Source organism: Flavobacterium sp. EDS (assembly GCF_020991525.1).
In the GTDB taxonomy this organism is placed as follows: domain Bacteria; phylum Bacteroidota; class Bacteroidia; order Flavobacteriales; family Flavobacteriaceae; genus Flavobacterium.
Genome location: NZ_JAJMOZ010000003.1, coordinates 346,029 through 403,699, shown reverse-complemented (window position 1 = coordinate 403,699; position 57,671 = coordinate 346,029). Strand labels below are relative to the sequence as shown.

54 protein-coding genes and 1 tRNA gene are annotated in these 57,671 nt (G+C 31.4%); 20 read left to right on the top strand and 35 right to left on the bottom strand.

From position 1 onward, the window contains the following. Window positions 1-68: 68 nt before the first annotated feature. The 7 genes from LPB87_RS07175 to LPB87_RS07145 form a co-directional block, all read right to left on the bottom strand. Window positions 69-635, bottom strand: a complete 567-nt coding sequence (locus LPB87_RS07175; RefSeq protein WP_129538280.1) for a hypothetical protein — start codon at window positions 633-635, stop codon at window positions 69-71. A gap of 111 nt (window positions 636-746) precedes the next feature. Next, window positions 747-938 carry a hypothetical protein gene (locus LPB87_RS07170; RefSeq protein WP_129538279.1) on the bottom strand — a complete coding sequence of 64 codons (192 nt, stop codon included), beginning with the start codon at window positions 936-938 and terminating at the stop codon, window positions 747-749. A 141-nt stretch (window positions 939-1,079) separates the two neighbouring features. Continuing rightward, complete coding sequence (locus LPB87_RS07165; RefSeq protein WP_230605459.1) at window positions 1,080-1,406, bottom strand: hypothetical protein; 327 nt, start codon at window positions 1,404-1,406, stop codon at window positions 1,080-1,082. Window positions 1,407-1,735: 329 nt separating this feature from the next. Continuing rightward, a complete protein-coding gene (locus LPB87_RS07160) occupies window positions 1,736-2,314 on the bottom strand; it encodes a hypothetical protein (protein ID WP_230605458.1) in 579 nt (192 codons plus the stop codon). A gap of 56 nt (window positions 2,315-2,370) precedes the next feature. Continuing rightward, window positions 2,371-3,291: a hypothetical protein gene (locus tag LPB87_RS07155; RefSeq protein ID WP_230605457.1), complete on the bottom strand. Its 921-nt coding sequence runs from the start codon at window positions 3,289-3,291 to the stop codon at window positions 2,371-2,373. 188 nt (window positions 3,292-3,479) lie between these two features. Beyond that, window positions 3,480-3,818, bottom strand: a complete 339-nt coding sequence (locus LPB87_RS07150; RefSeq protein WP_129538275.1) for a hypothetical protein — start codon at window positions 3,816-3,818, stop codon at window positions 3,480-3,482. Window positions 3,819-3,933: 115 nt separating this feature from the next. Further along, complete coding sequence (locus LPB87_RS07145; protein ID WP_230605456.1) at window positions 3,934-5,022, bottom strand: hypothetical protein; 1,089 nt, start codon at window positions 5,020-5,022, stop codon at window positions 3,934-3,936. Between the two features lie 407 nt (window positions 5,023-5,429). Between LPB87_RS07145 and LPB87_RS07140 the strand changes: the two genes are divergently transcribed. Next, entirely contained in the window at window positions 5,430-6,875 is a 1,446-nt protein-coding gene (locus tag LPB87_RS07140; RefSeq protein WP_230605455.1) for an NAD(P)/FAD-dependent oxidoreductase, read from the top strand. A gap of 18 nt (window positions 6,876-6,893) precedes the next feature. Here LPB87_RS07140 and LPB87_RS07135 read toward each other — a convergent pair whose 3' ends face one another. From LPB87_RS07135 to LPB87_RS07045, 19 genes are all read right to left on the bottom strand, one after another. Further along, window positions 6,894-7,979 (bottom strand): alpha/beta fold hydrolase, encoded by a 1,086-nt coding sequence (locus LPB87_RS07135; protein WP_230605454.1) that lies wholly within the window; start codon window positions 7,977-7,979, stop codon window positions 6,894-6,896. 192 nt (window positions 7,980-8,171) lie between these two features. Beyond that, the gene (locus LPB87_RS07130) at window positions 8,172-12,134 is read right to left on the bottom strand and encodes a Dyp-type peroxidase (protein ID WP_230605453.1); all 3,963 of its coding nucleotides are present in this window, start codon (window positions 12,132-12,134) and stop codon (window positions 8,172-8,174) included. Window positions 12,135-12,667: 533 nt separating this feature from the next. Beyond that, the gene (locus LPB87_RS07125; protein WP_230605452.1) at window positions 12,668-13,546 is read right to left on the bottom strand and encodes a hypothetical protein; all 879 of its coding nucleotides are present in this window, start codon (window positions 13,544-13,546) and stop codon (window positions 12,668-12,670) included. 16 nt (window positions 13,547-13,562) lie between these two features. Continuing rightward, the gene (locus LPB87_RS07120; RefSeq protein ID WP_129538270.1) at window positions 13,563-13,757 is read right to left on the bottom strand and encodes a hypothetical protein; all 195 of its coding nucleotides are present in this window, start codon (window positions 13,755-13,757) and stop codon (window positions 13,563-13,565) included. Window positions 13,758-13,781: 24 nt separating this feature from the next. Next, the gene (locus tag LPB87_RS07115) at window positions 13,782-14,378 is read right to left on the bottom strand and encodes a hypothetical protein (RefSeq protein ID WP_129538269.1); all 597 of its coding nucleotides are present in this window, start codon (window positions 14,376-14,378) and stop codon (window positions 13,782-13,784) included. 6 nt (window positions 14,379-14,384) lie between these two features. Further along, window positions 14,385-15,257: a hypothetical protein gene (locus LPB87_RS07110; protein ID WP_230605451.1), complete on the bottom strand. Its 873-nt coding sequence runs from the start codon at window positions 15,255-15,257 to the stop codon at window positions 14,385-14,387. Between the two features lie 3 nt (window positions 15,258-15,260). Beyond that, the gene (locus tag LPB87_RS07105; RefSeq protein WP_230605450.1) at window positions 15,261-17,897 is read right to left on the bottom strand and encodes a hypothetical protein; all 2,637 of its coding nucleotides are present in this window, start codon (window positions 17,895-17,897) and stop codon (window positions 15,261-15,263) included. A gap of 10 nt (window positions 17,898-17,907) precedes the next feature. Then, window positions 17,908-18,396: a DUF4280 domain-containing protein gene (locus tag LPB87_RS07100; RefSeq protein WP_230605449.1), complete on the bottom strand. Its 489-nt coding sequence runs from the start codon at window positions 18,394-18,396 to the stop codon at window positions 17,908-17,910. A 30-nt stretch (window positions 18,397-18,426) separates the two neighbouring features. Then, complete coding sequence (locus tag LPB87_RS07095) at window positions 18,427-19,479, bottom strand: hypothetical protein (protein ID WP_230605448.1); 1,053 nt, start codon at window positions 19,477-19,479, stop codon at window positions 18,427-18,429. A gap of 89 nt (window positions 19,480-19,568) precedes the next feature. Then, complete coding sequence (locus tag LPB87_RS07090; RefSeq protein ID WP_230605447.1) at window positions 19,569-19,871, bottom strand: hypothetical protein; 303 nt, start codon at window positions 19,869-19,871, stop codon at window positions 19,569-19,571. Between the two features lie 335 nt (window positions 19,872-20,206). Continuing rightward, window positions 20,207-20,494, bottom strand: coding sequence for a hypothetical protein (locus tag LPB87_RS07085; RefSeq protein ID WP_230605446.1), 288 nt, complete (start codon window positions 20,492-20,494; stop codon window positions 20,207-20,209). Window positions 20,495-20,496: 2 nt separating this feature from the next. Then, window positions 20,497-21,579: a DUF2931 family protein gene (locus LPB87_RS07080; protein ID WP_230605445.1), complete on the bottom strand. Its 1,083-nt coding sequence runs from the start codon at window positions 21,577-21,579 to the stop codon at window positions 20,497-20,499. A gap of 62 nt (window positions 21,580-21,641) precedes the next feature. Then, window positions 21,642-22,781 carry a DUF2931 family protein gene (locus LPB87_RS07075; RefSeq protein WP_129538259.1) on the bottom strand — a complete coding sequence of 380 codons (1,140 nt, stop codon included), beginning with the start codon at window positions 22,779-22,781 and terminating at the stop codon, window positions 21,642-21,644. Continuing rightward, window positions 22,774-24,240 (bottom strand): DUF2235 domain-containing protein, encoded by a 1,467-nt coding sequence (locus LPB87_RS07070; RefSeq protein ID WP_129538258.1) that lies wholly within the window; start codon window positions 24,238-24,240, stop codon window positions 22,774-22,776. Before LPB87_RS07070 ends, LPB87_RS07075 begins: the two co-directional genes overlap by 8 nt. Next, window positions 24,224-24,397 (bottom strand): hypothetical protein, encoded by a 174-nt coding sequence (locus LPB87_RS07065; protein WP_164998657.1) that lies wholly within the window; start codon window positions 24,395-24,397, stop codon window positions 24,224-24,226. Before LPB87_RS07065 ends, LPB87_RS07070 begins: the two co-directional genes overlap by 17 nt. Window positions 24,398-24,399: 2 nt before the next feature. After that, complete coding sequence (locus LPB87_RS07060) at window positions 24,400-26,265, bottom strand: phage baseplate assembly protein V (protein ID WP_230605444.1); 1,866 nt, start codon at window positions 26,263-26,265, stop codon at window positions 24,400-24,402. 214 nt (window positions 26,266-26,479) lie between these two features. Further along, window positions 26,480-26,875: a type VI secretion system tube protein TssD gene (tssD, locus tag LPB87_RS07055; protein WP_129538256.1), complete on the bottom strand. Its 396-nt coding sequence runs from the start codon at window positions 26,873-26,875 to the stop codon at window positions 26,480-26,482. A 459-nt stretch (window positions 26,876-27,334) separates the two neighbouring features. Beyond that, window positions 27,335-28,498 carry a hypothetical protein gene (locus LPB87_RS07050; RefSeq protein WP_230605443.1) on the bottom strand — a complete coding sequence of 388 codons (1,164 nt, stop codon included), beginning with the start codon at window positions 28,496-28,498 and terminating at the stop codon, window positions 27,335-27,337. 175 nt (window positions 28,499-28,673) lie between these two features. Continuing rightward, a tRNA-Val gene (locus LPB87_RS07045) sits at window positions 28,674-28,751 on the bottom strand. A gap of 202 nt (window positions 28,752-28,953) precedes the next feature. Between LPB87_RS07045 and LPB87_RS07040 the strand changes: the two genes are divergently transcribed. Beyond that, window positions 28,954-30,741 carry an ABC transporter transmembrane domain-containing protein gene (locus tag LPB87_RS07040; RefSeq protein WP_230605442.1) on the top strand — a complete coding sequence of 596 codons (1,788 nt, stop codon included), beginning with the start codon at window positions 28,954-28,956 and terminating at the stop codon, window positions 30,739-30,741. Window positions 30,742-30,825: 84 nt separating this feature from the next. On the opposite strand, the gene LPB87_RS07035 is transcribed toward LPB87_RS07040, so the two are convergent. Then, the gene (locus LPB87_RS07035; RefSeq protein ID WP_129538253.1) at window positions 30,826-31,995 is read right to left on the bottom strand and encodes a proline dehydrogenase family protein; all 1,170 of its coding nucleotides are present in this window, start codon (window positions 31,993-31,995) and stop codon (window positions 30,826-30,828) included. A 355-nt stretch (window positions 31,996-32,350) separates the two neighbouring features. Here LPB87_RS07035 and aroB point away from each other — a divergent pair, with 355 nt between their 5' ends. The 5 genes from aroB to recQ all read left to right on the top strand — a co-directional run bounded on the left by aroB (window position 32,351) and on the right by recQ (window position 38,790). Continuing rightward, complete coding sequence (gene aroB / locus LPB87_RS07030) at window positions 32,351-33,418, top strand: 3-dehydroquinate synthase (protein ID WP_230605441.1); 1,068 nt, start codon at window positions 32,351-32,353, stop codon at window positions 33,416-33,418. 293 nt (window positions 33,419-33,711) lie between these two features. Beyond that, entirely contained in the window at window positions 33,712-35,115 is a 1,404-nt protein-coding gene (locus tag LPB87_RS07025; protein ID WP_129538251.1) for an arginine decarboxylase, read from the top strand. A gap of 98 nt (window positions 35,116-35,213) precedes the next feature. Next, window positions 35,214-36,182, top strand: coding sequence for a deoxyhypusine synthase family protein (locus LPB87_RS07020; RefSeq protein WP_129538250.1), 969 nt, complete (start codon window positions 35,214-35,216; stop codon window positions 36,180-36,182). A 9-nt stretch (window positions 36,183-36,191) separates the two neighbouring features. Beyond that, window positions 36,192-36,593 carry a DNA primase gene (locus LPB87_RS07015; RefSeq protein ID WP_164998656.1) on the top strand — a complete coding sequence of 134 codons (402 nt, stop codon included), beginning with the start codon at window positions 36,192-36,194 and terminating at the stop codon, window positions 36,591-36,593. A gap of 85 nt (window positions 36,594-36,678) precedes the next feature. Next, window positions 36,679-38,790: a DNA helicase RecQ gene (gene recQ, locus LPB87_RS07010; protein WP_230605440.1), complete on the top strand. Its 2,112-nt coding sequence runs from the start codon at window positions 36,679-36,681 to the stop codon at window positions 38,788-38,790. Window positions 38,791-39,078: 288 nt separating this feature from the next. Here the strand turns inward: recQ and LPB87_RS07005 are convergent, their stop codons facing one another. The 4 genes from LPB87_RS07005 to LPB87_RS06990 all read right to left on the bottom strand — a co-directional run bounded on the left by LPB87_RS07005 (window position 39,079) and on the right by LPB87_RS06990 (window position 43,999). Then, window positions 39,079-39,594, bottom strand: a complete 516-nt coding sequence (locus LPB87_RS07005; RefSeq protein WP_230605439.1) for a DinB family protein — start codon at window positions 39,592-39,594, stop codon at window positions 39,079-39,081. Window positions 39,595-39,605: 11 nt separating this feature from the next. Continuing rightward, window positions 39,606-42,191, bottom strand: coding sequence for a phosphoenolpyruvate carboxylase (locus LPB87_RS07000; protein WP_230605438.1), 2,586 nt, complete (start codon window positions 42,189-42,191; stop codon window positions 39,606-39,608). 96 nt (window positions 42,192-42,287) lie between these two features. Then, entirely contained in the window at window positions 42,288-42,767 is a 480-nt protein-coding gene (locus LPB87_RS06995; RefSeq protein WP_007805990.1) for a winged helix-turn-helix transcriptional regulator, read from the bottom strand. Window positions 42,768-42,844: 77 nt separating this feature from the next. After that, window positions 42,845-43,999: a M14 metallopeptidase family protein gene (locus LPB87_RS06990; RefSeq protein WP_230605437.1), complete on the bottom strand. Its 1,155-nt coding sequence runs from the start codon at window positions 43,997-43,999 to the stop codon at window positions 42,845-42,847. Between the two features lie 312 nt (window positions 44,000-44,311). Between LPB87_RS06990 and LPB87_RS06985 the strand changes: the two genes are divergently transcribed. Then, window positions 44,312-44,794 (top strand): helix-turn-helix transcriptional regulator, encoded by a 483-nt coding sequence (locus LPB87_RS06985; RefSeq protein ID WP_230605436.1) that lies wholly within the window; start codon window positions 44,312-44,314, stop codon window positions 44,792-44,794. A gap of 74 nt (window positions 44,795-44,868) precedes the next feature. Here the strand turns inward: LPB87_RS06985 and LPB87_RS06980 are convergent, their stop codons facing one another. Beyond that, window positions 44,869-45,420, bottom strand: a complete 552-nt coding sequence (locus LPB87_RS06980) for a 1-acyl-sn-glycerol-3-phosphate acyltransferase (protein WP_230605435.1) — start codon at window positions 45,418-45,420, stop codon at window positions 44,869-44,871. Between the two features lie 63 nt (window positions 45,421-45,483). On the opposite strand from LPB87_RS06980, the gene LPB87_RS06975 reads away from it, so the two are divergent. From LPB87_RS06975 to LPB87_RS06945, 7 genes are all read left to right on the top strand, one after another. After that, entirely contained in the window at window positions 45,484-46,146 is a 663-nt protein-coding gene (locus LPB87_RS06975) for a fused MFS/spermidine synthase (protein ID WP_129538244.1), read from the top strand. Between the two features lie 29 nt (window positions 46,147-46,175). Beyond that, window positions 46,176-46,853 (top strand): peptidoglycan DD-metalloendopeptidase family protein, encoded by a 678-nt coding sequence (locus LPB87_RS06970; protein ID WP_230605434.1) that lies wholly within the window; start codon window positions 46,176-46,178, stop codon window positions 46,851-46,853. A 6-nt stretch (window positions 46,854-46,859) separates the two neighbouring features. Then, complete coding sequence (locus LPB87_RS06965; RefSeq protein ID WP_230605433.1) at window positions 46,860-47,336, top strand: hypothetical protein; 477 nt, start codon at window positions 46,860-46,862, stop codon at window positions 47,334-47,336. Between the two features lie 6 nt (window positions 47,337-47,342). Further along, the gene (locus LPB87_RS06960) at window positions 47,343-47,867 is read left to right on the top strand and encodes a hypothetical protein (protein ID WP_230605432.1); all 525 of its coding nucleotides are present in this window, start codon (window positions 47,343-47,345) and stop codon (window positions 47,865-47,867) included. 59 nt (window positions 47,868-47,926) lie between these two features. Then, window positions 47,927-48,397: a nuclear transport factor 2 family protein gene (locus tag LPB87_RS06955; protein WP_230605431.1), complete on the top strand. Its 471-nt coding sequence runs from the start codon at window positions 47,927-47,929 to the stop codon at window positions 48,395-48,397. Then, window positions 48,397-48,864 (top strand): DUF1572 family protein, encoded by a 468-nt coding sequence (locus tag LPB87_RS06950; RefSeq protein WP_230605430.1) that lies wholly within the window; start codon window positions 48,397-48,399, stop codon window positions 48,862-48,864. The genes LPB87_RS06955 and LPB87_RS06950 overlap by 1 nt, the downstream gene beginning before the upstream one ends. Before the next feature lie 158 nt (window positions 48,865-49,022). After that, window positions 49,023-49,637, top strand: coding sequence for a hypothetical protein (locus LPB87_RS06945; protein WP_230605429.1), 615 nt, complete (start codon window positions 49,023-49,025; stop codon window positions 49,635-49,637). Between the two features lie 58 nt (window positions 49,638-49,695). Here LPB87_RS06945 and LPB87_RS06940 read toward each other — a convergent pair whose 3' ends face one another. Then, window positions 49,696-51,183, bottom strand: a complete 1,488-nt coding sequence (locus LPB87_RS06940; protein ID WP_230605428.1) for an aminotransferase class V-fold PLP-dependent enzyme — start codon at window positions 51,181-51,183, stop codon at window positions 49,696-49,698. 225 nt (window positions 51,184-51,408) lie between these two features. On the opposite strand from LPB87_RS06940, the gene msrA reads away from it, so the two are divergent. Next, window positions 51,409-51,939 (top strand): peptide-methionine (S)-S-oxide reductase MsrA, encoded by a 531-nt coding sequence (gene msrA / locus LPB87_RS06935; protein ID WP_230605427.1) that lies wholly within the window; start codon window positions 51,409-51,411, stop codon window positions 51,937-51,939. 35 nt (window positions 51,940-51,974) lie between these two features. Next, a complete protein-coding gene (locus LPB87_RS06930) occupies window positions 51,975-53,546 on the top strand; it encodes a protein adenylyltransferase SelO (protein WP_230605426.1) in 1,572 nt (523 codons plus the stop codon). Window positions 53,547-53,746: 200 nt separating this feature from the next. Here LPB87_RS06930 and LPB87_RS06925 read toward each other — a convergent pair whose 3' ends face one another. Beyond that, complete coding sequence (locus tag LPB87_RS06925; protein ID WP_230605425.1) at window positions 53,747-54,718, bottom strand: YpdA family putative bacillithiol disulfide reductase; 972 nt, start codon at window positions 54,716-54,718, stop codon at window positions 53,747-53,749. A 4-nt stretch (window positions 54,719-54,722) separates the two neighbouring features. Then, window positions 54,723-55,199 (bottom strand): CYTH domain-containing protein, encoded by a 477-nt coding sequence (locus tag LPB87_RS06920; protein ID WP_230605473.1) that lies wholly within the window; start codon window positions 55,197-55,199, stop codon window positions 54,723-54,725. A gap of 315 nt (window positions 55,200-55,514) precedes the next feature. Between LPB87_RS06920 and LPB87_RS06915 the strand changes: the two genes are divergently transcribed. The 3 genes from LPB87_RS06915 (at window position 55,515) to LPB87_RS06905 (ending at window position 57,483) form a co-directional block, all read left to right on the top strand. Further along, entirely contained in the window at window positions 55,515-56,345 is an 831-nt protein-coding gene (locus LPB87_RS06915; protein WP_230605424.1) for an OmpA family protein, read from the top strand. Between the two features lie 22 nt (window positions 56,346-56,367). After that, entirely contained in the window at window positions 56,368-56,919 is a 552-nt protein-coding gene (locus tag LPB87_RS06910; RefSeq protein WP_230605423.1) for a hypothetical protein, read from the top strand. Window positions 56,920-57,249: 330 nt separating this feature from the next. Continuing rightward, window positions 57,250-57,483 carry a hypothetical protein gene (locus LPB87_RS06905; protein ID WP_230605422.1) on the top strand — a complete coding sequence of 78 codons (234 nt, stop codon included), beginning with the start codon at window positions 57,250-57,252 and terminating at the stop codon, window positions 57,481-57,483. The last annotated feature ends 188 nt before the right edge of the window (window positions 57,484-57,671 follow it).

Sequence of the window (57,671 nt, the reverse complement as noted above, 5' to 3'; positions counted from 1 at the left end):
GAGCTTTTCTCGTACTTTTTTATATCCTAATTTGATTTAGTATTTATTCTTGTAATCACATAAAGAGCTTAATTCTCTATAAAACTAACTATTGAATCATTTTTATAAATAACATTTTTTTTGTCTTCATAAGTCCCTGCGTCATTAAAGCAATCTTCTTTCCACAAGCCATTTCTCAAACCATTGGCATAATTTCCATCTTTAAAACAAATTCCATTATATTCTTTCCAATAACCTTCTTTGTTATGATTAGTGTTAAATACTCCTTCTCCATCAATAATAATCGCAGGATTCATAGTCATTATAAGACGATAAGTGCTATTTTTTTCTAAATATAATTTATTAATATACTTGCCAACAGGTTTATTTTTATCATAATGGCAGAAATACAACGTATCTTTTTGTTTAATAAAACTCATCTCCCCATCTAACTTTCCTTTTTTTAAAGTATACATGAAATTTAATTTAGGATATATATACATCCCAGATTTTTTACCGATTTTTAAATACTGAAAGTCCTTTGTTATGTAGTTAATGCCATCATGATTATCTTCATATCTATTTTCAACATGATAACTTTTACAGGAAACAAAAAGATATAGTATTATAATCTTGAATATGTTTAAATTCATCATTTAATTTTTTTCACAATGTATTGTTCTTATTGTTTAATACATTCTTTATAAAAACGCCAAATTCCATAATGTTTTATGCCCATTCCAATCATTAACATCTAATCAATGATCTTATCCTTTTGCCTTCAAAATAAGTCTGACGATTATAAAAGACAAGATAAAGAATACAAAAAAAAGAACTAAAGCTACAACTGCTGCTCCAAAACTTATAAAGCCTTTTGAAAAAATACAGCTTGTAATAATCAATGAAATAATTGCCCCAATTATTATTGATTTTATATTTATAATATCATTTTTATTCATTAGGCTACTGTTTTGTTTTAACAAATATTAGATTGACTTTTAGTTGTACTTTCTTTATACACAAATGATTTTCTAATATCACTCTTTTTCAATCTTTAATTTTACTTATTTAATTAACTTCTATTTTTGTTTATCTTATTTTTATAAAGAATTTTTTATTACATACAATTTAAAGGGTTCATCTGTAAACAATTGATATTTATTATTTGGGTTACTATAATAGTAATAAGGTACATTCTTTAAGACTTTAAATAATGAATCTCTAACAGCTTTCCCATTAATTTTTATATTCTTTTTACTTCCATCACTATCTATAAAAAAAAATTTCTTAATTTTTAAGGTGTCATTGCCAATAACAATATTAATATATAAAAAACCTTCCCAAAATTCCCCTCCAGAATTATAGCGCCCCAACTTTAACTTTTGAAAATACTTGTACTGAATATCTTCAATATAATGTGTCCCCAATACATTCTTAACTGTTGAATCACTTATTACCAAACGATTAGCTACTACACCTTTACTTTTAAAAACTTGATGAGTTTTTCTATCATCATAAAATGCATTCCATTTATTATTATCCCAAAATATTACTTTTTGGAATTTTTTAAGGGATGTATTCGTACTTATATAACAATCAGTTGAAAATATAAAATCTGCTTTTTCATAAATTTTTCTAACGAAGTCGCTTTGTTTTATTGTATCTAAATTAAAATTCTCGTTGTATGTTTTAATTTTGCGTTTTAAGGTATCCCCATCTAAAGCCCAGGTTCTATAATAATTTTCATCAACATTAATCAGATATCCTTCAAAAAAATCTCATCACTTTCAGATGGTTTATATTTTGCTGTAATATTACCGAGACTATCAAATTTATAATATATTTTACCACTTATTCGTCCTTCATTAAGTAATTTGCAATCGGAGGCTCCTACTATTAAATTATTTTGAATAGTCATATACTGTTCCAAATCCTTATCACAATCAAGTAAAAGTCTCATTTTTTTGTTCTTAAACTGTAAAACAGCTTTACTTTCTAAATCTTGATATTCATTATATTCGGGAGGTAATGATGTATTATTAAATAAATTTTTAAAATAAATATCAAGGTTGCAAGTCGCTATAATAATTATAGATCCTAAAACAGTAATACTACCAAAAAACCATTTTAGTTTCTGTATAGATCTAAAGAATATATAAATAAAATAAAAAAATATTGTTCCAAAAAATAGGCTCCCAAAAACGAATAAAGCGACATACCCGGCATATAAATCCTTGAATGCAGCAACTACAAATACAGCACCAAACAAAGCAACACCTATTGCAACTACAATTGCTTTTAATAAATGTTCTGAAAAAGTTTTTTCTTTTTTCATTTCGTTATTTATTCGTTATCCAATTGTACTCCTTTTTGTAATGCTTATAATAACTTTTATTCAAAATCTTCTTTTTTTAGATTTAATAATTGAATTATTTCTTCTAGCTGATTAGGTCTCTTAGTAACATCTACATGTTTCAGTTCAGATTGATACTTTAAAAAATAGGATGTTCTTCCTGTAGAATTTTGAGTCCAACTTCCCGATATAGAATCAAATAATGTTTTTTTATTAATAAACAATATACTTTCTGAATTACTTCGTTCATTTACAACATTTTCTATAGCCCATTTTGTAAAATGCTTATTCTCTAATAGAAACTTTTTATTATATCTATTTCCACCTAAAATACTTAATAATTTCCCCTTGTTATCATACATATAATGGATAGAGTAATTGAAAAATTGATTATCAGTTTGAAAATTTTTATTTTTAATTTTTGCACTAATTATTCTATGTGTATTATTTTCTTTCTGATTTCTCCAATTTTTATTTAATGGCTCAAGTGATTGTGAATAATCTCCATATCCATCTTTTAAAAAATAAGCTAAATCTAAAACTGAATTTTCTAGCAGTATTTTTTGTTTTAAAAATTTATGATATTCATTATTGAGAGTATATACATCATTTTCAACTATAACTGTATTATTTTTATCGAAAACGACTGTTATACTTTCTTCAGATTCGGTACATTTAAATACAATTGAATTATTGTTTTTATTTTTAACCCAATAAGAAATTTTTTGTGCTTTTTCGGTCAAGTCAGGATTCAATTGATAAACAGTTATAGTATCATTATTTTTAGGAAAAATACCTATCGAATTTCTAATATCCTTTTCTTCTTCATTGTTACCCCTATCGATATAAATCTCCTTTACAAATACCAATGAATAATCTGATCTATTATTTGCAGGCTTAAGAATACAAAAAGATAAAATAAGGCCGCTTAGAATTATCAAAACAAGTGTTTTTTTCATAATTATTTATTTCTTTTTATGTCCCCGTATTCATACCAGAACTAAAAACTCCTCATAATACCTTTTCAGCCTCTTGTCACAATTAAGCATACCTCAAATTATGAGAGTTTAAGCAATGACTTTACAAGCTTATCTATCTTAATTCTATTTCATTTTCGCTAAAATTTTGAAACGAGTGAAAACCAAACTTATATCCAATTTAGTCCGAATTCTAAAATATAATGAATTAATGTAACTATTGCGCTTAAAACAAGAATAGTAAAAATTCTCATAATATTTTGATTTAGTTTAGTTTGTATTTTTATTTTAATGTAACATATGTCTATTAATACAAACGGAATAAAAGAAATCACTCCAATAAATCCACCTATCCAAACTATTATAAATTCATCTAATCCATTAAGTATGGAAAAAAAACCTGTTGCTATAATCGGTTTTCCAAGTTCTATTCTCATCCATCCCATTCCTGAAAATATACTTAAAAGAAGCCATATTAGGTATTTAATAATTGTTGTTATAACTTTCATTTAAAATAATTAAAAGTTTTAACACAACGAATCTTTACTTTTCTTAAAAGTCTATTTAGCTCTATATCAAGTGTTTTTACTCGAACAATACTATTACTAAAATTCATTATTTATTTTATCTATTTAATTGTTTAAGTTCACTAAGTGCATTAATGGCTTCAAAAACCTCATCTTGATTTTGTCTGACAGTCCATCCTTTTTGAGATAATTCTTTTCTAACTTCTCCTTCTGTTTTATTTTTCACAAAATGATAAAAAGCGAAATCAATAACATCTACAGGAACTCTTCTCAATTGATATGATGCAACATTAGAAATCAACCTTAATAAGGCAATATAATAAGTAATCACAAATTGTAAAATCCAACTAATTACTAATCCAATCCAACCTGTATTCGTTTTTTTAATAATTAACCCTTCCTCTAAACGAAGTTTAATGAACTCTAAAAAACCTATTCTGTCATAATTATTTTCTCTTATAATTATTTCATATTGAAAATATTGATTCAATAAATATGTTAAAATAATTATTCCAATAAGTAAATATCTAAGTTTATTCAATTCCGTAAAATTAGAAATTTCTATTAACCATTTTAATGAAAAAGCAATTGCTAAGGCAACTCCATATTCAACTAAAACAATAACATACATTCCGATTACAGATATTTGAGCCAGAATAAAAGCTAATACGACAGAAATCAAAAAACCACCGATTAATAGAATTGTAAAATTTGCTTTTTTTATTTCATTGGGTCTAGAAAGATTTTCAGGGATTAAATAATCATCCCAATTATTTTTTCTATCAATTTCAACTTCTAGCCTTTCAAGTGATTCTCTGTCAAAACTTTTTTCAATCTCTTTAAAAGCATGAATAAATAGTTTAACTCTTTTTGAGTTTTTACCGTTATCCCAAATTTCATTTCCTAAAGATTCACTTTTTACAATAATTTTTCCATGACTAAAATTAATTGAAATAGCTTCAGTCCATTTTTCAACTCCAAAATTGCTTTCTTTTCTTTTAGCTTCAATGACTTTGTCTTCTTTATAAACTAAATCCCAATTTAGCTTCTCAAATGTTTTTTCAGCAATTGATATAAATACTTTCTCATTTAAGTTAGTTCTAAATTCTTCTTCATATTTTGGTGTCCAACCAAAACCATGTTTTTTATCTATACTTTTCTCATAATTTTTTAAACTTTCTTCCATCAATTATTATCGTATTATTATTTAAATATTATTTTGCTAAAGGCTTTTACATTTTCAAAGATGCGAATTTTATCTAAGTATTTTCTGCTTAATAATAGTAATATGTTTTTTATATCAGTATGCCCCTTTCAATGAATTTTAAAAACAGTTTTTTTTTAAATCTTGACCTAGAAAACTACTAATGAAAATCAATTCAAAAAAACTTTTTTTTTGCACTAGTAATCTTTTATCATAAATTTGCACTTTGCCACAATCGGCAAATAATTTAAGTTATAAATTTCTCAGATTAAATTACATCTGAAGTAGTAAAGATAAAACACTACTTTATCAGTAGACTCAGCATCAATTGTATCGACTAATTTTTTTCTTACAAAGGGGATTTAAGATCAAGTGAAATAAAGAAAAAAGTGAAAAAAGAAGAAACTAGCTGGACTATTTGTCAAGAATGCCAAGGACGAGGTAAAAAAAACCGAGGAATTAGCAAGAAAGCACGAATAAACTACCAAAAAGCATTAGATCAATTTGAAAAAACAAAAGAAGGAATAGCTCCTATACCTCCTAAAGGACACCTCTACTCTTGTCTAAACTGTTCCGGATCAGGGTTAATTCCTTCTACTGCCCATCCTTTAGCTGATACAGAAAACTACCCTCACATTGCTATTATTGGTGGCGGTATTGGTGGTGTAGCACTAGCTACAGCATGTTTGCACCGCAGCATCCCGTTTACCCTTTATGAACGTGATAACAACTTCGAGGCGCGTTCTCAAGGCTACGGACTAACTTTACAACAAGCTAGTAAAGCCATTCGAGGATTGGGGATTCAATCTTTAAATGAAGGTGTAACCTCAACAAAACATGTGGTTCATACTACTGAAGGAAAAGTTATAGGAGAATGGGGACTACGAAAATGGATGGAACCTGAAGCAACAACATCTTCGAAACGTTCAAACATACATATCGCAAGACAAGCTTTACGCTTAGCATTACTCAAACAACTTGGCGGACACGATACTGTACAATGGGGACATCAATTAATAGATTTTAAAGAAACACAAAACGAAGGTATTAATCTAAGATTTCAAGTAAATGGAGAAATAAAGAACTCAAAGGCTGATCTTGTAGTTGGAGCCGATGGTATTCGTAGTTCTGTGAGAAAATTGCTCATTGGTGAAGATCCTACTCCATTACGGTATCTAGAATGTATTGTCATATTAGGTATCTGTCCTTTAAAAGCTCTTGAAGGTCTTACAAGTACTTTATTAGATTCAGCTACTGTGTTTCAAACTGCCAATGGTAATGAACGAATCTACATAATGCCTTATACAGCAGACTCGGTGATGTGGCAACTTAGCTTTCCGATGTCTGAAGATGAAGCTAAAGCATTAAGTGCTCAAGGACCTCAAGCACTCAAAAAAGAAGCTTGTCGCAGAACTCAGTGGCATAATCCCATTCCGCAGATAGTTGCCGCAACACTAGAAGCTCAAATTTCAGGTTATCCCGTGTATGACCGAGAATTACTTAAACCTGAGTTATTTAACAAAGCAGGGCAAGTTACTCTAATTGGAGATGCTGCCCATCCGATGAGTCCGTTTAAAGGACAGGGAGCAAATCAGGCATTATTAGATGCACTGATGTTAGCAAGAATAATTTCAAAAAAATGTGGCCCATTATCAGAATGGAGAAAAACAGGATTAAGAGCAACTGTATTAACTGAATTTGAATCAGAAATGTTAGAACGTAGTGCCACCAAAGTAAAAGATTCTGCTGAGGCAGCACAGTTTCTACATTCTGAAATTGTACTTCATGAAGGTAATTCACCTAGAGGAAGTTGTGCAAAGAAAAAAAACATCTAATATGTTTGATTATTTTTTTTAGTTGTGTTTTTTGAAAAAAGCTTTCATTGCACCATAATATTCTTCTGGTGCTTCAAATGGCGTATTATGAGAAGCATTTTTTAGGTATACTAATTCTTTGTCTTTTTTAGGAATATTTTTGAGCGCATTATAGATTGTTCTTCCCTGCTCTACTCCAATTGCATAATCATATTCTCCTTGAATAACTAATACAGGTTTTTTGATTACTGTAAGTTCATTAAGTATATTCAAATTATTATACGATTCCGTATTCATAAAAACTTCGTTTATGTATTCTAGCTTTTCAATTGCCTTTTCAAGAAGTTCAGGAGTGTATTTTACTCTAGCATAAAAAGCTGTATCTTTAAGTAACTCATCCTTCTTTTCTTTTAATTCTGGTCTAGCCCAATAAACATCAAACCCTAAATCTTTTGGAAATTCATATCTTATAAGATTCATGTCGCTAAAGAAATTTTTGAATCCACTTTTTTCAATTTCGTCTAATTTTATTAGAATTGCTGCAAATCTTTTTTTCTTAACAGAATCTGTAGTGCTTTTTAAAAGTTCATTAGCCAATTTACGCTCGTGTGATATCAACGCGGAGTTTCTTTGTGGACTATCCGCAAATCCAGAACTACTAATAAATGAATTAATTTTATCCTGATGTTTTATCAAATACAAAAATCCGTATGTTCCACCCCAAGAAGTGCCTAAAAGATTGATCTTTTTGTTTGGATATTTCTCTTTTATATAATCTACAACCTGATCTAAATCTTTAACAAACTGATCTGTTGTAAGCATCGATTTGTCTTTACATTCATCAGATTTTCCTCCTCCTCTTTGATCAAAATAAACTACTAAATAATCCTTTTCAAATATATTTCTGAAAAATTCATGATCTACAGAAAAAGCTCCTGGTCCGCCATGTAATGTTATAATTATAGGCTTTTCTGGATTACCAACAACACGAGTATAAAGATTTGATTTTTCAATTGGAATAAAAAACTCAGTATCTATCTGGTTTTCTTTTGTTTTTTTTTGAGCTTCACATGAGTTAATGCTTATAAAATAAATTGTAATGAGACTTAATAGTACTCTTTTCATTGATGTGGGTTTATGGTTAGTTAAATAAAAAATTAGTATTCAGGTAGCCAAAATAGTACTTTTAAACTAAATTTAATTACATAAAATTAAAAAACCATCTCAAAATGTATTGAGATGGTTTCCTTTTAGAAATTAACATGAAGTTTGAATCAAACTTTATCTATAAAGCAATTCGCTATTGTATGGCTAAAGTTATTCTTCTTCTTCCTCAACAACTTCAGCTTGTTCCTTTTTATGATGGAAAGGACATCCTGACATAGCCTTCTTTTCCTTATGAATATTCACTGGAGTAGATACAGGTCTTCTTTGATGTTGTTCTTGTACAACTGGAAAAACCGAAGTGAAGAAGTTTGTCCAACCACCAGTACGTACACGCAATAAATCAAACTGTTCTGGCGAATTTACCGCCTCACTAAAAGTTGTTGGATTGGCGACAGTAACAGTCAGTATATTAGAAGACTGTCCTTGGCTGAATTGTTTCATTACCTTAATGAGTTTTTCTACAGGGAAATTTTCATCAATATTAAAATCTGTAGGTGCCCCATCAGTCATCATTTCACTTCCTACGCCTTCAAAACCTGCAAGTGATTCCTCAAAACCAGCATATTGATGTTCAATGGGTAAATCTGAAGGACTAGGCATCGCACTCAAATCAGAAGCTACAGTTGTACCTAATCGTCTTCCATCAGCACTGGCCCCATTCCAAGCTCCCATTTCAACATGGTTTTCAAATGTTCCTACACCAGGTTGAATTTGAATTCCAAAAGGGAACTCTTCTGAACCAAAGCGAGAAGTCATATCTTTTAAGGTTGCATATAATTGTGACCATGGTTCTGTAAAAGTTTGCATCGAAATTTTGGCAACATTCTCAACAATAGTATCTCCTAAAGCGTCAATCTCCTTATGACCTCTACCATAACGAGGTAATGCTAAAGCAAAGTCTCTAAGCTGTTTGAAGCGCTCAGAACGAGATGCAATTCTAGATTCGCCTGCCAAGTTACTAATAAATGGTTCAGTCATTTTATGTCCCCAATCGCAACACAAACATTCCAATAATTCTGTTAATGTTGTTACGGCATTTTTATCATCAAACACCATTTTTTTTATGGCATATAGCGAATTGATTGTAGAGCTCAATGAAATGTAACAAGGCCCATAAATGTTATATTTTGCCCCGCCACTATAAAAATCCTGCCCTTTGGCTAAGCAATCATCCATAAGAACATTTAAGATTGGAGACGGACAAAATTTAGTGTTGTTACCATAACCTCTCAATTGCCCATCGAATGCTTTTCGGTTCAATAATTCGAAGTGTTGAAAATATATCCTTACAAGCTCATCAAAACTTTTAATCTGATCGGCTGGCTTCGAATTAAGAGAAACAGTTTGCCCAAAAAGATAAGTCTCTCCTGCCGAAGAATAAGTTCTTCCTTGATTTAAAGCGCATTCTAAGGGTTGCAAGGTCGAAAAACCACCTAATGAAAACCAATTTTCACCTGGAAATTGAGGCTCGTAACAACCATCACAAGCATAATTTTGTGCAGATTTCATACTAACAGACGGATTCCAACTCTTAGTTTCCTGACTCAATGACCCACCAATATTGTCACCACTGTGATACAATCCCTTTATAATCTTTTCATCGTTTAACAAAATAGGATGTGCACCTCCAGAAAGTACAGCATGCGCGGCTTCAACCAGAAGTTCTTCAGGTATATCTTTTCGGGTTCTAAGAGACAAACAGGGTGCGTTTAGTGGCAAACGACCTGAGGAACGAATAAATAATTTAGTCATAAAGTTGTAGGCAGGTCTTGTAGACTCAAAATCAGTTTCACCATCTGCAATTGTTCCTCCTACTGTAATTTGTTGAATCCATTGTCCCAAAGAAGCTCCTTGAGGATAAGGCCCTGAACTTCCTCCCATGGCGAGATTACCAAAAGGTTGATGATCTTCCATAAAGATTCGGTTCTGCTGTACTTTTTCATCTAGCTTGATATAAAAAGCATCTATGATTTCCTGCGCTTCATCCTCAGAGATAGCGTCAGAGATAATATCACTATCGTAAAAAGGTTGCAGCAATTGATCCATTCTACCTATTGCAGTTGGCTCTCCATTTAAATGAAGACAACTGTGAAGTGTAAAAATTAACTGAGTAGCTTCAATTAAACTATCTGGCTTTTCTGTAGCTAATTTTGTCATTCGATATGCAATAGAATCCAGATTTTCTTTTTCCCATTGTTGTCCTATACTCATTTTAGCAGCTGTATCTCGAGCTAATTTGGCATAGTTGAGGAAATATTCAGAAATCCCTTCCAAAGACAAATAAGCAGATCGATACAAATCTTTTTTCTCCTGCGTTACTGCTTTAGATTCATAATCAAGGATTTCTTCCTTTAAACCCTTTAAACCTTTTGTTAAGGCTTTTTCAAAATTAGGAATTACGTGCCCTACTCCCGAAGCTTCACTGAGATTACCTAAAAACCCTTCAAGACGCTCCGCTTCTGATAAGTATTTCATCACATAGCGCCCTTCACCCAATGTTAGATTGGGCATTGCACCCACGATAATCTCTTCTGGAGAAATTCTAAAAGTATCAGAACCATAAATAATTTCTCCTTTATTTTCTAAATAAGAAGAATAAGGAACCAACGAACCGTTTTTCAATCTTATTCTTCTACCTCTAAAACCATAATCCGCAGAACTAAAAAGTTGCAGACTCAAACGAATCGCCCAACCTTTTCTAACCATGATAGATTCCTTCATAATTTCAGAAGGTTTGTCTTGCCCTTTATATTGGTCGATATAATATTGAATATCTTCCTTGATTTCTTCCTGTTTTCTATTAAAGTACCAATTGTCCTGCCATAAAGAAAATATGTTTTCTAGTAAACTTAAAATCCTTTTAGATGGTTTGGTAAAAAAATCATTGTCTTTATGAATGCCTGTTGCCATTGTAAAAAGATAATTCTGATGACTGTAATACATCAAACCGTTTTCAGAAGCATTTTTATAATGTCTATCCAATCGAGTCCAATCTACACCAGGAAATCGTGACCAATCACCATCTTCCATAAAAGAGAAATCATTTGAATAATTCTTCAAAGTATCCAACTCCAAATCATCTACACTTGGTATATAAAAAAAACCTCCCAAATCAGATTTTAAATTATTAAACAACCGATCATTCATAAAACCTTTATCAGAACCAATCTGATTTCTCATAATGTTTTCGAGGATACCAATCTCTTTACAAAAACCAGCAAAATAAATTCCTTCTTCATCAGAAACTGTTACAGATTTTGGTGCTCTAAAACCTGTATTCGATTGTTTAGCTCTCCCAAAAGGCAGTCCTAAACGAAGTATTGGTGTTGTATTTCCGTTTTCATCCTGTATTCTAGCCGATTTAATATGCGAACGAGAATCGCGATCAGGAATAATAGTATCATCTGTTTTTCTTCCAATCAAATCTTCAATTTGATCTTCAGTCATAGCATTAATTTGATTCCAATTGATTAAAAAACGTTGAGCCAATACAAATGATCCACCAAGATGCTCAATATCTTCACAACCAATTATAGTATGTTTGGCAATGGTTACTGGATCAGAAGGATTATTTAAGTTTTCGGAGAAACGACATCCTAACACTTTTCCAGCATGTCCGTCTTCGTTACTTGATTTTGAAGCTGCTGGCTGTGCATAATATCTTTCCGTATTCGATTTTAAATAAGTCAAAATAAGGTTTAACACTATTTTACAAGCATCCTCATTATCACTTTTAATATGAAACCAAATATCTGCTTCTGAATCATTAAAAACACCATTAGATTCCTTAAAAGCCCTAGATTGGTTGGGATTGGATTTCTTAGGATAATTTAATTTCATCCCTTTAGGAATAGTTTTTCCTTCCTCTTTGCAAATCCTTTCCCAGTTTTCAAAAGACACTCCCAAAATAACCGATGTGTTTTTATTACTAAGCGCTTTATCTGTGTTAATCTTTAAACGCAAAGATGCCATCAAAAGGGCTAATTCTGAACTAGTAAAAGGTTCTTTCATCCAGAAAGTAGAAAAAATAGCAAAAGGAGACGGATAAACCAATCCTCTCTGACAGTGTTTCCACACTTCTTTAAAACGATCTTCAAAATTTAATGCTTCCATAATCAATAATAGGTTAGTAGGTTAAGACATCAAATATAAAAGTATCTAAAGATTCTAAAACAAGTACAAATACTTGTTTTACAAATCATTAAATTAAAAATATTAGTCTTTTATTCAAAAACAATTAAAAACTATTGGCATTGAAATTATCAAAACAAAAAAAAGAGATCTTAAAAAAGTCTCTCTTAAAAAAATAATTGATTGTCCGTAATGGAGCTTCAGAAAAATAAATACAGTAATTAGTGTAGTTAACACTGCTTGAATATATTAAACCCAAAAAACATCTCTTCTTCTGTAATTTTCCTTTTTTTTTATCTTAAAAAAATTCCTAGTTTAGTTTTCCCCTTTAGTAAATAGAATAAATAATTTAAAGCACTTTCTCCGTCGTTTCCTTCTGGCATTACTGGTTGCACAGCAAATAAAACAAATTAAAACAGCTAAAGTTTCTACGATTATGGGGTCTGGGTTTATACTAAACCATTAAATAAAGTAGATACAAAATTATCATATAAGCACCTTAATATCATCACTTTTTATCTAATAACTTCTAATGATGATCCTGATTTTGGACGATGGAGAAGTATATTATAAACTTCTTCCTTATCGTCAATGTTTGCAATTAAAGGAGATTCATGATTCAAGTTTTCTAATGAAACAATTTTTCCTTTAGCATAGAAAACAACTTTTAAGTTTTCAAACGGAATCATCTTTCCTTTACTTTTTAGGATCCTTTCATGCATCCACTTTTTGTCCTCTGTAATAGATGTAATATCATTATATAAAGAGGTATAAATTTCTTCATTTCTTTTCTGATATTTTTTTGACAAACCTAGGGTATCTCCTTCATTCAATGTTTGTTTAATTTCTGAATACTTATCTAATACTTCGTCTTTTAAAACATTCAAATTCTCTTTAGATAAATCAGCAGATTCAGACCATCCCTTTACTTCATAATGAACTCGAGCTTCAAATTGTATTTCTTTGGAAATAACAGGAGATTCTCTAAACTCACTTAAATTAAATTCTTTTATTAATACCTTATCTTCAGAAGACATATTTGACAAACCATGAGGATATTGATAAATTTTAACATTTACATAATCTATTCCTGATTTGTCTACTTCTGATTTTCCTTTTTCTGGTAGCAGAACTATTTTTACAAATTGTACACCACTCTTCAAAATAAAATCATTTACTGGAATCTCCGTATTAGTACTTCCTTTTTCATAATCTTTTTCAACAGGCATGTCATTTACATACGTTTCATAAGGATTTGCTACAGATATTTTAAGAGTATATATGGGTTGATCATTCATTATATTGCTTTTTTTAATTATAGTATTAGTATTTTCTTTATTCTGACAACTTGCTATATTAAATACAAGCAAGCCAATTAAAATCAATTTATTCATATTCTTTTTAATTATATCAATATTTATGTTCTTGTCCTTCTCCAAATTTCATACTAATTGGTGTACCTGTATAACTTGGAATTAGTGTAAGAGGATCCATTCTTTTTTCTTCATTATCACTTTTTGATCTTTTTGAAGTAATTACAGAGAGTTTATAACAGTTAAAAAAGGGTGAAAACATTATATTTTGCTCTTTTTTTATTTTACTCATTTGAAGGACTTTTCAGTGCCCTAATTAATTACCATGATATTTTTCCAAATATGCATTATACAAAATAGAAAAAATTAATAACGAATAATAAATACTACCTGTTGCTATAAGAGTAGAATCTTTTGAAAGATCAAAACCATTGTGATGAAAATTATTTTCATTCAAAAATGCATTTGTGTAAATTAATTTCGGTAGATAATTTGAAAATACAATGCAAAAACCAATCGATAATATATATATTATAGCTGCCAATCCCGAAAATCCTAATAATTTATCTTGCTGTTTTTTGCTTATATTATAAAATGCAAAACGCATTCTATGAAGAACAACAGTAAAATAAGCAATCATTATCTTGTTATCTTGCAAGGGAAGCATTTTATTAAACTCATAGGTGAAAAGTGCATATGCTATTACAAAAAACAATATTGAAAGCTTTTTCTGAAAAACAGCCATAAAAACTGCTGAATGAACCATGATAAATTCAAAACAAATTAAAACAGCTAAAGTTTCTACGATTATGGGGTCTGGGTTTATACTAAACCATAAATGTAAATACTGATATAATAAATAACCATTAAATAAAGTAGATACAAAATTATCATATAAGCACCTTAATATCATCACTTTTTATCTAATAACTTCTAATGGTGATCCTGATTTTGGACGATGGAGTAGTATTCCAAAAATCCTTTTATAATCCTTATCTTCGTAATAAAGAGGAGAATCTCCATTTTTATCCTCTAAAGTAATTAATCTTCCATCTCCATAAAATTTCAATGAATATTTACTAAAGTCAATAGAATTCATTAATCCTTTTGCTTGTTGTACTTTCTCTTTTTCATCGTCCTGTTCTTGTAAAATTTCAGGAGCATCAAAATAGGCTAACAAAACTTCTTCTTCTCTTTTTTTAATAATTTTATAATAATCGTTATAAGATCCAGAATTCAAAATATTAAATACTTTTATATAATATCCTTGAACTTCTTTTAATAAATTACTTTCATTTTCAGCTAAATTTTTAGACGAATACCAACCCAAAATAGGGTTAAGTTTATCAAAATCTACATTCAAGAAATATGTATATTCAATATAACTTTCTTCTTTTATTTCTTTAGGAATACTTATTTCTTGCAAAAGACTAAAACCTTCAAATAAATTATTTTTACAAAACATTATTTTTAAACTAAAATTTTTATACAACTCTTTAGTAATATATTGTTTTTTTGCAGATTTATATAACTTTACTTTTAAAATAGCTTTTTTATTTGAAAGTAAATATTCATTAATAGGTAAAAAAGCACTTGATTTTATATCTTCAAAATTTTGGGCTACAAGATCATCATTTACTAAAATCTGGAAGTGGTTTTGAATATCATAATCAATACCATATATTATTGGAGTTTTCTTCATTGTTACCTTATTTTTTGCATTATTTTCTTTTTTCTCTTGACAACTTCCTGTACTAACTATAAACAAGAATATTAAAATTATTGTTTTCATTTTCTAATAATTATTTTCCTTTCCTTCTCCGAATTTCATACTGATCGGAGTTCCAGTGTAACTCGGAATCAATGTCAAAGGGTTCAATACTTTAGACTTATCTTTACTTCTTTTACTTTTATAAGATAGTTTAACATATCCTGTAATAATTAAACCCGAAAATTTGGTAGTCCAATCTATCATGTTATCATAATCGGCATTTGGACTTGCTGTTATTTTAAAATAACAATCCCCTTTAATCCCTGCTTCGAAAGTCATCTCAGGTTCAACAATTATCTCTTTTTTTATTTTAAATTTCACTTCCGTAGATATTTCCAATTTCCCTCCTAAAGTTCCAGAAATTTTTAGGTCAGCGTCCAATCTTTCCCCTTTTGCTTTGGTGGTATTGTATTTTATAAAAGCTTCTTCTAGTGCGAGATTAGCATAAAAAGTAAGGTCTATTCTATAATTTATGCTTAAGGCATCCCTCGATATTTTTTCTGCCAACCAGGTTGCTAAATCCAGTACTGTTATTAACTTGCCAAACAATGGTATTTTATCAGCCAGAGCCAGTACATCAATCTTTAGCTCTCCTCCTATAAATGGTACTATTTTGGCTCTCGCTGCTAATTCTATACCCAATTGATTATTTAGCGTATTGTATTTCCAACCTACTCCTACAGAGGGCGCAGGAGGTAAAAGAGAAAGACTCATCATATTTCTTCTTCCTGCCAAAGAGGGTGGTAAAGTTTCAGATGCTTTTCTTGCTTCTTTTGCTCCAGCTATTTTATCGACCAGATCATAAATAGATTTTATAATAGACAATGTTTTGCGGTACTCTTCGGCAAATTTAAAACTCAATTCTTGGCTTTTACCACCGTCATAAACTGCTCTTACAGATAGTCCAAAGTTTGATTTAGCATCTCCAAAATGTCTATTGGCATTCGTAGTTATTTTTTTCTTTCCATCTCTTGCATTTTTATTGTCTATATCCTCTTCTCTCTTTAAATCAGCCAATGCAACTCGATCTCCTTTATCTCTAATATCACCAATGGTGGTATTATCTCTTACAGCAGTTTTTTCTGTACCATAGATATCATAGGTAGGTTCAGATTGTCCGTACCAGATAGGGTCTGGTGTGTTATACATGAAATTAATTGTCCATTCTATTTCAGGCACCACTTTTAATAAAATATTGTGTTTGTGCCTACAAGTAGCTGCAGTGATAGGTAATTTGGATATCGCCTTAGAATTATTTTCAGATAACCAAAAATACTTGGGTAAATCGACAAGATCAAACTCAAAATAAGCTGTCCCTTCGATACTTTTAGGCTCGTGCTTGGTAATACTTATGTTTTTAGGCAATTCTAACTTATCGAAAGTAAAAATATTTTTTCCATGATCTTTGGGTTTATCTACATATCTACATTCATCGGTATTACTATCCTTATCTACTTTGATTGAGAATTTTTTAGGCTCAGACCCTAAGATTAATCCTACCTCAATATTGGGATTATAAAGTACGCTAGGGTTTGCTTTAAATATTTCTACAGTTGCTGTTTTTGCCCCTTTTTCATATTCTAATTCAATAGCAGTATACTTACAATGATCAAAATACGCTACATTAGTCTCAACATTCCCTACAATCAAGGGCATATTGGTAGCAGGAATTGGCAGCTCATCAAGTACTATGCTTTTTTTATCTGTACTCACTTGTAGATAGCTCCTGCCAAAATCAGTAAAAAAAACTCCTGTTTTTATAGATTTTACGGTAGGAAATATTTTTAGATTTTCTCCAGCTGTTTTTATCCAAGCACTATCAAGTACTACCTCTAGTTCTATTTTTTGAGCATAATTTATTTGGGTGTTATCTATTGTTAAAACACCTGATGTGCCTTTTTTGTTACTATCGTTAGGTTTTAGTTTATGAACCTTCACCTCACGAGTAAAAAAATCTTCCCCAGATATGCTTAGTTTATCATTAGGAGTAAATATATTCCTATCTACCAAATGTACCTCGACTTCCTGACCATAAAGTCCAGTAGTATAAATATGTAATATAGCCTTAGATCCTAAAGCTACTGTTGTACTTTCATTAATAGTATTGTATCTTAAATCAGTCCATTCAGTACGAACAATCCCAGAGACCCCTTCTGCTTGCACATACATCCCGAAGGGAGCTATTCCTTTTGGCTTTTCTTCTTCATGCCAGGCTTCGAGCCACGCAATACCTCCTCCTTCTAATAATTTAGGAAATGAGATACGCTCATGAATACCTTTTTTAAAAGCAACATTAGGCGTTATTTTATTGGGATCTACCCCATTATAAACTAATTGCCAAGTCCAGTTTAAGTCGTCAAATTTTTTTAAACGTTCGTTATACAACTTTAGTTTTTCACTGTATTTTTTAACGTCAATATTATATTGGTGTACATCAACATCATAATTCCATCTTCCGGTTTTGTTTAGCTTATTATATTCTTCCTTAGATAATTCGGTTATGGCTTTAGGTGCTATGGGCTTTTGTTTTTTTAAGTCCTCTATTTCCTTTATTGTTATAGTAAAAGATCCTGCCTTTTTTAGTACTAAACTATTTAGTCTGGGATCATATTTTTGTCCTTCTTCGACCTTTTGTGGTATGATGTGTACTTGCTTTTCCATCTAATTTGTATTATAAATCATTAGGTATTTTTAAAATATCATTCTCTGAATCATCTAAATCAAAGCCAGGAAATAATTCGGTTGCAACTTCAGGACTAGTATTTTTTATATTTTGTTTATTTAGTTCAGCAACTTGCCCGTGATTTTTTATGCTTATACAATCTGGTCCTCCTATGGGACATGAAGCTTTACTGTCTTCAAGCAAGATTTTTCCTTTGTTCGAGAGAACTACTTCTTCATAAAAACTGCTCCATTCTGTAATTACAGCTTGGCAAGGCTTGTAACCAAAAGCTGTCGGTTGTTTTTTGCATTTACCAAAGGTATTTGCCTCTAGGGTCTGCCCGATTTCTTTGGTAGTAGCAATGAGTTTTTTGGCCCCATCTTTGTCGTTTCCAAAATGCTTGGAGTGCGTTTTAACCTGTAAAACATCTGTTTGAGGAGCTTCGCTGAACTTACATTGACAAGTAGCTCCATGAACAACTACGTGTTTTTCTGCCATAATTTTTTATTTTATAGATTCAAATAAAATTTATTGTTGATATATTTCTACCTGAATCTTGTTGATTTTTTCGTTGTTCATTTTGGTACTAAAAGTTCCTATTATAGAAAATATGCTATTATCAGAACTGTTAAGTTTATATTGTACATTTCCCTCAGATTGTATAATTTGAATGTTAGGGCGGTCTTTTTCTAATACCGTTTTATTTTGCAAAACTTCATTAATAGTCCTGTTTTCCAAAACCTTACCAATGTGATTGATAATCAACTTACCACTCTTAGTATAATTTTTTTTCAGAGTTTGTGTTATTTCATATTCTAGTAATCTCTTAGACAAGAAGGGTACTTTTGCCGTATATTGAATTTCTTTTTTTTCAGGATAATTACCATATATAGGTTTAAAAAACAGATTGAAAAACCAATTTTTTGACAGCATTTTCAGCAATACTTTTTCGTTATTAAAGTACTGATCTGCTTTTTTTATAATAGTATCCGACTGTTCTTTTTTATAATAATGTGTTAGTTCTTCTTTATTAGCGATCCAGCGTTTTTTGATTTCGCTATGGTTTACAATTCCTTTTATTTCTCCCGTATTACTAATTTCCAATGCAATAGGGAAGATATTTTGGGCAATTTTATCTAAAAGCTGTTCTATTGCAACGTCAGGCATTTTTTGATTTATATAAACTTGTCTGCGATTTATTTCTATTATTTTAAAATTAAAATCATTTTTTTTATAAACGACATCTACCTCATAATGAATCTTGCTTTTTAGAAGATCTCCCTCATAATTTTCAAAAGTATAACCATAGTTTTTTGGGGCATAAAACCTAACAGGAAACAGATTGCGTCCTGTTTCTCTTTGCACCAATTTTTCGGGCGATTGACCTTGTAATACATCTGAATAAACATAAATTTCAGTCAAGTGTTTAGGAAACCTATTTCTTCTTATTTTATCCCAGAATCCAGCCTTAGCATTGTGTACCTCTTTTAAGTATTCTGTCTGAATTTTTAATTTTTCAGCAACACTCTCTAGGGTGTCACCTTCTCGTATAGGATATTTTGTAAGATAGATTAATTTCATTTTTTATTGTATTTGTGGCTTCTTATTGTCGTAATTTTTATGTTCATGAGCGATACCGCTCACTCCAACATATGATTTCTAAATTTTTATTAATTTAATAAATGGTTTAAGTATAGTTCTATAATATATAAAACTGTAATAAGTAATATTATTCCAACATTAGAAATTGCGTGTTTTATTTTGGAATTATAAAATAATTTAACCATTTCAAACAATAGAAAAACTCCAAATAGTATCAATAAAGTAAATGCAAAAAAGAGAGGCACATTTATTCCAATTCCACTATTCCCACTTTGTTTTTTATGTAAAAAAAATAAATTAGCAAGAATTCCAATTGGAATAAGTCCAAATACAATTCTAAATAAAATGTGTTTCTTTAAATCTCGTTTCATTTTTGACGACTTCATTTATACTATTCATAAAATTATCACTAACGGAGTTCTTTTGCGACAAGAGGTTTAGGATTAAATCAAAACTCATTTCGGATTTGCCCAAACATTCTGAATACAAAAACAACTTCCTCACTAAGTATATTGCCCAAATATGTTGTAGTAGCTAAGTTAGTATGTCCAGTAAATCATTTTCTTACTATTTTTTTATCTTCTTATTAAAACACTGGCTTAAAATTTTATAACTAGGCAAATTAGCTACTACAATAGCTCTAAAAATAAAATTTTAGCGTAGGGTCTTTGTCTTAATTTTTGTGCTTCCACATATTTTCGAAAATCTATATACAGCTGTTTTTTTTAGGATAAGCATCATGAAGCCGTGCAACATTAGACCAGGCATTATAATAACTGCTACTGGTTTTGTCTTGCCCATTTTTTCGATATGCCTCTGCAGAAATGGTTTCTTCAGGTGTTAATTTTTCACCTCTAGCCCTTTTATCATAATATTCTTTGGCATTGGTGTTGTTTTTATTATTATTAGTACCATCGAAAAAAATACCAATGGTCAGTTCCGTAACTTCATCTTCTTTTTTAGGAGGAGTATAATGTCCAAATATAACGCTCATAACTATTCATATTTACCTGTTCGTGTTGCCTTTTCTTTTATCTCATATCGTTTTCCATCTTGTTCTAAATATAAATCAGTAACTCGCTCTGATTTTATCTCAACATTAGGATCAATTTTTATAATCATTTCCGTAGCCTTATTTTTATCAAGATCTTCTTTAAACAATTTTCTAATTTGATTTTTATCAAAATCTACCGGAATTTCATTCTTTCCACCTTCAAGATATTTTGCCCAATATTCTTTATCGTTTGTAAAAGCTATTCTTGATACAAATCGCTGTTCTTGTTTCCCGCTTCCTATTGACCAGAAAATTTGAAAAGAAAAAGGAATTGCTCTATTTTTTAGTTCTATTGGTCTATCATACGGGTCTTCCATTTCTCCATTACACATTTTAATATACATAGAAGTTATTTTACTGCCTTCGGGTAAAATAACTTTTGGTTTCCAGTTGTGTTTTTCACGATACTCCTCATAAACCTCTGGTGGTGGGTAACCATATTCCTTAATTTGTTCTCGAACATCTTTAGATATAGTACCATCGTAAGTCAACATATCTTTAGTATAATCCTTTTCAAACATATACTTCTCATCTTTGCTAATAAGTTTCGGGTCTATAATGGTTTCATGAGCCTGAAATCGAGCTACTTCAACTTGTCTTCCAATTCCAGCAACCCAAACTACTACCATTCCTTTTGGAGCAAATCCAATTTTTATATGTTTATAAGGTTCTGTTACTACTTCTTGTCCTCTTTTAGCATAAAAACCCTCATCAAATAGCTGTTGTATTTTTTCGATAGGGAGTTTCCATTCGCCTGCATAAAATTTATCATCAACATACGATAACCATGTCATATCGAGCTTATCAGGCAAGGGCGCTTTTATAAAATCTACACTGCCTCCGCCTCCCCAACCAGTGTTGCTAAATCCTCCCATTTGGCTAAAAAAATAACCTCCTGCTGCTCCTGTGTACACTTCTACAGGATATTCTCTTGGTGCAGAAATATCTGCTGACCACTCATACTTTTTTTCCATACATGAATTTATTGTTATTGCTAAAAGCAATAAAAGCATTGTTTTTTTCATGAGCTGGGTGCTTTTTTCTTCTTTTGCCTAAAATTCCATAGTTGAGTAAATAAACTCCACAATTAATCCTCAAAAACCCTGACAATTATTTTGGTTAATGGGATTTCTTTACTTTCTTGTTTTATGATTACATTACATTCTTTATTAGAACCGTTAACTTTAAATAAGATTTCGATGGGTTTGCTTTTATCCAAACTATTGAATGCTTTAAATATTTCTTCTTCTTGAAAATCTTGTGGGTTTTTATCCTTAATTATTTCAGAATGATATCTATTTAGATAATATATAATGTCTTCTCTTAACATAACATCAGCAACATATTTTTGTCCAGATGCATCTTGCCATCTTGGCTCTAAATTATAAGGAATAGCCCTAGACTGAGGAGGATCACTATTTAATAAGGGATTGTTGCTATAGACACTTTCTTCTTCCGCATTGATCATTCTAAAATAAATCTCATTTAATTGCTCTCCATTGGTACCTATGAGTTTAAAGGACCAATTGTATTTTTCTTTATAAGTTTGCCATAATGTATAGGGCAATGTGTTGCTTTTTATTTCTTGTTTTACTTTTTCTGAAAATATTTTATTCATGTTGTCTTGCATATTTTCTTCACGAGTACCGTATTCAGATATATTCTTCCATTTTACATTTGTTACTTCTTTTGCATAATAGGTCGCTATTAATTTTTGCTCTCTCATGCCTGCCATCCAAACGGTAACTTCCCCTCCTAAAGAAACGCCTGCAATGATCTGGTCATACTTCATGTATTTTAATTTTCTGCCGGATTGTTCGTCATCAAAGGTTTTACCTTGATTAGATGGGTCTGTACTTTCTTCTTGTAGCATCTTTTCTATTTCTTCGGACGGCAAATCAAAAGTGCTCTCATAAAATTTATCTTCAGTTTCTGAATAAAAATGAATTCTCAAATCTTTCGGCACTTCATTAAATCCATCCCCTACTGCATCATTACCACCTGAGCCCCAAGGACCTCCTAATGTACCAGTAGGCCCTACAAGTGGTAAAAAGCCATTGGGGGTGTGAAAAGAGCTGGAATAAACAGTAATTTGGTATTGTTTATCGCAACTGGCATAAGCATCATATTTATATTCTTTCATGGTAAAATATTGGCAAGAAGTTAGGTTTATACTCAAAATACTTAAGAGTATAATATTGATTAATTGTTTTCTAGGATTATCCATCTATTACTGTTCTTATATTATTCGCTCTTGGTTCATGACCCGTTTTTTCTGTGGCCGACCAATGCAGGTTGGTGTTAATGAGTATTTTTTCATTGGCAAAATCAAGATAATTTTGATAAGATATGGGCAAACGTGTGTAATCTTCAGTATCTTTTACAGCCTGGATGTACGCTTCTAGTTTCTTTTTTACATAACTCAAAATGTGTTCTTTATCTCCAGCTTTTTCAGGTATTCTAAATTTTCTATTTATACCGTCCATATCAAATCCTGCCTCTTTTTCTTTAGCAAACCCACACATAAAGTGTAAGGAAAGAAAACTGTATCTCTGATCTATATAGCGAGTCCCTTTGTATATAATGTTATGATTGTCTGTAATCATTATATATTTTAACTGATCAGGTTTATACCAGCCACTCTCTACCAACTCTTTTTTGTGTTTTTCTTTAAAATATTCAAATTGTTTACTTGCGACCCCGTATTTTATTAGTGTAGCTATGCCTTCTTTATCCATTTTAACCAAATGCTTCTGCTCATAATTTCCATTTTCATAAGCCCCTCCTATATCACAGTGACAGCCAGGTAATGTGTATTGAAAGCCTCTAGTTGTGGCACTATTAATATTGGTAAGGTTAAAGTTTTTGCGCCATTCATGACCAGCTGCTATTTGTACCACATTTTTGACAGCACGATTACTTATTGCTCTCAAATTAATTTCCTTAACATCACCTTTAGCTTTCGTATCGTCATTAAAATTAACACCATAGGACGAAACAGTGTCATATAACCCTACAAATCTAATTTCCAAGACATTGATTTCAATTTTATTTGTCTCGAATAACAAGCCCAAATGACCTCGTTTGGGCAACTGTTCTTTCTCGACTTGCTTTAAATCCAGATCATAGTAGTCGTATTTTTTTTGCTCTGCATTCCACACCTTACTAGCAGAGTACCACTCTTTGGTGATTTCATTAATAAAAGCTCTTGCCGCTGCTGCGCCACGGCTAAAACCAAAGACATCTAAAACTAAATTTACTTTTGGACTCTTAACTTTAGATACCTCGTCAAAAACTTTTTTGCAGCCAATACGCACTTTTGCTCTTATGCCTGTTTCGCCTGTTCCTGTAAGATACCCCGCAACAGTATCAGTATCTCCATCCAGAGTGCCTATGCCTTCAACATATAATGCTTTATCCTTTCCTATAAGATAAAATTCCTGCATTCTGGCAACATTCGAATAATCATTGTCATAACTGTCTTTGTCTACCCCCCAAGGATCATCTTTTACCGCCTCTTTATCATATAAATCTCCTTTTTCCTTTTTTTCTTTTTCTTTCCTAATGTAAGTATTACGCTGGTTGTTTAAGGTACCATCAAATAGTACTGCTAAGGTAATTTGCTTTATCGTGTTTTCCGTTTTATCTGGTGGCGTGTAATAGCCGAAACTAATGTTTGTTGCCATCTGCCGTTATCTTTTTATTCGAAATTAAAGTAAGGTTCTCTGTTGTAGCTTCAATATTAGATTGGTTTGCGATTTTTGTTAATGTACCACCTACTATTAAAGTATATTCATTATTAACCGTCACTTTTCTGTTTTTACAAATTTTATAGATTGCCATAATTAAAACATTTTAGATTTTTCTGCACTATTAACTTCAACCGTCTTACCACTTTTCAGGGTTAAATTTTCTTTATTGCTGAAAATAGTAACACTAGAAGCTACCACATTAGAGATTTTTGCCTGACACATAAAATCTTTATCAACCATTTCTTTTCTATTATCGGAACTTTCAGTAATATCACCATTTGCTGTTTGGGTTAAATCGTTACCCGCCGTTTGCGAAATATTTTTACCTGCGTCACAATCCATATTTTCTCCTGCATCAATTTTTACATTTTTACCTGCGTTGACAATAAAATCTTCTCCTGCCTGCATTGTAATATTCTTTGGGGCAGTAACATTAATATTTCCTTTCCCATCCATAAACCAAGTATTGCCTGATGGGTCTTTTACTAATATGCTACTTGCACCCTCATCAAAGGTTATGGTACTTCCGGTTCTGGTATAAATACTTTTAATATTATTGTCTGCTTGACCGCCAGCACCAATTTTCCCATTAAACAAACTTCCTATTACAAATGGTCTGTTGGGGTCATTGTAGCGAAAACCAAGCATCACATTATCTCCTACTTCGGGAATAAAAACCATTCCTCGATTGGTGGTGACTTCACCACTGGTTCCTGCATCGGGTGTCATTACTCGTAACCATGGTGTACGTTGTTGTTTGGTGGCTTGCCATAGCATCTTTACACGTATTCTGCCCTGCCCTTTTGGATCATCATTGGCTACTACTTCTGCTTGTTGCATTTGAGCTATAGGAAAGCTGATGTTTGGCTCTGGTAACTTGCGTATTTTGGCAGGCAAGGCTTTAAAAGTATTTTCATACTCACCTATGTCGCTAGCTTTATGTGTTATTTCGGTGATGATATAAATCCCTACTTCGTTGGTTTCGTAGTTGATTTTATTAATGTCTTGTCCGCTGGTAAATGCCGTTAATTTGTCTTTTACCTGCATGGCATCTATGCTTATACTCATGCCTATTCGTAAACTTCTGTTTCGACTAGTGGCGGTTATAAAATTAGATTCTGCTGCGGCACTTTGCTGACGGTTTTGCAGTATGGTTTGCAAATACATATCGTCTCCAGTGGCTATTCTGCCATATTCTAATGAAGATGTAGCATATAGTTTTTGAGAAGCTGTTATAGCATCAGTGCCCAACTTTGGAAACCCTTCTATTTCGTCTCTAGTCTTAGCTTGATACAGTTTATTGATATCTTCGTTATAGGTAAATGCTTCAAATTGATTAGGAATTGCCTGAACAGAAATATTTAGGTTATAAAGATCTTTGTTATAAATCAATTTTGTAAAATCCATACTAACATTTGGTTTGCCAAAAAATAGTTTTTCTCCATCATAATACAGCCATTCGTTGTATTGTTTGGCCAAGCGTTGTATGAATTGAAAATCGGTTTCAAGATATTGGGTTTGATAGCCTAAATTACTACCGAGCTCAGGTTTAATGTTGTTTTGTAATTGTTCACCTGCTGTTGTTTGTATTACTTCCTCAATAATATCATGCAAATTGGTGTCTTCCCAAGAATTGAGTTTTGCTCCTGATTCAAGAAGTATCGTTTTAGAATAACCAGAAATAATAATTTGGCTACCCACATGTCCTAGTTCTTGGGCATATTGAACATTGGTCACTATTCCTAAAAAGTTATTATTATTTTCAAAGGCAATATGCACCACTTTTCCCAGCCAATTCTGAGCACTCTCTATAGTGTATGCTCTTGGTTTTTCGACCACAGAATGCGGAACACTAATTGTAAAATGATGGTGGTTATTAATCGTTTGATGCAGCTCGATAGTAGTGAAATGTGAAATTTCTTTTCTATCAATACCAAATGTAATTTTAGAAATGACCATAATATGTTTAATTATAAGTTTGATTTTTAAAATTTTAACTTAAATAGATTATAGTCTTAAGCTCTTGTTTCTAAAGTTCTTATGGAGAATTCAATTTTAAGCTAAAAATATCATGTTCTGAAAATAGAAGTGATACTTATTCAATGTTTTTGAAGAAATTGTATAATGAAAGAAACAAGAAGCGATGCATTACCGCTTCTTGTCAATTGAGAAATTAAATTTTAGCCCAATTGTTATCTAATGTAGCATTACCTAATGTAATTTTTTCTGCAGAAAAAGTAATCTCAGTTACCATTGGAGTTTCAGCCAAAGCATCTAATTGCTCACTAAAGAAAACAATAAAAGCATTCTCAAAAGAAAGTTCTTTCATTACTTGCTCAGAATCGGCTTTGAAAAATTTCACTTTCCCACTTACTGGTTTGTGCTGACTGTTTACTGCCTGCTCAATAACAGTAGTATTATCTGTAGATTTTACTTTTAAATTTAATCTTCCTCCTTTAATTTCAGATGAAACTGCACCTTTACCATCAGTATGTCTTATCATCTCTACTTTTGAGAATAATACTTGATAATCGTTTCCCTCGAATTCTAAAATTGCTTTAAATGCCATAATATAAATTGTTAAATTGTTAAAAATTATTTTTTAGAAACCTCTCTCTACTGTCTGACTAGTATAAACAGAAAAAGAGGTAGCCTAAACTGATCTTAGAATACCTCTTTTTTATACTTAAAAGTACTTTTTTGATTTACTTCTTTGGTAGGAAGATAAGAGTGATTCGTAATCAATATTAATGTAAATATATGACTACAAATGAAACAAACAAATTATTTTGTACTATTTTTCATAAAAAAATTAAAACTAATATAACAAAAAAGTAAGATTATAAATCTAAATTACCCGTATTTAGATTATCCAATATTTTTAGATAATCCCAACTTTTGCACTTGATCCCCTTTAAGTGCAAAAAAATATTTCAAAAAAAGGCATAAAAAAACTCCTTAAGAAATTAAGGAGTTTCTTAGTATAGCACCAGTGATTACAATCGAACACCTAATAGGACTGTTAGCGTTAGTTTTTTTGTTTCAAAATATACAATCCTCCATTTTTTATGATAGGCTCAACGATACCTGTGCTATCGTTCATATAGCCACCAATATTGATATCATAATGCAAAAAAGCCACTTTTGATTTTGTTCTCAAATGCTTGGGTAATTCATATAAATATAAATCATTTTTACATTTGGAGTCTTTAAAATATTTTATTGCTTTCTCTTTGAAAAACAAACTTTCGTTGTTATAAGCAACTTGAAAGTAGGCTGTATTAATAAACGATGGAAAAACCCAATCTGGAAAATCAAAGAAACCTCCAGTAAAATAATACTCATCTTTTTTGCGAGAAAGCAATTCGATTGAATTTGAAGTTTGGTAATCCAACTTTTGCTCCTTTAACAGTTGTGTATAATACATTTTTAGATAATCATCATCTATTTTTTCGCCAATCTGTTTGGTTGAATAAATTCCGGTTTTTTGGTTTTTTAAAACAATTAACCTTTTATCGGCAAATTTTGCGGGAAAATTTAAAAAATCAATCTGACCAATAGTATCATTTTCCAATTTATTACTTCCTGAATGCGTAAACCTATAATCTCCTTTTTGTGAGAATAATAAAATCCAATAGTTTTTAATTTTAAAATACATTGGATAATTTTCGGCTAGATAATCAAAATTCCTATTGGTGTCATAAACTACCATTTCAGCATCTTTGTAATATTTCTCAAAAAGTATTTTAAAATCGCTGTCTTTAATTTCATTTTTAAAATTTAGTATTTGCGAAAATTTAGTATATACCAGCTTCTTTCCTGAAAAATCATACACTCCATTTTCAGCAAATACATACGGTATAAAATTTGCAAAATCAAAAACAGATGTATATTTTTCTTTTGCTAAATCATCTGATATAATAATATTTCCTAAATAATTATATTTTGTTAATCCTTTATTATTAGAAACGTAATAATCATTATTAATGCTATCATACAATATTGGAAAAGTGCCATTCACTGGTAAAATTTCATAATTTTCAGATTGCGGTTTTTCTATTAGGCTTTTAAAATTTTTATACCATTTTGGCTTAAAAAAATCATTTGTTGATATATTATGGGGCGTACATCTATCTAAAAACAATAACACCAAAAGAGCACTAATAATCAAATAATAAATATTTTTTTTCATGTTTTTTGTTCAATTTTAAGCTTTCGGAGATAAAATTACTACAAACTTGTATATAATTCTGATAACGATAAGATTTACTTACTATTTTGTGGATTATCCTAAAATTATCTACTTATGCCAAAAATTATTTCAAAAAAAGACATAAAAAAACTCCTTAATTTCTTAAGGAGTTTCTTGGTGGGCGATGAGGGGTTCGAACCCCCGACCCCCTCGGTGTAAACGAGGTGCTCTGAACCAGCTGAGCTAATCGCCCTATTTTACTTAGGTTGCTATCATATCCTGATTGCGTGTGCAAATATACAGCTAGAATTCATAATTACAAGCCTTTTTTTTAAATAAATTTAAAGTTTTTTTTACACATCTCTTTTACAACACTTTAATTACATCACGAAATGGTATAATTCTTTTGTAATAACTCGCTATAGTCATACATTTGTACTTATATATATTATACAATGGCAAGATTCAAAGAAAATGATTTACCTAAATCAAAAATAACCGCTACTTCACTCAATAAAGCAACAATAATATTTAAATACGCAGGAAACCACCAATGGAAATTTTATGTTGGATTGGTTTTTTTACTTTTTACAGGAGCAACGGCATTAGCTTTCCCTAAATTAATGGGAATGTTAATAGATTGTGTTAAGAACAAAGACAACTCCGAGGCCAATATGATCGCACTCGGACTGGTTGTTATTCTTTTTTTACAGTCTATCTGTTCTTTCTTCAGACTATCATTATTTGTAAATTTCACCGAAAATACGCTAGCAAATCTACGTTCGGCACTTTACAGTAATTTGGTAAAATTACCAATGTCATTCTTTTCACAAAAACGTGTAGGAGAATTAAATAGCCGTATCAGTGCCGACATTACTCAGATACAAGATACCTTAACATCGACAATTGCAGAATTCTTACGTCAGTTTATACTAATTATAGGAGGAGTTATTTTATTGGCTACCGAAAGTTTAAAACTAACCTTATTAATGCTATCTGTCGTTCCGCTTGTGGCAGTTGCAGCAGTTATTTTTGGTCGTTTCATTCGTAAATATTCAAAAAAAGTACAAGACCAAGTTGCCGAAAGTCAGGTAATTGTTGAAGAAACAATGCAAGGAATTAGCATCGTAAAAGCTTTTGCTAATGAATGGTACGAGATCGCACGTTATAACGGAAAAATCAAAGAAGTAGTAAAACTAGCAATCAAAGGAGGTAAATACCGTGGCTACTTTGCTTCATTTATTATATTCTGTTTGTTTGGAGCTATCGTAGCCGTAGTTTGGTATGGAGTACGATTAAGTATTGCGGGCGAAATGAGCGTAGGTCAATTAATTTCGTTTGTACTCTACTCTACTTTTGTTGGAGCTTCGTTTGGTGGAATCGCCGAATTGTATGCACAAATTCAAAAAGCAATTGGTGCAACCGAACGTGTTTTTGAATTATTAGATGAGCAACCAGAGAAAATAAACTCGAACCAAAATTCAACGGCTATCGAAAAAATACAAGGAAATGTAACGTTCAAGAACGTACAATTCAGCTATCCGTCAAGAAAAGAAATTATGGTCCTAAAAGATGTTAATTTCACTGCAAAATTCGGACAGAAGATTGCAATCGTGGGGCCAAGTGGAGCTGGAAAATCAACAATCTCTTCTTTATTATTACGTTTTTATGATATTGATGCAGGAGAAATCATTGTTGACGGAAAAAACATTTACGATTATGATTTAGAAAACCTAAGAGGAAACATGAGTATTGTTCCTCAAGATGTAATTTTGTTTGGAGGAACTATTAGAGAAAATATCGCCTATGGAAAACCAGATGCGACTGAAGAAGAAATTTTATTAGCAGCCAAACAAGCCAATGCGTTTAACTTTATTGAAGGATTCCCTGAAAAATTCGATACGCTGGTTGGAGAAAGAGGAATTAAACTTTCTGGTGGACAACGTCAGCGCATAGCTATAGCACGTGCATTACTTAAAAACCCAAGCATTTTGATTCTTGATGAAGCAACATCATCATTGGATAGTGAAAGCGAAAAATTAGTTCAAGAAGCATTAGAAATTTTGATGCAAGGAAGAACAAGTATAATCATCGCACACCGTTTATCAACCATTCGTAGCGCCGATCAAATTCTAGTTCTTGACAACGGAGTAATTTCGGAACAAGGAACTCACCAAGAATTAATAGCGCTAGAAAACGGAACCTATAAAAATTTAAGTAATCTACAGTTTAGTAACTCTTAGATTTTAAAATTAAAATTCATAAAAAAACTCCAATCAAAAAAATTGATTGGAGTTTTTTATATTAACTGAGACTGAGACTAAAAACTACTTCTCTTTTCTTCTCTTACGCTCTGTTTTTAAAAGTTCTAACTCTCTATTTGTTTGTCCGGCAACCGAAGTGTTTTCTTCTGCTCGACGGATAAGGTATGGCATAACATCTTTTACAGGTCCAAACGGAAGGTACTTAGCAACATTATATCCATTTTCAGCCAGATTATAACTAATATTGTCACTCATACCATATAACTGACCGAAGCAAATTCTGTGGTCGTTATTTTTAATCCCTCTATCTTGCATTAATTGCATCAAAGTATAAGAACTATTTTCGTTGTGTGTTCCTGCAAAAATAGACATTGTATCTAAATGCTCTAACATATATAAAACTGCCGCATCATAATTAATATCGGTAGCTTCTTTAGAAACACAGATTGGAGAAACATATTTTTTCTCTTCAGCTCTTTTATTTTCTTTTTCCATATAAGCACCACGAACCAATTTCATTCCTATAAAGAAACCTTCAGCTTTAGCTTGTTCATGTAATTTTTTCAAATAATCCAAACGATCCCAACGATACATCTGTAATGTATTAAATACAATTGCTTTCTCTTTATTGTATTTACGCATCATTTCAGTAACTAAATCATCGGCAGCATCTTGCATCCAACTTTCTTCACCGTCAATAAGTAAAGCAACATCATTTTTATGCGCTTCCTTACATACAATATCAAAACGCTCTACTACTCTATTCCACTCTGTTTGTTCAGCAGGGCTTAAAGTTTGTTTCTCACCTAATTTTTCATACAATTCAAAACGACCTAAACCAGTTGGCTTGAAAACCGCAAACGGAATTGCTTCTCGTTCTTTAGCAAACTCAATTGTTTTTAAAGTCATTTTTAAAGCAGCATCAAATTGCTCCTCTTCTTCTTTTCCCTCAACTGAATAATCTAATACTGAACAAACACCTTTAGTGTACATTTTGTCAACAACAGTAATACAGTCATCTTCATTTACTCCTCCACAAAAATGATCAAAAACTGTGGCGCGAATTAATTTCTCTACAGGTAAATTTGCTTTTAAAGCAAAGTTTGTAACGGCTGTTCCAATACGAACTAATGGTTGATTGGCAATCATTTTAAAAAGAAAATAAGCTCTCTCAAGTTCTGTATCACTTTTTAACGAAAATGCAACTTGTGTATTATTAAATATTTTTTCCATTATTAGGGATTTTTTTTTATGCAAATATAGAGAGAGTTTGAATACTTTTTTTGTTAAAAATTCATTATTTCACATCATTTACCACTTAAAACAACTAATAAACAAGATTAAACGCTATCGCGACATATATATAATAGAACAACAAGCAATTAACATTGTTAAAATAATTATTTACATAGTTAGTTCTATTTCAATTTTCCCTAATATTCTACATCAGATAGAAGTATCCTGTAGAAACATTTAAATAACACAAACTATTTACAAATAGAATAATTTAAACAAATTAGAGAGCGAGTTTGAATATATTTTAGTTTAAAATAACTTATTTTTGCGCTTTCAATTAACTACAAACAACATGCAATCAATTCACGCCAATAATTACCCTATTCATTTTAATGAAAATGCATACAAAGCATTAAATAATCATTTAAACGAAAATAAGTATTCTAATTTATTCATCGTTGTAGATACAGATACAAATGAGCATTGCTTACCTAAATTTCTACCTTTATTAGAAACCGACCTTACTATAGAGATTATCGAGTTTGAATCAGGGGAAATCAATAAAAACATTGAAACTTGTATCGAAATATGGAAAGTACTAACTGAACTTGGTGCCGACAGAAAAACATTGATAATTAACCTTGGCGGTGGTGTTGTTACCGATTTAGGTGGTTTTGTAGCTTCTACATTTAAACGTGGAGTCGATTTTATACACATCCCTACTACCTTACTATCTATGGTAGATGCTTCTGTAGGTGGTAAAAATGGTGTTGACTTAGGAAATCTTAAAAATCAGATTGGTGTTATCAATGTTCCTAAAATGGTATTAATTGATACACAATACTTAGAAACTTTATCACAAAGCGAAATGCGCTCTGGCCTTGCAGAGATGCTAAAGCACGGATTAATTTACGATGCCACTTATTGGGAAAAGTTTTTAGACTTAAAAACTATCGATTTTGCAGATCTTGATGAATTAATATACCGTTCTGTAGAAATTAAAAACGAAATTGTAATGCAAGACCCTACAGAAAAACATATTCGTAAGGCTTTAAATTTCGGACATACATTAGGACATGCCATAGAAAGTTATTTTTTAGAGAATGAGAACAAGAAAACATTACTACATGGTGAAGCAATTGCTATTGGTATGATTCTCGAAAGTTATATCTCATTACACAAAAACCTACTTACTAAAGAAGAATATTCTCAGATAAAATCGACTATAAAATCAATTTATGACGATGTCATTATTGAAGAAAATGATATAGAGCCAATCTTAGAATTGTTAATTCATGATAAGAAAAATGAATATGGATTAATTCAGTTTGCGTTGATTGAAGGAATCGGAAAAATCAAAATCAATCAATCCGTTGAAAATGAATTGATTCTTAACTCCTTTCAAGATTACAAATCTTAACTTATTTTTTAATAAAAAAGCTTTGCTTTACGTATATAATATTTTTTACATTTGCACCGTGAAAAAAAGTCAAAAACAAAAACAATTTGGTTCATATAGAAACCACGCCAATGCCTCATTCTTGAGGATATTGAACCGTTTTTACAATATAAAAGGAAACTTTTGTTTTGATATCTTTCAATGCTTAAAAGCTGAGCACGAGAAACTACAGATCGTGTTCGCAAATATTAGAGTTTGAATTTTAGATTATTTTATTGTTTACAACTAATTTAATTTAAAATACATCTATTTCAATGAATACAAAATATTCTGATTTAATAAATCAAACTTATTACTTTCCTCAAGAGGAATTCACATTAAACAAAGACAACCTACATTTCCACAATATCGATTTGATGAAATTGGTAGAAAAATATGGTACGCCATTAAAATTTACTTATTTACCTCAAATTTCTAACAACATCAACAAAGCAAAAAGTTGGTTTAGAAAATCGATGGAAAAAAATAAATACGAAGCAAAATACTATTACTGCTATTGTACTAAAAGTTCTCATTTTGAATTCGTAATGAATGAAGCTTTCAAGAACAATATCCATATAGAAACTTCATCTGCATTTGACATTAATATTGCAGAGAATTTATTAGAAAATGGTAAAATCAACAAAAACACGCACATTATATGTAACGGTTTCAAGAGAGACCAATACGTTACAAATATTGCAAGACTTATAAACAATGGTCATAAAAATACCATTCCGATTATAGACAACTACGAAGAACTTGATTTGCTTCAAGCAGAAATCAAAGGGAAATTTAAAATCGGAATCCGAATTGCTGCTGAAGAAGAACCAAAATTTGAGTTCTACACTTCAAGATTAGGAATTGGATACAAAAACATTGTTCCTTTTTACAAAAAAGAGATCAAAGAAAATAAAAATTTAGAAGTGAAAATGCTACACTTCTTTATTAATACTGGTATCAACGACAATGCATATTACTGGAACGAATTAGTAAAATGTATTAAAGTTTATGTAGCTTTAAAAAAGGAATGCCCGACTCTAGATGGTTTAAATATTGGTGGAGGATTCCCTATTAAAAACTCATTGGCTTTTGAGTACGATTACCAATATATGATTGATGAGATTATCAATCAAATTAAAATTGCTTGTGACGAAGCTGAAGTAGATGTTCCTAATATTTTTACTGAATTTGGTTCATTTACCGTAGGTGAAAGTGGAGGTGCTATTTATCAGATTTTGTACCAAAAACAACAAAATGACAGAGAAAAATGGAATATGATTGATTCGTCTTTCATTACCACTTTACCTGACACATGGGCAATCAACAAACGATTTATTATGCTAGCCGTAAACCGGTGGAATGATACTTACGAACGGGTTCTATTAGGTGGTCTTACTTGTGATAGTGACGATTATTACAATTCTGAGCAAAATATGAATGCCATTTATTTACCTAAATACAATAAAGAAAAACCTTTGTATATTGGTTTCTTTAACACAGGAGCTTATCAAGAAACAATTGGAGGTTACGGAGGATTACACCACTGTTTAATCCCGCAACCAAAGCATATTTTAATTGATAGAGACGAAAATGGATTTTTGGCAACTGAGGTATTTTCTCAAGAGCAAACATCAGATGAAGTATTAAAGATATTAGGGTACAGTAAAAAACAATAAAAAAAATCGCAAATTGCACTAAATAATTATAAAATTTATTAATTTGCATAACAATCTTTAAAGGCTTTCAACCTTTGAAATCATAAAAAAAAGAAAAAATGAAAGGACCAATTAGTCAGTTTATTGAGAAACACTATTTACATTTTAACTCTGCATCATTAGTAGATGCAGCAAAAGCATACGAACAACAATTGGCTAATGGTGCCAAAATGATGGTAAGTATGGCTGGAGCAATGAGTACTGCCGAAATTGGAAAGATTTTTGCTGAGATCATTCGTCAGGATAAAGTTCAAATTATTTCTTGTACAGGAGCAAATCTTGAAGAAGATATCATGAACCTAGTAGCGCACTCTCACTATGAAAGAGTACCAAACTACCGTGACTTAACTCCACAAGATGAGTGGGAATTATTAGAGAGAGGATTAAACAGAGTTACAGATACTTGTATCCCAGAACACGAAGCATTCCGTCGTTTGCAAAAACATATTTACAAAATATGGAAAGATGCAGATGATAAAGGAGAACGTTATTTCCCACATGAATTCATGTACAAAATGTTACTTTCTGGAGTATTAGAAGAATATTACGAAATTGACTTGAAAGATAGCTGGATGTATGCTGCTGCAGAGAAAAATTTACCTATTATTGTACCAGGATGGGAAGATAGTACAATGGGAAATATCTTCGCTTCATACGTAATCAAAGGTGAACTAAAAGCATCTACGATGAAATCTGGAATCGAATACATGGTTTTCCTTTCTGATTGGTATCCTAAAAACAGTACTAACGGAATTGGATTTTTCCAAATCGGTGGTGGTATTGCTGGAGATTTCCCAATTTGCGTGGTACCAATGTTGTACCAAGATATGGAAATGCATGATGTTCCATTTTGGAGCTATTTCTGCCAAATTTCAGATTCAACAACCAGTTATGGTTCGTATTCTGGAGCTGTTCCTAATGAAAAAATTACTTGGGGTAAACTAGATATCAAAACTCCAAAATTCATTATTGAGTCAGACGCTACCATTGTAGCACCATTAATTTTTGCATATTTATTAGATTTATAGAATAACTTTATGAAAAGAGTAATAGTTGATTACGCTAAACTTACCAACGAAATTTTAAACTTACTAGTTGAGAAATTTCCTGATGGTTATGATGATTCGGATGTTATCCGTTTTAGAAATGCTAAAAACGAATTAATAGAAGCTGTTGAAGTACGTACAGAAGACACTATATATTTAGTGAAAATTAGTACTAAACTTGCTGATAGAATTGAAAATTACGATGAAGATGATGAAATCGACGCAGACGTTGACACAATCGAGCCAATTAAAGGTCTTGATTTAGAAGATGATGCAGACGACGAAGACGAAGACGAGAATCTGGACAAACCAGATCTTGATGGAGACGACGACGACGAAGATAATGATAAAGACATCGCCGATGAGGATGATGACGAAGATGATGAAGATTAATTAATCTGAATATTTCAAAATAAAAAAGGAACTCACACATGAGTTCCTTTTTTATTTAGTAAATTACCTACAAAAATATAAGCCGATGGATACTGCGCTATTACATGCCAAACTAAAGGAAAATTTTGGATTCGAAAAATTTAGACCAAACCAAGAAGATATAATAAATACAATACTTTCAGGTCAGGATACTTTAGCTATTATGCCAACTGGTGGAGGAAAATCAATCTGTTTTCAGTTACCCGCCCTATTATTACCAGGAATCACAATAGTAATCTCTCCTCTTATTGCCTTAATGAAAGATCAAGTGGATAGTTTAAAAGCAAACGGAATTACAGCTTGCTTCATAAATAGTAGCCAAACCGAACAAGAGCAGCAATTTTATATGGAAAGTTTAAAATCTAACACTATAAAATTGGTTTATATTGCTCCTGAGAGCTTATCTTATCTCGATGTACTTTTTAACCAACTCACAATAAGCCTGATAGCGATAGACGAAGCACATTGTATCTCGGCTTGGGGTCATGATTTTCGTCCAGCATATACTAATTTAGGATATTTAAAAAATCGCTTCCCTTCTACCCCTGTCTTAGCATTAACAGCTACTGCTGATAAAGCAACTAGAACCGATATTACAAAGCAACTTAATTTAAACAACCCAAAAACCGTTGTCGCCTCTTTTGACAGAAAAAATTTAAGTCTAGAAGTACGCCCTGCTCTCGACAGAGTAAAACAAATCATCGATTTTATTGAAACCAAACCCAACGAATCTGGAATTATATATTGCCTGAGCAGAAAAACAACGGAAGAACTTGCCCAAAAATTAAAGAAAAAAGGAATTAATGCCAAAGCATATCATGCAGGTTTGGATAGTAAACTACGTTCCAAAACTCAAGATGATTTCATTAACGATGATTGTCAGGTAGTTTGTGCTACAATTGCTTTTGGAATGGGTATCGACAAATCGAATGTACGCTGGGTGATTCATTATAATTTACCAAAAAATATTGAAGGTTATTACCAAGAAATTGGAAGAGCTGGCCGTGATGGATTACCTTCAGAAACCATTTTATTTGAAAGCTATAGTGATGTAATTCAACTGCAAAAATTTGCTTCGGAAGGGTTAAATGCCGAAGTACAACTTGCAAAACTAGAACGAATGAAACAATATGCGGATGCTTTGAGCTGTCGCAGAAAAATATTACTTTCTTATTTTGGTGAATTAGTAAACGAAAATTGTGGAAATTGCGACATTTGTAAAAATCCGCCAACATTTTTTGACGGAACTCTTATAGCACAAAAGGCGCTTTCGGCAATTACACGTTTACAGGAAAAAGAAACTTTACCAGTAATTGTAGACTTCCTTAGAGGTTCTAAAAATGCACATATATACGAAAACGACTATCAGAATCTAAAAACTTACGGAATTGGCACTGACATTTCATGGTACGATTGGAATCAATATCTAATTCAACTAATAAATTTAGGCTATTGCGAAATTGCTTTTCATCAGCATAATAAAATTCTTTTGACTCCTTTTGCTAAAAAAGTCTTATTTGAAGGTGAAAAAGTAAAACTAACAACTGTAGTTAAAAAATCTACTGAAACTATAGAAATAAAAGAAAAAGCAACCAAAGCTAAGCCAAATTCTCTTTTTGAAATACTTCGTCAATTACGATATAACATTGCAAAAGAAGAAGAAGTTCCTGCTTATGTTATTTTTAGTGATGCCGTTTTAAGGCAAATGGAAACACTACGCCCAATGAGTGATGATGAACTAATAGTTATCGACGGAGTTGGAAAAGCAAAGCTTGAAAAATACGGACCAGAGTTTGTAAATGCCATAATTGAGTTTCAAAAAAACAAAAAAAAACCTCAAGCAAAATCAAAAAAAGAAAGTACCACTTATAAAGTAACACTAGAATTATTTCAAGAAGGAGTTTCTATGGAGGAAATTGCTACAAAAAGAAAACTTGGTGTTTCAACAATTGCATCGCACTTAGCAAAGCTATACGTAGATGGACATGACATTGATTTATCTAATTACGTTTCTGATCCTGAAATTTTCAAAATTAGAAACGCACAAGTAAAACTTGAATATCCAGATACACTAAAACCTTATTATGACTTTCTAGAAGAACAGATATCTTATGACAAAATAAGATTAGGCCTTGCTGTAATCGAGAAGAATTATTAAAACGTATCATAAATATTACGCAACCAAATCTTTGTCAAAGTTAAAACCAAATTGTAATTATCCTTCGTCTCCGCTCAGGAGGAGAAAATTGATACTTTAATAACATTTTTTTTTAGAAATTAAGATAGTCCTTAGCCCTTATGGGAACGTCATCCTTTTTATTTTTTCTTTAAAAATAAAAAGATACAGTGTCCCGATAGCTATCGGGAAGCAGGATTAGCTCCATAAAAAAATCCTGTGAATTATTACTTCACAGGATTTCAAACATTTAATTATAGCACTTTATTACTACAAATATCTCTCTTGAAAAACTTTTTGGTGGTGCTTTTGATGACCAATAATAACAAAACCTAAAGCCCTAACTGACATTTGATTATTAGAAGCTGTACCAACTCTTTTAAGCTGTTCTTCAGACAAGCTTTTATAGAACAACAGATTAGAATGTCTTACAGCAGAAAACTCTGTCAATAAGTCTTGAAGGCCCCTTGCATTTGCATTCGTATTATCTATATAATCATTTTCTTCAAAACTAGGCAATGGTGTTTTATCGTTTCTAGAAAAGCGTAAAGCACGATATGAAAAAATACGCTCTGTATCGATTATATGCTGAATAATCTCTTTGATTGTCCATTTTCCCTCAACATAACGATAATCAAATTTGTCCATCGGAATATTTTGAACAAACTTTATAAAATCATGTAATGAAATTTCTAATTCTTCAATCAGATTTACATTCCCAGCTTCCTGAACATAAGTTGCAAATCCGCCTGAATATTCATTTTCTAATAATTGTGATGCCATCATAATAATTAAATTTAAGCTGAGTTTCTACTAGCATTAGTATTTCCGAAAAGAGAACGTGTTACTATTTTTTCATATACCTTAATCAATTCTTCATCGACTTGATCTTGTTTGTTTAATTCATTAATTCTCAATAAAGCATATTGCTGTATTGTCAACAATGGCAACACTATACGCTCTCTTATCTGAATAGACGCTTTACCATCAGGATAATTTTCCATCAACTCTTTATGTCCTGCAATTTTCAGTAACAAACGTTTTGTTTCCGAAAACTCATCGTAGATAATTTGCCAAAACTCCCCGAATTCAGGGTCTTTTCTCATGTAAGCTGTTAATGGTAAAAATGATTTTGCCAATGACATCATACTATTTTCTAATAAGGTTTTAAAGAATAATGAATTATCATATAAATCTTGTACTTTCTCCCATTGGTTCGTTTCTTCAAAATGTCTCAAAGCAGAACCTACTCCAAAGAACCCAGGTACATTTTGTTTTAACTGACTCCAAGAACCAACAAAAGGAATAGCACGCAAATCAGCAAAATCTAAATTCTCCGATTTACTTCTTTTAGATGGTCGGCTGCCAATATTTGTTTTGGAATAATATTTCAAAGTACTCATCTTCTCTAAATAAGGAATAAATTTAGGATGATTTTTAAAACTTAAGTATTCTTGGTATCCAAGTTCTGCCAATTGATCCAAAACTTCTTTTTCATCAACAGTCAATTCATTTTTACCTTTACTAAACACCTGATTTGTAACTCCTGCGCTTAATAAATTCTCTAAATTATAACGACAAGAATCTAATGTTCCAAAATTAGAGCTAATTGTTTGACCTTGTACTGTAATCTGAATCTCATTATTTTCTATTTTTGGTCCTAACGAAGCATAGAATTTATGCGTTTTTCCTCCTCCACGAGCTGGTGGTCCTCCACGTCCATCAAAGAAGATAGCATTAATTCCGTATTTTCTAGAAATTTCAGTAAGTGCCTCTTTAGCTCTGTAAATACTCCAGTTAGCCATTAAATATCCACCATCTTTTGTACCATCAGAGAAACCTAACATTATAGTTTGTTTGTTTCCTCTTTCAGTCAAATGCTTAGCATATTCTGGATTTGTATATAATTGCTCCATAATTTCATGAGCTTTTTGTAAATCATCTACAGATTCAAAAAGTGGAATAATATCAACAGTTGGACTATCCCAATTGTTTAATCGGATTAAAGCAAAAGTCTCCATTACATTCAGAGCACTTTCGTTATTACTAATTATATAACGATTTGCTCCATACTCACCATTATTCTCTTGAATGATTTTAATAGCTTGTATAGACTCAATTGTTGATTTTGTAATTTCGTTTTCAAAAATACTTGGATCAAGATTTCCTTTTACTTTAGAAAGTACGGCTATTTTTTCATTCTCAGGTAAATCATAATAATTAGCAGGAAAAACCGAAGGATCTGACTTTAGATAATACGTTACAACATCTTTAAAAACAGCATCATGTATTTTACTATTCTGGCGAATATCTAATGTTGCAAAATAAAAACCAAATAGGTTTATTTTGATAAGCAACGCTTCTAATTCATCCAAATACAAGGACTGATGCTTCTCAACAATAATATCTTTAATCTTATTTAATTGTGTTTTAAACTCATCTAGAGTGATATAAATCTCCCCTTTAGAATAAAAAACGGAACGATATAGTTTATATTCAAGATCAGACACCAAAGTATCTACTCCTGCAAATGTCAATTTTCTTTTTAAATTTCGCATTTCAACATAGTAACATTTAAGAATCGAAGTTCTTAAACGCTCTGCTACTTTTAATGTAATAGCCGTTGTTACAAATGGATTCCCATCACGGTCACCTCCTGGCCAGAACCCAAGTTTCACCAAAGGATTCTGAATTGATTTTCCGTGAAAGATATTTTTTTGAAGGTAATGCACTATTTCACCAGAAGTTTCATAGAATACGTTCTCCAAGTACCAAATTAAACTAACCGCCTCATCATAAGGATTAGGCTTTTCGTTTTGTATAAATGGAGTTTTCCCTAACTGAGCCAGTAATTTCTTAATTTTCAGTAAATCATTTGAACGAATAGCTTCTGTCAAATCATTAATAATTCCCAATACAGGACCTGGATAAAACTGTGTAGGATGTGCCGTTAAAACAGTACGAACATTAAAGCTTTCTAAAAACTCAATTAGTTCATCTTCCATCTCTTTAGCATCCGTTTTTTCTTTGATATCACGAAGCGAGCCTCTTCCTTCCATGTTATTTACAGTTGGAAACGCTGCATCCTCTATAGCATCAAATAATACAATTTGGCGCTCGATATATTGAATAAATCGAAACATTAAATCGATTTTATCTGTCTCTGAAGCATCATTTAAATACTTTCCTGAGAAAAAATTTACAATCTCTTTAGGTGTTTCTTGTTTTTTAAAGCCTGTTTCGCAAACTTCGGTAAATAAAGGAAGTAAAACCCCAGTATTATCAATAGAGTCGAATGGCAAAGTAATAAAGACACTATTATAAATATGGTATTTAGAAAGAACGTCTTGATTAAAACGTTCTATTTTGGGAAGCGTATACATAATGTGTTATAGTTGGTTGGTTGTTAATAGTTAATTTTTCATAAAAAAACCCCAAGAAAAACTTGAGGTTATATTCAATATAGCATTCAAGATCAATTACATATTTTTAAAAATAGTATGCATCAATCGCTTTTTATCATTAATACTTTCTTCTAATGAAATCATAGTTTCTGTTCTATATACTCCTTCGATATCATCAATCATAAAGATAACTTCTTTCGCATGTTTAGTATCTTTTGCTCTAATTTTACAGAAAATATTAAATTTACCTGTAGTTACAGAAGCAACAGTTACAAAAGGAATCTGATTAATACGCTCTAAAACAAATTTTGTTTGAGACGTATTATTAAGGAAAACACCTACATAAGCTATAAATGAATATCCTAATTTATCATAATCCAATGCTAATGAAGACCCCATTATTATTCCGGCATCTTCCATTTTTTTCACTCTCACATGCACTGTTCCTGCAGATATCAATAGTTTTTTTGCAATGTCAGTAAACGGTACTCTTGTGTTGTCTATCAACATGTCTAATATCTGGTGATCTACTTCATCCAAACGAAATTTACTCATAGTTCTTTAATTAATATTACTAATTACTATTACAAAGTATAAAAATATATATAAAAAATAACAAAACGACAAAAAACCTATCCTTTTATCAGTCCATTAACAAATTTTATGTTTTTATTTAAATAAAAATCTGCTTTCTGGCTTGTTTTCGGAAAATTATCAAAATCATCTGTATATTCTGCTCCTTTGGCATCGTATTCAAAATGACCATAATAATTCTCTAATTCACCAACTTCAGTAACATAAGCAGTGAAACAAATTTTATTTTCAATCAATTCCTCTTTGTATTGTGCAGCAAAATTCGTGATTATTTCAATACCATCATAATTTATTTTGATGTTTTTATACATAAAATCATAAAAAACGACTTTATTTTGTGAAATATTCAAATATTTATTAATTCCATTGATAACTATATCGTTTTCGCTTAATGCTTTAAACCCAGAGATCAGAGCAAAAAAGATATATTTTCTTGTGATTTCTCTTTCATAATCATTAGGAAAATGCCCCGCCTCAAACAAAACTGTAGGCACTCCTAAATACTGAAACGTATCCCCTATACAATTAATATTAAAAGAATCATCAAAACGCCCTACTTGTCCTGGAATATAATCTTGCAAAACATCATTCATAGCTACAATCAGATCTATCGCCTTCGTACGCGACTCATTTATCTCTCGCTCTTCATTATATGCTGGAGCCAAAAATGATACTGTTGCTGGCTTCCCTGTGTCGCCAGCTCCAAAAATTGTACGTTGATCATGCAAATTGTAGCAATAATGAGGCTTAAACTCTTCAAAAGCCGCTCTTAACACTTTACTTTCTGGTTGCGTTAACTGCTGCGAATCACGATTTAAATCAACTTTATTAGCATTTTCTCGAGTATATAACTTCGCTCCATCAGGATTTAGTATAGGGATACTATAAAAAGTAAACGTTTCAAGTAATTTATTCGCAAAATCAGAACCACTATTCAGCACGTTAATAAAGTCAAACAAAGCTTTTGTAGTTGTACTTTCATTTCCATGCATTTGAGACCAAAGGTAAATTCGAGTTTCACCTGTTCCAATTTTGTAACTATATATAGGTTCTCCCAAAACAGATTTACCAATAACCTCAACCTGATTATTCGTATTTAATTTCTCTAATAAAGGAGTTATTGCATCTAAGGTAAGATACCTTCCTTCTATAGTTTGTTCTTTATGTAAGCTAAATAATTCTTCTAAATTCATGTCGTATTGTTTGGTTTACAAAAGTAAACATCTTTATTTTTACAATTGTAAACAGTGATTTTTTTTAATAATCTACATTTGTAAACGCTTATTTCTTCCAAATAGCATTGCTTAATCTTCTTTTTAGTGACATTTGTTACCCTCCTACAAAAACACACCCAAGCAAATAATTACTAACTACTTACACAACATTAATTAAAGCTTAAATATTAACCAAATACAGCAAATTACACTATTTACAATTGTATAATTGGTATTTTACCCTATTTTAATTACATTTGTAAACCATCTTAATTTAAAAAACAATTTACAATGGTAAACATCGAGGATTTTATAAAAAGATTGGAAATCATATTAGAATACTATGGCTTAAGCGCCTCTTCATTTGCGGATAAAATTGGAGTACAACGCTCTAGTATGTCCCACCTCCTTTCGGGCAGAAACAAACCTAGCTTAGATTTTATATTAAAAATTATTGAGGTTTTCCCCGACATAGATTTGTATTGGGTTTTAAACGGAAAAGGATCTTTCCCTAAAAATGAAAATAACGAAGTTGCTATCAATCCAACTCCACAAGAAATTGAACAATCTATTGCTCCTATTTTTCCAAATAACAATTTCATCCCTGAAGATTTATTTTTAGAGATTGAAAAAACGAATGAGAAAAATGAGAAAAAAATAATTGAAGAAAATATTCCGGAAATAAAAAACACAATTTCCAATACCTCTTCTGAAGAAATAGAGAAAATTGTGCTCTTTTATAAAAATGGAACTTTTAAGGTATATACACCTTAAATTCTAATTTTGCATATTTTTGAAAATTGTGCTTTTTTTATTTACACAATTCTAAGAAGTTTAAAAAAATTATTTCACAACTGAAATCCATTTTCAGGAATTTTCCCCACAACACCTTTGTAGTGTTGTTTTAAAATTTCCATATCGGCTTCATAATTTCCAGTTGGATAAAATGGCTTTCCTAGATTAACTTCTTTTTTACCCCAATCAAAAGCTACAGGTACAATTGGCACATTTGCTTTTAAAGCGATATAATAAAATCCTGTTCTAATTTCTGAAACTTTTTTACGAGTTCCCTCAGGAGCAACTGCCAAACGAAAAGTTTCCTTTCTGTCAAAAATAGCAGCAATCGAGTCTACTTTATTCAATCCTCCTGATCTATCTAACGGTTCCCCTCCTACACTTCTGAAATAATATCCAAAAGGAAATTTAAATAACTCTTTCTTTCCTACCCAATTCATTTCTAATCCAGAAATACCTCGAGTAAAAATTCCTAAATAAAAATCATGATTACTTGTATGGGGCATTACCATCAACACGCATTTTTTTACTTCAGCATTTTCAATCCCTACAATTTTCCATCCCATGAGTTTAAAAAAGATGAATTTATATAATTGTTTCTTCATTAATTTTATTTTAACCTGCAAAATAAATAATTTAAATCTTAAATTTGGTAAAAACGCATACCAATGATTAAGAAAATATTCAGTTACCTTGTTCCTATAAAAATATTTGAAAAAAAATCTGCTCGTAGCAAAGCCATCGAAGTTACATGGGCAAACGGCGAATTAGTTTTAGATTCTGAAAATACCAATTACTCTTACGGAAGTTTACAACGCATCTTGAGGTACGGTTTAAAAAATATTGGCTTTGATAAAATTCTCTCAATGAAAGAAATCTTACTTCTGGGAGTAGCTGGAGGAAGTGTTATCAAAACTCTGGTTGATGAAATAAAATACGAAGGCAAAATAACTGGAGTCGAAATTGATCCCGATATTCTTGAAATCGCTAATAAATATTTCAATTTAAATAAAATTAAGCAACTCGAAATTATTATTGATGATGCATTTGAGTTTGTTTTAAAAACAAATAAAAAATACGACCTTATAATAATCGATGTTTTTGAAGACACCACAATGCCTAACTTTTTATTTGAAAGCTTCTTTAGTAATAGAGTTTCTGATCTTTTAAAAAAAAATGGGTTTGTACTTTTTAATACTATGATTTTAAACGAAACTCACAATATCAGAAATAAAAAATATATTTCGGAAATAAACAATCAGCATATTGTTAAAATGCTGCCCCGTATTGAAGAACACAATGAATTAATTATTATCGAAAAATTAGCCTAGCTTGATTTATATTAAAAAAAACAACACATATGCCTGCTTTAGAAACTGTTTTAAAAAGCTTACCTCCAACAAAAGTAATCGACGCAACAATTGAATATTCTCAATATATGCTTTTAGATCTATCAATCTCTAATCAGGAATTAGCGAAGAACAAGCCGCAAACATCTGTCGATTTTGAGATTTATATCGATAATTTATTAACTCAGGCAAAAGCCAAAGTAGCTTTCGGTGGCTATCTCGAAGAGAGAAACATATACAAACGAAGCGAGAATTTCAACAATTCTACGACTCCTGAGCGAAACATACATATTGGTTTAGATTTATGGATTAAAGCAGGATCTTCAGTTTTCGCTGCACTTGACGGAACTGTCCATAGTTTTAAAAACAATACTAGTTTGGGCGATTATGGCCCTACAATTATCCTCAAACACACTATCGAAAATCAGGTTTTCTATACTTTATACGGACATTTGTCGTTAGAAAGTATAGTTAATCTTAAAGTTGGAGCTGTTTTTTTGAAAGGACAGCTTTTGGGCACTTTAGGAAAACCAAATGTAAATGGGGATTATGCACCACACTTGCATTTTCAGATTATAAAAAACATAGGAGACAATTTTGGTGATTATCCAGGTGTTTGCAGTAAAATCGACTTAGGTTATTACAGTAACAACTGCCCAAATCCTAATTTAGTATTAAAAATAACATAAAGAACAATGAAGAAAGTACTATTTATTTTAAGTTTGCTTCTGTTGATTGGTTGTAAATCAAAAACAGGCGAAAACAAAACGGAAGATTTAAAAATATCAAAAGTTTTACCGGCTGAAGTAAATAATAGCCAACAAAAAAAGGCTTACGATCTTGGAAAAAGAGTTTTATTGACTTGTAATACTTCCAAATTCAAGCCTTTTAACGAAACTGAAGTTACACCATCCGTTATGGCTAATACTACAGAAGAACGACTAACAAAAACATGTCAGAAATTCCGACAATGGTACGGAGCATTTAAAGATCTTAAACTAGATGGGGTTTATAAAACCAAACACGAAACCATCTACAGATACAGAGCTTTATATGAAAAAAAAGTAGCCAATAAAGAACTTCGCGTGTATGTAAATGAAGATAATCTAATTTCGGCTATAAAATCGTTAGACTGGGACGAAACATTCGAGTCAAAATTAATTGAAAAATAAAACCTTATGAATTATAAAACACTACTGATTTTACCCTTTCTTTTCTTATCTATTTTGGTTAATGCTCAGGAGTCACTTAGTTTTAAAGGAAAAACCTATCCAGCTACACCCACTTGGAATTTTATCTGTGAAAACTATGCTTTATCTGGAGAAGCCAATATTCAAATTGCAAAAACGGAAAATGGAGGGCTTTTAAAAATTAGTGTAGCAACAACAGATCCTAAATTACAAATTACTGGCACTACATACATTTATCTAGTAGACAACACTATTATTGTATGTATAGATAAAAAGAATACAGAAACTGCTGAAAACAAAACAGCAAATTACTTTAATCTTTCTGCTATCGAAATGAACAAATTAAAGAAAACCGATATACAATCTATTAGATTCAACATATCAGGAACTACAAATAAATTTAGCAGTCAAATTGGGAACTTTACAGCTGTGAATAAGAAGTCATATTACGCTACCAAATTTGATAAATCTAAAAACAGCTTCGATACTGCAGCAGAAATTACCGTTTTATAATTTTTTTATTAGTACAAAATCAATAATTCTGTACTTTTATATTCTAAATCACATTGAAGATGACTGCAAATGAAGCCACTATTGCTAAATTTTACACTGCTTTTGCCAATGCTGACGCAGTCAAAATGAGCGAATGTTACCATCCAAAAGTACAATTTCGTGATCCCGCTTTTGGCTTACTTAAAGAGGAGCAGGTTTCTAAAATGTGGGAAATGCTTCTTGAAAAAAGTAAAGGGAATATAAAAATAGAATTCTCTGACATAAAAGCTGATGATTTTGTAGGTTCTGCCTATTGGATCGCAACTTACAATTTCAGCAAAACAAACAGAAAAGTTATAAATCATGTTTTTGCCGAATTCCAATTTCAAGACGGACTAATCATCAAACACACTGATACTTTTGATGTTTGGAAATGGTCTAAGCAAGCATTCGGTATTACCGGATATCTATTAGGATGGACAGTTTTTTTTCAAAAAAAAATACAACAGCAAGCCTTGTTGTCACTTCAGAAATATCAGTCTAAATCATAATGGCACATTGCGAAACATTAAGAACTCTTTTTAATCGTGATCTTAATAAATTAAAACTCGAAATTGAATCCTATAAAAATGAAGCTAAAATTTGGACTATAGACGAACAAATTTTAAATTCAGCAGGAAACCTGTGTTTACACTTAATTGGTAATTTAAACACTTATATAGGCGCCACATTGGGTAATTCTGGCTACGTAAGACATCGAGAATTAGAATTTTCTTTAAAAAACATCCCAAGAACCGAATTAATTACCAAAATTGAAAAAACAATCATCGTAGTTGATACCGCTATAAGTACTTTATCAGAAGAAGAATTAGAACATGAGTTTCCAACTATTATTTTTGAAAGTAAAGATTCTATAGGGTTTATTTTAACACATCTCACCACGCACCTAGCCTATCATTTAGGACAAATAAACTACCACCGCCGATTATTAGACGATATCTCAATGGTTAATGGTTAATTGTTCATGGTTGAGAATTTTAAAAAATATTAAACCATTAAGATATTAAGCTCCATAAAGTAACAAAAGCTTAAATTTCTTAATCTCTAAATGGTAAAAAAGGGTTCCGTTAATTATGACTAAATATTTATTCTACAACTGAAAACAAAACATAATGTATGACTAAAAAATTACACTACGTATCTGGTTTTATAATAACCGTTTTTATTGGATTACATTTATTTAACCATACTTGGAGTATTTTAGGAGCAGAAAAGCACATCGAAATGATGAATACCTTGCGCCTTTTTTATCGAAATTTATTCATTGAATCTATTTTACTGTTAGCTGTATTTGTCCAAATTTTTTCAGGACTTAAGCTTTTCAAAATAAATCGAAAAATAGCAACCAGTAATTTTGAAAAAATTCAAATCTGGTCAGGGTTATACTTAGCTATCTTTTTTATAATTCATTTAAGCGCCATTTTTATTGGAAGACTTATCTTAAACCTTGATACTAATTTTTATTATGGTGTGGCGGGATTAAATACTTTTCCTTACAACTTGTTTTTTATCCCTTACTATGCACTTGCAATTCTTTCCTTTTTCGGACATATTGCCTCTGTACACAACAAAAAGATGAAGCAATCCGTTTTCGGAATTTCTCCCCATAAACAATCAATAGCAATTTTGACTTTTGGAATTATATTAACGGTAATACTATTTTATGGGCTAACAAATTATTTTAATGGAGTGACAATACCTAAAGAATACAATGTACTCATTGGAAAATAACAAAAGCTTAATTTAAAAAATCAAAAAAAAATAGCTTCAATTGAAGCTATTTTTTGTTTTATGATGCAAACCAACCTGAGACTAATTCGTCTTCAAATGTATTTACATTTTCATGTATAAATTCGTTTGTTTCTTTATTGTATTCATAATCCAAAGCCCATGTTTTATGGTTTTGCGCTAATTCTTTAATACTATTGCAAACAAAAGCAATTTCTTCGCTAGTTGTTGTTGGATGTATTGACATTCTTATCCATCCTGGCTTACGTATTAAATCTCCAATAGTAATTTGATCAATTAGCTTACTTGATGTTTCTTGGTCAACATGAAGCAAGAAATGTCCATATGTTCCTGCGCAACTACAACCACCTCTAGTTTGGATTCCGAATCTGTCATTTAAGATTTTTACACCTAAATTAAAATGTAAATCTTCGATAAAAAATGAAATTACCCCTAGACGCTCCTGATGTTGTCCTGCCAAGATTTTAATATTCGGAATATCATTCAATTCATCAAACACAAAGTCTACGATTTCATGCTCGCGTTCTAGCATTTTATCTACTCCCATTTGCTCTTTTAGCTCAATAGCCAAAGCGGTTTTTATTACTTGTAAAAAACCTGGAGTTCCACCATCTTCACGATCTTCGATATTATCGATATATTTATGCTCTCCCCAAGGGTTTGTCCAGCTTACTGTTCCTCCTCCAGGACAATCTGGAATCATATTTTTGTATAATTTTTTATTAAAAACTAAAACTCCCGATGTTCCTGGTCCTCCTAAAAATTTATGTGGAGAAAAGAAAATTGCATCCAGATAAGCCTCTGGATCTTCTGGGTGCATATTTATTTTTACATATGGTCCTGAACATGCAAAATCTACAAAACAAACTCCATTATGCTGATGCATCAATTTGGCTGCCTCATAATATGGTGTTTTTATTCCTGTTACGTTTGAACAAGAAGTAATTGAAGCTATTTTATACGCTCTGTCTTTATATTTATCTAATAAAATTTCTAATTTTTCAAGACTAAAAAGTCCTTTTTCGCAAGCAGGAATAATTTCAACATCAGCAATCGTTTCCAACCAACTCGTTTGATTTGAGTGGTGTTCCATATGTGATATAAAAACAACTGGTTTTTTATCGGCAGGAATTGTAGTAAAATCTTTTAGGTTTTCAGGAATTTTAAGTCCCAAAATACGTTGAAATTTATTTACAACACCAGTCATTCCAGTTCCATCTGTAATTAAAATATCATCTTGATTGGCATTTACATGACGCTTAATGATATTTCTGGCATGATGGTACGCTTTTGTCATGGCAGTACCTGACACAGTGGTTTCTGTGTGCGTATTTGCGACAAAAGGTCCAAATTGGTTTATAATTTTCTCTTCAATTGGTCTATACAAACGTCCACTAGCAGTCCAGTCGGTATAAATTATCTGTTTTTTACCATAAGGAGAGGTAAATTCCTGATCGATTCCAATAATATTTTTTCGAAAATCTTGGAAATAAGCTTCTAAAGCCGTGGTATTGTTTTTGATATTCATTATTAGCTGATTTGATGCCAAAGGTATATATTTTTTACATAATTGCGAATTTGTTAACAGTGAAGTTAAAACTATAGTACAATTTCTTTTATTTATAATTAAATACCTCTTTAGCAGTTATCTTTTTAGTAAAAGATACATATTAGGATTAAATTTGAGGAGAAATCATTAATTTTTTTCTACTCTCAATCGATAAACAACAATAATTATTTTAAAATTATATACATGAAAAACTTATCTATAGCAACTTTTGGAGGAGGCTGTTTCTGGTGTATTGAAGCAGTAATTCAGCGCTTAAAAGGAATTGTATCAATAAAATCTGGCTATGCCGATGGACATATAAAAAACCCTGCTTATCGTGAAGTTTGTACTGGAAGAACAGGACATGCCGAGGTGGTTCAAGTAACTTTTGATCCTGAAATCATTTCTTATCATGACTTAATAGCTATTTTTATGACAAGCCATGACCCTACGACCTTAAATCAGCAAGGAGCTGACAAAGGGACACAATATCGCTCTATTATTTTATATCATGATGATGAGCAAAAAGCAATCGCCGAACAAGTATTTGAAGCAGTAAAACCTTTTTATACTGATCCAATTGTTACTGAATTAAAACCTTTTGAAGTATTTTACGAAGCTGAAGAAGATCATCAAAATTATTACAACAACAATCAGGAAGCCGGTTATTGCCGAATGGTAATTGACCCTAAAGTGCAAAAATTAAGAAAAATGTATGCTGATAAACTCGCATAAGCAAGCACAAATTACTGTTATTGAAATTGAATAAAATGAAAAAATTAAATATACATAATCGGTTTACAGCCGAACTTCCTGAAGACCCCCTAAGCACCAATGAAACAAGGCAAGTCTTAAATACTTGTTTCTCTTATGTTAATCCAAGAATTCCTTCTGAGCCAAAATTAATCCACTCTTCTGAAGCAGTAGCTGAATTAATCGGACTTTCACCTGAAGATGTTCAATCAGAATCGTTTTTGAATGTTTTTTCTGGAAAAGAAGTATTACCGACCACGCATCCATACGCTATGTGTTACGCTGGACATCAATTTGGAAATTGGGCAGGGCAATTAGGAGACGGGAGAGCTATTAATTTAACTGAGATCGAACACAATGACCAGTTTTATACTTTACAGCTTAAAGGAGCCGGAAAAACACCTTATTCTAGAACTGCTGATGGTTTAGCTGTATTGCGTTCCTCTATTCGTGAACATCTATGTAGCGAAGCTATGTTTTATTTAGGAGCTCCTACCACTCGTTCTCTTGCTTTACTATTATCTGGCGACGAAGTGTTGCGTGATAAACTGTATGATGGCAATCCTGCTTACGAAAAAGGAGCAATTGTATGTCGTGTAGCTCCATCATTTATTCGTTTTGGAAGTTATGAAATGCTTACGGCACGTAATGAGCTTAAAAACCTTAAATTACTTACTGATTATACGATTAAATATTATTATCCTGAAATAAAAGAAGAGGATGATAAAAAAACCTACATCCAATTTTTTAAAGCTGTCGCTGATAAAACCCGTAAAATGATTCTCGATTGGCAACGTGTAGGATTTGTCCATGGCGTAATGAATACCGATAATATGTCAATTCACGGCTTAACAATAGATTTTGGACCTTATGGCTGGCTAGAAGATTACGATCCTAATTGGACGCCTAATACAACTGACAACCAGCACAAAAGATACCGTTTTGGCAATCAGGCTAATGTTGCTAAATGGAATTTATTTCAATTAGCAAATGCACTGTATCCTTTAATCAATGAAGCTGAGGGTCTTGAAAGCATATTAGAATCTTTCTCTGATTTGTATGATGAAGAATACAAAGAAATGATGCTTAGTAAACTAGGTATTTCAACTTCTAAAGAAACTGACAACAAAATCATCTCTGATTTAGAAACTAATTTGCAATTATCTGAAACAGATATGACTATCTTTTTTAGAAATTTAAATAAAATCAAAAAAGAACAAACTGCAGAAGACGCATTTGCTCATGTTAAGGATGCTTTTTATAAGCCTGAAGAAATTAAAGGTGCTATTTTAAATACTTGGCTAGAATGGTTCTCGCTCTATTTAACACGTTTAAATACTGAAAAAACATCTGACAACGAGCGTACTGCAAGCCAAAACAAAGTAAATCCGAAATATGTTTTGCGTAATTATATGGCACAATTAAGCATTGATACTGCTGATAAAGGCGATTACTCATTAGTGGATGAGTTACATCAATTACTTAAAAAACCTTATGATGAGCAACCAGAATTCGAAAAATGGTTTGCTAAACGACCTAATTGGGCAAGAGACAAAGTAGGTTGTTCGATGCTTTCTTGTAGCTCTTAAATACTATTTAGTTCAACAGGTATAATAATCTTAACACATAGAATCATAGATTTTGCGAACATAAAAAAAATAGACGTTTCACTTATTCAAAACCCACATAGCTATCTATGTGAAAGAAATCTGTTTCTTTTGCCTTCTTTTTATAAAAAACTATGTTCCTATGTGTTAAATGATTTTACAATACTTACCCTCTCAAACAATTATTTAGAGGAAATACAATCTAATATTAAGTTGGCGTGAACCCTTGAGTTCTCAATAAACCACTTATGAGTTTCCATTCCGCCACAAACAACACCTGCCAGAAATAATCCTGCAACATTAGTTTCCATTGTTTCAGGATTGTACGTTGGTACTTTTCTTTCATCATCTGACAATTGAATTCCCATTTTCTCAAGAAAAGTTAAATCTGGTTTATAGCCAGTAAGCGCCAAAACGAAATCATTTTCGATAGTTACTTTTCCGCTTGGGGTATCAATTACTACTTCATCCTCTCTAATTTCGGTAATATTTGATTCAAAATAAGCTTTTATACTTCCTTCGGCAATTCTATTTTCAATATCTGGCTTAACCCAATATTTAACTCTATTATTTATTTCGCTTTTGCGAATTACCATTGTCACATTAGCTCCTTTTCGCCAGCATTCCAGAGCTGCGTCTACAGATGAATTATTTGCACCCACCACCACAACATTCCTAAAAGCATACTCATGTGCTTCTTTGTAATAATGACGTACTTGTGGTAACTCCTCTCCTTTTACATTCATATAAATCGGAATATCATAGAAACCTGTAGCAATAACTACATTCTTAGCTTCATATGCCCCTTTATTTGTCGTTATTTTAAAGAGTAAATTTTCTTGCTTGATAACTTGTGTTACTTTTTCGAATAAATGAATACTGAAGTCAAAATAACGATGAATATTGCGATAATACTCTAGTGCTTCCTGACGCCCTGGTTTTGGAGCAAGACAATTAAAAGGGATATCTCCTATTTCTAGCCTTTCGGCAGTAGAAAAGAAAGTCATATACAACGGATAATTGAAAATACTATTTACAATTGCTCCTTTTTCGATAATCAGATACTTTAATTTCTTCTTTTGTGCTTCGATTGCGCAAGCCAAACCAATTGGCCCTCCTCCCACAATTATCAAATCATATTGTTCAACTACCATAAAACTATTTATTTTTCCACTCCGAAAATGGATTCTTGCTTAAATAAGCATTATAATACCTTGGATCATTGGTTACTTCTTCTCCTAACCAAGCTGGTTTTTCGAATGTATCTGTTTCTGATTGTAACTCGATTTCGGCAATTATCAACCCTTCATTCTCTCCATAAAATTCATCTACCTCAAAGACATGGTTTCCTGATTTTATTTCGAATCTAGTTTTTTCGATTTTACCTTTTTCACATAATTTCAATAATTCTTGTGCTTCTTCTAGCGGAATTTCATTTTCCCATTCAAATCGCGACATACCACTTTCGCTTCCTATTCCTTTTATTGTGATATAGCCTTTTTTACCTTTTATACGAATGCGTACTGTACGTTTGGGCTCAGAACATAAATATCCTTGCGCAATTCTATTTTGAGCGTATGCTTGCTCTTTAAAATCGGTTGTTTTAACCAAAAACTTTCTTTCTATTTCGACCATCTTTTCCATAACTAGAATCAGTTAGCAAGTTACTCATTTTAATTAATTGATGAATCAAGATTTTTTATTTCCATTTTTTAATTCTCAAATTATTTACTTTAAAAAACAAGATTTTTCGTAAACACAAAAACATTTTAATTAGAACACCTACATTAAAATAACTGATTAGTAATGCTTTGCATTTATTTTTTCGTTAAATTTGAGAGAATTTAACTCATAAATATTATGTCTAAAAAAACACTTTATCTATTAGGCATTGTAGTCACAATTATTTTGGGTACATTTTTGTATTTAAAATTTTGCTGCAATTGCTGTATGAAAGAACCTGCAGACAATATCGAAAAAGTAGTTATTGTAAAAGAAACCGTCACGGAGATTGTTCCTTTTGTAATTAATGGCAATGGTATTGATTATCGCAGTAGCGACAATATCAAATTCCTGAAGAACAGTGCTTCAGTTATCCTTCCTGTAAAAGATTCTGTTACGATTGGCATTGAGAAACTAAAAGCATTCTTGAATGGTAATCCTAAGCAAAAAGTTACTATTACTGGTTATGCGACCACTGAGGAAAAAAACACTACAACCTATCCTAATCTTGGCTTAGCGAGGGCAAATGATGTTAAAAACTATTTTATATCTAAAGGTTTACCAGCAGGAAACTTCGACACCAAAGGAGAACTAATTGATAGTTGGAAGACAAATGCAGATACACTTTTAGGTCCAGTTGCGTTCCAAATAAACACCTCATCAGATACCACAGCAACTAAAACTGATGGTGAGAATTTTGCGGTTTTAAAAGCTAAAATAAACGCGGATCCTTTAGTACTACATTTTAATACCAATAAGTCTAATGAAAATCTAAATGATGCAGAACGTCAAAAGATTAAAGACATTACTTATTATATTCTTCATGTAGGTGATGGCGCTTTATTGGTTGTAGGTCATTCAGATAATGTTGGAAAACGTGAATCTAATGTTGTTTTAGGTCAAAAACGCGCTGATTTTACTAAAGACTATTTATCTAAAAACGGTATTGATGGTAGTAAAATCGAAACTCAATCAAAAGGTCCTGATGAGCCTGTAGGCGATAATTCAACTGCCGAAGGCAAAGCAAACAATCGTAGAACTGTAGTTACAATAAAATAATTAATCCAAAAAAAATAACATTATGAATATACCTTGTATCTTAATACCAGCACTTGTTGGGTTAATCTGTGGAATTTTAGGTTACTTGATAGGAAAAATGGCTTCAAAAGGAAACGAATCTGATTTACTTTCTTTACAAGCTGATTTAGACGCTTGCAGAGCGAATACGAAGAACCTAAATGCGAAAATAACTTCTTTAGAAGCTGATTTAGCTGCTAAATTAAATTCTTCTGCATCTGCACAATCATTTGTTGGCAAAACCTCACCAGAAATTGCTTTTGATGCTACATTGGCAGCGACTGTATTTGGCAAAAAAATAAAGAAAGACGACTTGAAAATAGTTGAGGGAATTGGTCCTAAAATTGAAGAACTATATCATAAAGCAGGAATCAAAACCTGGCTTGATTTATCTGAAACACCAACATCTAAATCGCAAGCTATTTTAGACGAAGCTGGTGAAAACTACGCTATCCACAATCCAGGAACTTGGGCTAGACAAGCTAAACTAGCTTACGAAGGAAAATGGCAAGAATTAAAAGAATGGCAAGATGCCTTAGATGGCGGAAAAGAATAATCTTTGTTCTCTAAACTTAAAAACTGGCTTTAAGCCAGTTTTTTTTTATTTCTAATCATACTATTTGATATGTTTATTTATTATTTTAGACTATAATCAGGAATCACTGTAATCTTTTTAGTCTGTGATATATAAAACTTATTTTGAAAAAGAACCAAGCGATGCACTTTACGAAGCAATGGCATGGCACGGATTACAAGAGAATGGTGTTGATGCTTGGCCATCTTTATAAGAAGAAAGAAAAAAAGGAAATAGCTAATTTAGATAAAAGAAGTAATTTATTAACAAAGACAATTACTTGTTCAAACTAACATCATAAAAAATTTGATTATGAAAACAACAATTATAATTATACTATCATTATTTTATTTTATTTCTTCAAAAGCACAACAAATAAAAAAAGACACTGTTTTTTTCGAATATAACAGCAACTATATTCGGAATTTTATTGAAGCACCTAAGGATTACTATTTAAAAGATAGTAATGGTGGCAGTAAAGGTGCTTTTTTCTTTAAAGAAATAAACATTACTAATGATTATAAAGACAAAAATACGGTATGTTAAAAAAAGTTTATCAGAGCATCCGCCTTTTATGACAAAAAAGAAAAACTACAGGATTATAAACTTACAGGATATTTTGATCAATACGTTATTTTTCTAGTACGTAAAAAAGGAAAAAACACAGAATACATTCAGGTTGAACCATTTTTTGCAATTGAATAATAAAGGAAAATGATTTTACTTAGCAAGTT

What these genes read in the sequence shown, in the direction of transcription:
- LPB87_RS07065 (WP_164998657.1), bottom strand. Translation starts at nt 24,397, where the DNA reads ATGGCAATCTATAAAATTTGTAAAAACAGAAAAGTGACGGTTAATAAT.
- LPB87_RS07005 (WP_230605439.1), bottom strand. Translation starts at nt 39,594, where the DNA reads ATGATGGCATCACAATTATTAGAAAATGAATATTCAGGCGGATTTGCA.
- LPB87_RS07100 (WP_230605449.1), bottom strand. Translation starts at nt 18,396, where the DNA reads ATGGCAGAAAAACACGTAGTTGTTCATGGAGCTACTTGTCAATGTAAG.
- LPB87_RS06955 (WP_230605431.1), top strand. Translation starts at nt 47,927, where the DNA reads ATGACTGCAAATGAAGCCACTATTGCTAAATTTTACACTGCTTTTGCC.
- LPB87_RS07085 (WP_230605446.1), bottom strand. Translation starts at nt 20,494, where the DNA reads ATGAGCGTTATATTTGGACATTATACTCCTCCTAAAAAAGAAGATGAA.
- LPB87_RS06985 (WP_230605436.1), top strand. Translation starts at nt 44,312, where the DNA reads ATGGTAAACATCGAGGATTTTATAAAAAGATTGGAAATCATATTAGAA.
- LPB87_RS06915 (WP_230605424.1), top strand. Translation starts at nt 55,515, where the DNA reads ATGAAAGAACCTGCAGACAATATCGAAAAAGTAGTTATTGTAAAAGAA.
- LPB87_RS07025 (WP_129538251.1), top strand. Translation starts at nt 33,712, where the DNA reads ATGAATACAAAATATTCTGATTTAATAAATCAAACTTATTACTTTCCT.
- LPB87_RS06920 (WP_230605473.1), bottom strand. Translation starts at nt 55,199, where the DNA reads ATGGTCGAAATAGAAAGAAAGTTTTTGGTTAAAACAACCGATTTTAAA.
- LPB87_RS07090 (WP_230605447.1), bottom strand. Translation starts at nt 19,871, where the DNA reads ATGAAACGAGATTTAAAGAAACACATTTTATTTAGAATTGTATTTGGA.
- msrA (WP_230605427.1), top strand. Translation starts at nt 51,409, where the DNA reads ATGAAAAACTTATCTATAGCAACTTTTGGAGGAGGCTGTTTCTGGTGT.
- LPB87_RS07120 (WP_129538270.1), bottom strand. Translation starts at nt 13,757, where the DNA reads ATGAGTAAAATAAAAAAAGAGCAAAATATAATGTTTTCACCCTTTTTT.
- LPB87_RS07150 (WP_129538275.1), bottom strand. Translation starts at nt 3,818, where the DNA reads ATGAAAGTTATAACAACAATTATTAAATACCTAATATGGCTTCTTTTA.
- LPB87_RS06940 (WP_230605428.1), bottom strand. Translation starts at nt 51,183, where the DNA reads ATGAATATCAAAAACAATACCACGGCTTTAGAAGCTTATTTCCAAGAT.
- LPB87_RS07070 (WP_129538258.1), bottom strand. Translation starts at nt 24,240, where the DNA reads ATGGCAACAAACATTAGTTTCGGCTATTACACGCCACCAGATAAAACG.
- tssD (WP_129538256.1), bottom strand. Translation starts at nt 26,875, where the DNA reads ATGGCATTTAAAGCAATTTTAGAATTCGAGGGAAACGATTATCAAGTA.
- LPB87_RS06995 (WP_007805990.1), bottom strand. Translation starts at nt 42,767, where the DNA reads ATGAGTAAATTTCGTTTGGATGAAGTAGATCACCAGATATTAGACATG.
- recQ (WP_230605440.1), top strand. Translation starts at nt 36,679, where the DNA reads ATGGATACTGCGCTATTACATGCCAAACTAAAGGAAAATTTTGGATTC.
- LPB87_RS07135 (WP_230605454.1), bottom strand. Translation starts at nt 7,979, where the DNA reads ATGAAAAGAGTACTATTAAGTCTCATTACAATTTATTTTATAAGCATT.
- LPB87_RS07115 (WP_129538269.1), bottom strand. Translation starts at nt 14,378, where the DNA reads ATGATATTAAGGTGCTTATATGATAATTTTGTATCTACTTTATTTAAT.
- LPB87_RS07160 (WP_230605458.1), bottom strand. Translation starts at nt 2,314, where the DNA reads ATGAAAAAAGAAAAAACTTTTTCAGAACATTTATTAAAAGCAATTGTA.
- LPB87_RS07105 (WP_230605450.1), bottom strand. Translation starts at nt 17,897, where the DNA reads ATGGAAAAGCAAGTACACATCATACCACAAAAGGTCGAAGAAGGACAA.
- LPB87_RS06905 (WP_230605422.1), top strand. Translation starts at nt 57,250, where the DNA reads ATGAAAACAACAATTATAATTATACTATCATTATTTTATTTTATTTCT.
- LPB87_RS07175 (WP_129538280.1), bottom strand. Translation starts at nt 635, where the DNA reads ATGATGAATTTAAACATATTCAAGATTATAATACTATATCTTTTTGTT.
- LPB87_RS07145 (WP_230605456.1), bottom strand. Translation starts at nt 5,022, where the DNA reads ATGGAAGAAAGTTTAAAAAATTATGAGAAAAGTATAGATAAAAAACAT.
- LPB87_RS06910 (WP_230605423.1), top strand. Translation starts at nt 56,368, where the DNA reads ATGAATATACCTTGTATCTTAATACCAGCACTTGTTGGGTTAATCTGT.
- LPB87_RS07060 (WP_230605444.1), bottom strand. Translation starts at nt 26,265, where the DNA reads ATGGTCATTTCTAAAATTACATTTGGTATTGATAGAAAAGAAATTTCA.
- LPB87_RS07050 (WP_230605443.1), bottom strand. Translation starts at nt 28,498, where the DNA reads ATGAAAAAAAATATTTATTATTTGATTATTAGTGCTCTTTTGGTGTTA.
- LPB87_RS06945 (WP_230605429.1), top strand. Translation starts at nt 49,023, where the DNA reads ATGACTAAAAAATTACACTACGTATCTGGTTTTATAATAACCGTTTTT.
- LPB87_RS06980 (WP_230605435.1), bottom strand. Translation starts at nt 45,420, where the DNA reads ATGAAGAAACAATTATATAAATTCATCTTTTTTAAACTCATGGGATGG.
- LPB87_RS07125 (WP_230605452.1), bottom strand. Translation starts at nt 13,546, where the DNA reads ATGAATAAATTGATTTTAATTGGCTTGCTTGTATTTAATATAGCAAGT.
- aroB (WP_230605441.1), top strand. Translation starts at nt 32,351, where the DNA reads ATGCAATCAATTCACGCCAATAATTACCCTATTCATTTTAATGAAAAT.
- LPB87_RS06970 (WP_230605434.1), top strand. Translation starts at nt 46,176, where the DNA reads ATGCCTGCTTTAGAAACTGTTTTAAAAAGCTTACCTCCAACAAAAGTA.
- LPB87_RS07130 (WP_230605453.1), bottom strand. Translation starts at nt 12,134, where the DNA reads ATGGAAGCATTAAATTTTGAAGATCGTTTTAAAGAAGTGTGGAAACAC.
- LPB87_RS06950 (WP_230605430.1), top strand. Translation starts at nt 48,397, where the DNA reads ATGGCACATTGCGAAACATTAAGAACTCTTTTTAATCGTGATCTTAAT.
- LPB87_RS07015 (WP_164998656.1), top strand. Translation starts at nt 36,192, where the DNA reads ATGAAAAGAGTAATAGTTGATTACGCTAAACTTACCAACGAAATTTTA.
- LPB87_RS07095 (WP_230605448.1), bottom strand. Translation starts at nt 19,479, where the DNA reads ATGAAATTAATCTATCTTACAAAATATCCTATACGAGAAGGTGACACC.
- LPB87_RS06990 (WP_230605437.1), bottom strand. Translation starts at nt 43,999, where the DNA reads ATGAATTTAGAAGAATTATTTAGCTTACATAAAGAACAAACTATAGAA.
- LPB87_RS07075 (WP_129538259.1), bottom strand. Translation starts at nt 22,781, where the DNA reads ATGGATAATCCTAGAAAACAATTAATCAATATTATACTCTTAAGTATT.
- LPB87_RS07155 (WP_230605457.1), bottom strand. Translation starts at nt 3,291, where the DNA reads ATGAAAAAAACACTTGTTTTGATAATTCTAAGCGGCCTTATTTTATCT.
- LPB87_RS06930 (WP_230605426.1), top strand. Translation starts at nt 51,975, where the DNA reads ATGAAAAAATTAAATATACATAATCGGTTTACAGCCGAACTTCCTGAA.
- LPB87_RS07110 (WP_230605451.1), bottom strand. Translation starts at nt 15,257, where the DNA reads ATGAAAACAATAATTTTAATATTCTTGTTTATAGTTAGTACAGGAAGT.
- LPB87_RS06975 (WP_129538244.1), top strand. Translation starts at nt 45,484, where the DNA reads ATGATTAAGAAAATATTCAGTTACCTTGTTCCTATAAAAATATTTGAA.
- LPB87_RS06925 (WP_230605425.1), bottom strand. Translation starts at nt 54,718, where the DNA reads ATGGTAGTTGAACAATATGATTTGATAATTGTGGGAGGAGGGCCAATT.
- LPB87_RS07170 (WP_129538279.1), bottom strand. Translation starts at nt 938, where the DNA reads ATGAATAAAAATGATATTATAAATATAAAATCAATAATAATTGGGGCA.
- LPB87_RS06965 (WP_230605433.1), top strand. Translation starts at nt 46,860, where the DNA reads ATGAAGAAAGTACTATTTATTTTAAGTTTGCTTCTGTTGATTGGTTGT.
- LPB87_RS07080 (WP_230605445.1), bottom strand. Translation starts at nt 21,579, where the DNA reads ATGAAAAAAACAATGCTTTTATTGCTTTTAGCAATAACAATAAATTCA.
- LPB87_RS07020 (WP_129538250.1), top strand. Translation starts at nt 35,214, where the DNA reads ATGAAAGGACCAATTAGTCAGTTTATTGAGAAACACTATTTACATTTT.
- LPB87_RS07000 (WP_230605438.1), bottom strand. Translation starts at nt 42,191, where the DNA reads ATGTATACGCTTCCCAAAATAGAACGTTTTAATCAAGACGTTCTTTCT.
- LPB87_RS06960 (WP_230605432.1), top strand. Translation starts at nt 47,343, where the DNA reads ATGAATTATAAAACACTACTGATTTTACCCTTTCTTTTCTTATCTATT.
- LPB87_RS07035 (WP_129538253.1), bottom strand. Translation starts at nt 31,995, where the DNA reads ATGGAAAAAATATTTAATAATACACAAGTTGCATTTTCGTTAAAAAGT.
- LPB87_RS07040 (WP_230605442.1), top strand. Translation starts at nt 28,954, where the DNA reads ATGGCAAGATTCAAAGAAAATGATTTACCTAAATCAAAAATAACCGCT.